The following is a 52827-nucleotide window of genomic DNA, read 5'->3' on the forward strand; positions in this document are numbered from 1 at the left end:
GCTCGTTCAAGCACTCACTTTCTCGGTCAGGGAACGAAGTACGGGCCGTTGCCGGCGAAGGACTCCTTGTTCGTGAGCACGAACTGCTCGACCGAAAGCGGTTTGGCGCCACCGACCGTCTCGACGACGTCGTTGGTGCCCGCGAAAACGCCGTTCCGGTAGTCGATCGCGACGTTGCCGAGGTGCTGGATCAGGTGCGCCGGCAGCCCGCGCGCCGCCATCGAGGCCGAGAACTCCTCGACGCCGATCGGCTCGTAGCGCACCGGGATCCCGAGCGTGGCGGCGATGATCCCGGCGATCTCGTGGTGGTTCAGCTCGACCGGGCCGTGCAGCGCATAGGAGGCGCCGGCGTGGGGCTCGGGATCGGCGAGGACCGCGGCGATCACGCGCCCCTGGTCGGCCGCGGCGATCGGCGCGTGCCTGCCGTCGCCGAACGGGAGGCGCAGCAGGCCTTCGCCGTCGCGCAGTTCCCACCACGACGTGAGCCACTCGGCGAAGAACGTCGGCCGCAGGTGGGTGGTGAGCAGGCCGGTCCGGTCCAGCACGCGTTCGGCGAGCCAGTGCTGCCGGGCCGCGTTGCTGCGGGCCTCGCGGCGCGCCGAGATCTGGGACATGTCCACGATCGAGCGGACGCCGGTTTCCGTTGCCGCCTGGGCGAAGGTGACGGTCGCGTCGAGCAGCCCTTCGCGGATCGGGTAGCAGAAGTAGGCGCCGGTGACGCCGTCGAGCGCCGCGGTGACGGCGTCGAGGCCGAGCAGATCGGCCGGCACGATTTCGGCGCCGGCCGCGGCGAGTGCGCGCGAGCGGTCGTCGTCGCGGCGGACCATGGCCCGGACGCGGTGGCCGCGGGCGAGCAGGTGGCCGACGGTGGCACTGCCGGTCTTGCCGGCCGCGGCGGTCACGAGGAACAGGGACATCGGATCTCCTTGCGGGGTTGTCAGTTCATTCACCGAACTACGGCACCGTAGCACAGTTAAGTTCAATGAACGAACTGCCGCGTGTAGACTTGCCCCATGGCCCTCCCCAGCACCTACGCGGACCGCAACTGCTCCCTCGCGCGCTCCCTGGAGATCGTCGGGGAGCGGTGGACGCTGCTGATCGTCCGGGACGCCTTCTTCGGCGTCCGGCGGTTCGGGGACTTCGCCACCCAGCTCGGGATCCCGCGCGCCGTCCTGACTTCCCGGCTGAAGGCCCTGGTGCGGGAAGGCGTCCTCACCCGCGAGAACGGCGAATACCGGCTGACCGACAAGGGCGTCGCGCTCTGGCCGGTCGTGCGCGCGCTGATGGGCTGGGGCGACGCGTTCTACTCCCCGGACGGCGAGAAGCGCACTACCCGCCACGACGCGGACGGCGGCCGCCTCGACGCCGACGGCCGGTGCGCGGAATGCGGTGTGGTCGTGCCGGTGCCGGAGATCCGCGTCGAGCCCGGCCCGGGGTACCGGCCGCCCGCGAACCCCGATCCGGTGTCGGTCGCCATGAACACCCCGCGGCGGCTGCTCGAACCGGTCGTGTGACCCGCGTCATGCTCTGTCACAGCGACCGGGCACCCGGTGTCTTGAGGCCGACCGTGGAAGGAGACCTCATGAACACCGCACTCTGGATCGCCGCCGCACTGCTCGCCGTCGTCGCCCTCACCGGGGGCGTCACCAAGGCGTTCGTGCCCCAGGTCAAGCTCGCCGCCCACCCGGGCGGCGCGTGGACGGGCGAACGCAGCGCCGGCTTCGTCAAGACGCTCGGTGTTCTCGAGCTGCTGGCCGCCGCCGGCCTGATCCTGCCCGCGGCCCTCGGGGTCGCCCCGATCCTGGTCCCGGTGACGGCCGCCTGCTGGGTCCTGCTCATGATCGGGGCCATGACCACCCACCTGCGGCACGGCGAGGCGAAGTTCGCCGCGCTGAACCTGGCCTACCTCGCCGTCGCGGTCTTCGTCGCCTGGGGACGCGCGTGACCGCCACCGAAACCTTCGTCGCCCACCGCAACCTGCTCTTCACCGTCGCCTACGAGATGCTCGGCTCGGCGGCGGACGCGGAGGACGTCCTGCAGGAAACCTGGCTGCGGTGGGCCGACGTCGACCTCGGCGAGGTCCGCGACGAGCGCGCCTACCTGGTCCGCATCACGACGCGGCTGGCGCTCAACCGGCTGCGCACGATGAAGCGCCGCAAGGAGTCCTACGTCGGCCCCTGGCTGCCCGAGCCGCTGCTCACCGCACCGGACGTCGCCGAGGACGTCGAACTCGCCGAGAGCGTGTCGATGGCGCTCATGCTGGTCCTCGAGACGCTGGCGCCGACCGAGCGCGCGGTGTTCGTGCTGCGGGAGGTGTTCGAGTTCGGCTACGACGAGATCGCCGCCGCGGTCGGCAAGACCCCGGCCGCGGTCCGCCAGATCGCGCACCGCGCCCGCAAGCACGTCGACGCCCGCCGCCCGCGCGAGACGGTCTCCGCCCGCGAAACCCGCGCGGTGCTGGAGTCGTTCCAGCGGGCGCTGGCCACCCGCGACTTCCAGAGCCTGCTCGACGTGCTGGCCCCGGACGTGGTTCTGCTCAGCGACGGCGGCGGCGTCAAGCAGGCGGCGCTGCGGCCGGTCGCCGGCGCGGACAAGGTGGTCCGCTTCATGTCCGGCGGTATCGGCCGCACGGACGCGGTGCTCACCAGCGGGTTGACGGTGGTCAACGGCAACCCGGCCCTGGTGCTGAACCTGAACGGCGAGCTCGACGGCGTGATGGCGGTCCGCCTCGACGGCGGCCGCATCAGCGGGCTGTACTACGTGCGCAATCCGGAGAAGCTCACCCGGGTGGAGTCGGAGACTTCGCTGACCCTGCGGTGAGCGCGGTCAGACGTGGGTGGGGCTGAGGATGTAGGCGGTGATGTGTTCGGCGAGGGTGCGGACCGCCGGGTGGCCGAGGTGTTTCTCGGCTTCGAGCTTGAGCGGCCGCAGGCGGTCCTTGGTCCGCACGGACTTGAGCATCTCGGCGGCATCGACGGCCTCGGTGCCGATCCGGGCGCCGCGCTCGAGGTCGCCGTCGATCAGGTGGGCGTGGGCCAGCATCGCCAGGCAGAACGCCCGGCTGCGGGCCATTTCCGGGCCGTACCGGGCGACCGCCTCGGTCAGCGCGGCGATCGCCGTGCGGGCGTGGCGGGGCCGGCCGCGCTGGGCCAGCTCGGTCCGTACCGTCCCGGTCATCGCCGCGACGTCGGTCTCGGTGAAGAACCGCGCCCAGTCCGGCGGGTCCGCGGGCCCCGCCGCCTCGAATTCGTCGGCGGCCCGCCCGAGCAGGGCGAGCGCGAGCTGTTCGTCGCCCTTGCCGGCGTACGCCCACGCCTGGTTGGCGCTCAGGATGCTCGCCGCCAGCCCGGAGCCGCAGCGCCGCGCCGCCAGCCTGCCGTGCTGGAACTGCGCCAAGGCCTCGTCCGCCGCGCCGTGGTGCAGGTGGATGCGCCCGCGGCGGTAGCGGATGTTGGCCGCGAGCTCGTCGTTGCCGCCGTGCTCGGCCAGCGCGAGCGCCAGGTCGAGGTGGTGGTGCGCGGCGCCGCTGTGGCCGCTGTCGAAGCTCGTCCACGCGGCCAGGTTGTGCAGGTCGGCGACCGCGGAGAACAGCCGGGTCCGCACCGCGTCCGTGGCCGCGCCCAGGAGCTCGTGCCCGCGGTGGATCCGGACGAGCACGGCGTCGCGGCACATCCCGCCGCCCGCCGTGTAGTCGACCGCGCGCAACGCCCTCGTCTGCGCCTCCAGCTGCTCGACGTCGGGCGGCCCGGGGCGGTCGGGCCGGGCCCGGCGGACGGTGAACTCGGCTTCGGTCATGGCGACGTCTCCTGGCAGCACCGTTTCGTGGCCGTAAACCTTACTCGCCGCTCCGGGCTCCGGCGACCGCCGCGGCGGCGGAGGGTAGCGCCGCGGGCGCGGCACGTGACCGCCGGGACAGGTATGGGTTCAGGTACTTGTACGGGTGCGGTGCCGCGGGCCCCGGCGCAAGCTTGACCGGCCCCCGATGACCGCAGGAGGTCGGAAAACCCATGGTGCACGGCCGGTCGCGTCCCCTCCTCCGGGTCGTTCCCCCCGCGAGCGCCCCGGAGCCGCGACCGGCCCCCTCGGGTCCGCGCGACCGCTACGCCGACCTCGACGACCGGCGGCTGGCCGCCATCCTGGCCGCCGAGGACACCGCGGAGGAGCACGGCCTCAACCCGCACACCCGCAGCACCTGCTACGTCCACCGGTGCTGGGCGCACCAGTGCGTCGGCGACCCGCTGCACGTCCTCGTCGTCACCGGGCACCGGTGGTGCCGCCGCTGCGAGTGCCCGGTCGACGTCGCCGTCGACGAGACCCCACCCGGCGCCGTGCACCTGTTCTGCCCGCGCTGCGGCCAGGCCGGCTCGGCGGCCAACCGCGAAGTCCGCCAGGCCTGCCGCACGAGCCTCGCCGCGATGCACGGCGGCGACACGCCGACGCTCTACCGCATCCCGGACGCCTGACCTCCGCGAGGTTGCTTCCTCCGAGGGGCTTGCGTTGACCGGCCCGCGCGGACGTCCTTACGGTGCTCGGGTGGGCAAGGCCGGCACGACGTGGGGGAAGGGCAACCTGCCCGCCGACACCACGAGCTTCGTAGGGCGCAAATCGGACGTTTCCGAGGTCAAGCAGCTGCTGACGCGGGCGCGGCTGGTCACGTTGACCGGGGTCGGCGGCGTCGGCAAGACGCGGCTGGCCGTCCAGACGGCCGCCGGGCTCTCGCGCGCGTTCCCCGACGGCGTCTGGCTCGTCGAGCTCGCCGGGCTGCAGGACCCGGCGCTCGTCGCGCACACCGTGCTCGAGGCGCTGGGCGTCCACGACGAAACCGGCCGGAAGCCCGCGGCCGTGCTCGCCGAGCACCTGCGCGACCGGCGGCTGCTGGTCATCCTGGACAACTGCGAGCACGTCCTCGACGCGTGCGCGACGCTGGCGCACGACCTGCTGCGGGCCGCGCCGGGCCTGCGGCTGCTCGCGACCAGCCGGGAACGGCTCGCGCTGGCCGGCGAGCACCTCTGGCCGGTGTCCCCGCTGCCGCTGCCCGAGCCCGGCCGCCCGCTGCCCGGCGGGGCCTGGCTGCGCTACCCGGCGCTGACGCTCTTCGCCGAACGCGCGGCCGCCGTCGACCCCGGGTTCGCCGTCACCGCGGAGAACCAGGAGCGCGTCGCGCAGGTGTGCCGGCTGCTGGCCGGCATCCCGCTGGCGATCGAGCTGGCGGCCGTCCGGCTGCGGGTGCTGACGCTGGCGGAGCTGGAGTCCGGCTTGGACGACTGCTTCCGGCTGCCGGGCACGGTGAAGCGCGGCGGCGAGCCCCGGCACCAGACGCTGCTGGCGGCCGTCGACTGGAGCTTCGCGCTGTGCAGCGCGGCCGAGCGACGGCTGTGGGCCCGGACGTCGGTGTTCGCCGGCGGCTTCGACCTGCCGGCGGCCGAACGCGTCTGCGCGGGCGAAGACGTCCGGGCCGGGCTCGCCGGGCTGGTCGAGAAGTCCGTGCTGATCCGCGAAGCCGGCCGGTTCCGGCTGCTGGAGCCGTTGCGGCAGTTCGGCCGGGCCAAGCTGGCCGAGTCCGGGGAAGCGCCCGAGGCGTTGCGGGCGATGCGGGACCACTACCTCGAACTGGTGGTGTGCGGCGAACGGGCGTGGTTCGGCCCGGAGCAGGCCGAGGTTTTCCGCCGCACGCGGGCGGAGCACGCGAACCTGCGTGCGGCGCTGGACTACAGCCTGACGGTCCCGGGCGAGCTCGAAACCGGCCTCCGCTTCGCCTCGACGCTTTGGTACTACTGGGCGGGCTGCGGGGTGTTCGGCGAGGGCCGCCACTGGCTCGACCGCGCGCTGGCGCTTTCGCCCGAACCGGGTGCGTCGCGGGCGAAAGCGTTGTGGGTCAACGGGTACGTGGCGACCCTGCAGGGCGACAACGCGGGCGCGATCGCGATGCTGGAGGAGTGCCGCGCGTACGCGAGCCAAGCCGGCGACGACGTGGCGCTGGCGTACGCGACGCATAGGCTCGGCTGCAACCTGCTGGTGGGCGACGACGTCGGCGACGCGAAGGCGCTCTTCGAGGAGGCGCAGGCGCGGTACCGGCAGCTCGGCGAGCTGAACAGCAACGTGATGCTGGCGGGCATCGAGCTCGCGGTGGCGTCGGTCTTCCTGGGCGACCTCGACCGCGCGGGCGAACTGTGCGAAGAGGCGTGCGCGACGGGCGACGCCCACGGCGAGCAGTGGGCCCAGGCGTACGCGACCTTCGTCCAGGCACTGGTGGCACTGGGCCGCGGCGACTTCACCCGCGCGGCCGAGCGCGGCCGGCATTGCCTGCGCGTCAAGCGGAAGTTCCACGACCTGCTGGGGATCGTGCTGGCGATCGAGGTGCTGGCGTGGAACGAGGCGGCCCGCGGCCACTGGGAGCCGGCGGCGACGATGCTGGGCTCGGCCCAGCCGATCTGGCAGGCGGTCGGCTTCCCGATGTTCGGGTCGAGGTACTTCGGCGCCCCGCACGGGGAGTGCGAGAGGACGGCCCGCCAGGCACTGGGGGAGGGCCCGTTCACGGCGGCGTTCCGCCGGGGCCGCGAGTTCGGCTTGGAGGAAGCGATCGCGTACGCACTGGGGGACACGAGCCCGGCACCGGCGCCGGGCCCGTCGCGGGTGACACCGTTGACCGACCGCGAGCGCGAGGTGGCGGTGCTGATCGCGGACGGGCGGTCCAACCAGGAGATCGCGGACAAGCTGGTGATCTCCCGCCGGACGGCGGAGGGCCACGTGAACCGGATCCTGCGGAAGCTGGGGTTCGATTCACGCAGCCAGATCGCTGCTTGGGCGGCGCAGGTCTCGCGGCTCTAAACGAGCCGGCTGTCCCAATCGGCGAACGACGCCACCAGCTCCTCCGGTGCCCCGATGTCCTTCAACCGCCGCAGCTGGTCCTCGATGTAGTACCGGTACAACGGAACCAGCCCCGCCGCCAGCTCCGGCCGCAGCTCGTCCGCGTCCAGCGGATGCCCCTCCCGGACCCGCAAAGCCAACCGCACCAACGACTTCGCCGAGGCGTCCGGCTGGGACAGGTACCACTCGATCGCCTCGTCGTTGTTCGCCGCGCGGCCCGTCTCCAACGTTCCCGAGTACAGGAAGCGGACCGGGAACAGCACCGCCTTCGTGAACCACACCGTGTCCACGAGCAGCCGGCGCGGCGCGCGGAACTCCGCGGTCACCTCGGGCGTCGCCAGGACCGTGATGGCGAAGGAAGCGCTCTCCAGCAACAGTTCCGACGCCGCCGGGCGGGCGATCTCCGCCAGGACGTCCGAACCCAGCAGGACCACGCCGTGGTCGGCCAGCTGGAGGCGGTCCAGTGCCGGGAAGCGCCCGTCGTCGCGGCCTTCGCGCAACGCCGGCAGCGAGGCCCAGAACACCGAAAGCTTGCGGTGCACCGGACTCCGCTCCTGCAGGGCCGCCGTCGTGTCCGCGATCGACGCGCCGTCGGCGTCGGTCAGCACCAGCGCCAGGTCGATGTCGCTCGCCGCCGGGGAGTAGCCGCCGTAGGACAGGCTGCCCAGCAGGTACGCGCCGATCAGGCGCTCTCCCAACGCTTCCTGGTACGCGCGGGCGGCTTCCGCGGCGATCTCGCGGGCGGCCGCGGCCGGGTCGGTGCTCGTCACGCCGCCACCGTATCGCGGCGGGCGCACTCGGCGATCCGGTCCGAGACGACGCCGATCACCTGCCACGCCCGGTCGAGCACCGTGACGACGTCGTCGACCGTCCAGTCGCTGCGCCGGCGCAGCAGCTCGTAGCCCATCTCCAGGTGTTCGACGTCGGCTTCGTCGTGCAGGTCGAAGTATTCGTCATCGGGGAACGCCCGCGTGCCCGCCTGGCTGAACACCAAGCTGCCCGCTTCGAGGGCCAGATGCGCCAGCACCGCGCGCTGCACGCCGGGCAGGATCCCGAACTGGTCGACGAACCACGACGCGCCCGCTTCGATCACCGGGTCCCAGACCGGCTGCCGGTCGTCCGCGCGGCTGCGGGCGAGGATCTTGTCGTGCCCGATCTCCTCTTCCTGGTGCTCCAGCGCCAGGGCGCGCAGCTCCGGGTCGCTCTCGAACGTGACGCGGGCGCTGATCATCCGCTGGAAGGCGTTCGACCACGGCTGCAGGTAGGTGAGCACGGCCTTCTTGGTCTCGTCGGTCGTGCTCGCGTCGGTCAGCAGCCGGATTAGCGCCGACCCTTCGTACTCCCGCTGGCGCTGCTCGTTGTGCCGGGCCACGCGCTCGACGTCCTGCTGGGTCACGATCGGCTCCTTACCGTGGTGCTTCGGGAGATCATCTTTCCTGGCACGCTAAGCAAGATCAACAGGCGCGAGCGTCCGGTCGTACACGGGGAACCGGAAGTACGTGGTGACGTCGCCGCGGCGGCCCGCTGTGCGGTAGCTCACCAGCTCGAGGATCCGCGTCCGCGCCGGCGGTCCCGGCGCCAGCGCGGCGGTGAGGAGCCGGAACCGGCCGGGGTCGACGCCTTCGCGGTGCAGCAGCGCGGCCGTCCGGTCGACCGCTTCTTCGTCACTGGCAGCGAGATCCGGCAGGCGCAGGTACGTCGTGGACTCGGCCGCGCGGTCCAGTCCGGACCGGAACGCCAGGCAGCTCAACGCCGCTTCACCAGCGTCTTCCCGGTCACCGGCCAGGATCCGGTACGCGGCGCGCGCGTCTTCGGCGTCGTGGCGCTGCGCGACCGCGGCGACGCTGTTCACTTCGGCCAGGCCGGCGCCGTGGTGACGGTAGTAGACCTTCACGCGCGCTTCGGCCTCGTCGGTCAGGTCCACCGCGAAGAACTCGATTTCCCGGTCACCTTCGACGGTTTCGATCCGGCGGCGGGCATCGTCCCAGGCGTGGGCCATGCCGAGCCGGTCCATCGCTTCGGCGACCGCGATCTCGCGGTGCGCGTGCGGCCACGGGTAGAGCCCGAAGTAGGTCTTGTGGACGATCCGCGACGGGGGGCGCCAGGCGATCGAGTGCCACAGGGGAGCGGGCGACGGGCGGCCCCCGCGCACGGTGAACGTCTCGTGCACCCGCTGCAGCCTGCGGAAACCGCTCTCCGGTGGTGGTGCGACGTCGTGGCCCAGCCCGTCGAACAGCACCCGCAGTTCGGGGTGCGGCCCGGACCAGTTCACCGACATCTCGGCGGGGAACCCGTCGTCCGCCACATAGGACGGCTGGGCGGGCACCGCGCCGATCCGTTCGTGCGCCCACGGCGGGAGGAGCGCGCGCAGCATCCGCGTGGTCCGGACGGACTGCTCCACCGGGACCTCGAGCGCCTCACACGCCGTGGACCAAAGCCCGCACAGAAAGTCACCGAAGAGACGGCCCTGTGCCGGATAGTTTTCCCTTATATATTCAGGAAACTCCGGCTCGCGACTCGTCACGACCGGATGTTATCAGTTGGATGCTTGCTCAACTAAAAAGCTGCACCCGGGTGGTCCAACCAATTGGGCCATGTGGGTTTGCCGGTGTCCGAGGTGGACACGCTCGGACACATCGGACACCGGCACGGTCCGAGGCGGACAGAGACCGGACAAACCGCAGGTCTCAGACCGGCGCGGGCACGATCGTCATGGCGTGCTTGACCAACCGGATCAGCGCGAGCTTGCTCGAGTCCCTGTCACGCGCGTCACACATGACGATCGGCACCCGGTCCGGGACGACGAGGGCCTCCCGGATCTCGTCCGCGGTGTAGCGCGGCGCGTTGTCGAAGCAGTTCACCGCGACGACGAACGGGATCTTCCGGCGCTCGAAGAAGTCGATCGCGGCGAAGCTGGTCTCCAGGCGCCGGGTGTCGACGAGCACGATCGTCCCGATCGCGCCGCGCGCGAGGTCGTCCCACATGAACCAGAAGCGCGCCTGGCCCGGCGTGCCGAACAGGTACAGCACGTGCCGCGGCGAGATCGTGATCCGGCCGAAGTCGAGCGCGACCGTCGTCGTGGTCTTGCGCTCCACGCCGGACAGGTCGTCCACCCCGGCGCTCGCCTCGGTGAGCACCTCCTCGGTGGTCAGCGGCGGGATCTCGCTGACCGAACCGACCATGGTGGTCTTCCCGGCGCCGAAGCCGCCGGCGATGATGATCTTGACCGGCGTGGGGACCAGTTCGTCAGTACTTGATGAGGCCATCGAGAACCGCCTGGAGTGTTTCGAGGTCCGGCGACTGCGCCGGGTGGTGGGCAGGGGAGCGCGTGATGACGAGGCCGCGTTCGATGAGGTCGCCGACGAGCACGCGCACGACCCCCAGCGGGATCTTCACGTAGACCGCGATCTCGGCCACGGACACCGGGTGCCGGCACAGCTGCACGATCGCCTGGTGCTCCGGGCCGAGCCCGGCCGGCTCCTGTTCCGAGCGCAGGGTCATCACCTGCGTGGAGAGGTCCAGCCGCGCGTTGTCCGCGGGCGTGCGGCCGCTGGTGATCGTGTAGGGCCGGACGAGCGGCCCGGCGGCCTCGTCATACCAGCTTTCGTCCCCGCTCACGTGGCCTCCCGCAGGATCTGCGCCGCCTCGCGCGGCGCCGACACCATGTAGTCGCCGACCCGTTTGACCAGGCGGCTCATTTCGTAGGCGATCATCTCGACGTCGACGTCGTCCGCCGCCAGCACGGCGAGGCAGGCGCCCTGGCCGGCGGCGGAGACGAACAGGTAGCCGCGTTCCATCTCGATCATGTTCTGCAGCACCGGGCCGCGGTTGAACTGCTTGCTCACCCCCTTGGCGAGGCTCTGCAGGCTGGAGGCGATGGCCGACAGCTGGTCGGAGTCGTCCTTGCCCATGCCTGCCGACTTGCCGATCAGCAGCCCGTCGGCGGACAGCACGATGGCGTTCTGCGCGCCGACCACGCGGTTCACCACGTCGTCGAGCAGCCAGTTGAGATCGGGTTTGGGGTTCCCGTACTCGTTCATGCGTCAGAGACCTTGACTTTCCTCTGTGGACTTATCGGTGTGCTGTCGCGGACTACGCATCGTCGGAGCCGACCCGCCCCCGGCGAGTGCCCTTGTGGAACGCGGCGAGGGTCCGCGCGGTCCCCTCACCGGGCGCGACGACGTCTTCGTCGCCGTCGTCGGGTTCGTTTTCGAGCTGGGCGACGAGGTTCTGCTGGGGCTCGCGCCGCGGCAGCCGGGGCCGGTCGTCGGCCGTCGGGGGCGGCGTCGCGGGTACCTCGGCGGCCGGCGGTTCCGCGATCGGCGGCGCCGCGGCGGGCACGGCGGGCAGCGGGTCGGGCGGGGTGAGCGCGCGTACCGGGTACGGCCTCGGCTTGGCGTCCCGCTTCATCGGGATCTGGCCGCTGAACGAGCTGGGCGTGTCCATGGAACCGGGTGCGCTTTCTGCTGCCTGCGGCGCGGGTGCGCCCACCGGGGCCAGCACCGCGGTGGTCTCCGCGGGGGACGAGCCGGGTTCCTCGGGGACGCTCCCCTGCTGCCCGGCCAGGTGCTGGGACGGGATGAGCACGGTGGCGCGCAGACCGCCGTAGCGGGACGGGTCGAACGTGACGGTCATGCCGAGCTTCGCCGCCAGGCGCGCGACCACGAAGAGGCCGAGGCTGGAGTCGGCCCGCAGCGCCATCGCGTCGAACTCGGGCGCCTCGGCCATCATCGCGTTGGCCCACTCCCGGACGCCGTCCTTCATGCCGAGCCCCTGGTCCGACACGTCGACGACGACGCCGCGCGCGACCATGCGGCTGGTCACCTCGACCGGCGACCCGGGCGGCGAGAACGACGTCGCGTTGTCGACCAGCTCGGCCACGAGGTGGATCGTGTCGGCCACCGCGGCGCCGACGATCGAGACGTCGGGCACCTGCTCGACCTGGACCCGGGCGTACTGCTCGGTTTCCGAGACGGCCGCGCGCAGCACCTCCATCAGCGCCACCGGCTTGCGCCAGCGGCGGCCCGGCTGCTTCCCGCCGAGGATGATCAGGTTCTCGGTGGTGCGGCGGGCGCGGGCGGCGAGGTGGTCGAGCTGGAACAGCGAGGCCAGCTGCGTCGAGTTGTCCTCGCGGGCTTCCATCTCGTCGAGGATCTGCAGCTGCTGGTGGACCAGGACCTGGTTGCGGTGGGCGATGCCGAGGAACACGTTGTGCACGCCGCTGCGGGCTTTCGCCTCGCTGGCCGCGGCGTTGACGGCGGTCAGCTGGGCGGTGTTGAACGCCTCCGCCACCTGCCCGATCTCGTCGCGGCCGTGGTCGAGCTGCGGGAGCTCTTCCTTCAGGTCGACGGGTTCGCCGTTCTTCAGCCGCTCCACGATGTTCGGCAGCCGGTTGCGGGCGAGGTCGAGCGAGTCGTTGCGCAGCCGCGCGAGGCGGGTCATCAGCGCGCGGTCGACGAGCGAGCGCGACACCCGCACCGCGACGATGATCGCCGCGAGCGAGGCGAGCAGCGCCAGGATGCTGCCGATGATGACGTTGCGCAGCTGGGCGTCACCGGAGTCGATCGCGGCCGCGGAGACCTTGTCCGCCTGGGTGATCGCGAGGTCGTTGAGGCCCTGGGCGACCTGGGTGGTCGCGTTCAGCCAGTCCGATTCGGACACCGGCACGGTGTTCCGCTCGCTCGGCGACCACGGGCCGTGCTTGACGATCGCCTGCTCGGCGGTGGCCAGCTGCTGCCAGGCGGCGCTCTTGGTCAGCGCCCGGTACTTGTCGCGGACGCTCGCGTCGAGGAACGGCTCGATGTTCGTCAGCTGCGTCCGGTAGGTCCCGGACAGCTGCGCGAACTGCGCGAAGTCGTCGGGGGCGAAGGTGCCGGCCGAGAAGGCCGTCGACACGAGCGACGTCTCGCGCGACATGGCGTCACCGGCGCGGAACACCGAGGTCGCGGTGATGCCGCCGGTCGCGGCCTCGGCGTCGGGCACGACGCGGGCCTGGGTGTCGAACAGGTTGGACGCGGTGTCCATCACGCCGTTGTAGTAGCCGTTGACCTGCGCGCGGTCGATGCTGCGGAAGGAGATCTGCGAGCGCAGCACGGGCAGCTGGTCGAACTGGGCCTTCAGCGCGTTCACCTTGGCCGCGATCTCGTCCGGGGCGTTGGAGATCGTCGCGGCGAAGGCGTCCTTCAGCGTGCCGAGCTTCTCGTCGGTCGCCTTCTGCTGCTGCTGGAGCCGGCCCGGGCCGAGCGCGGGGTCGTCCAGGTACTGCAGCGCGGTCTGGCGTTCCTTCTGGAACTCGGCCAGCGCGGACGCGGCGGGGATGGACACCTCGCGCACCGACGCCGCGACCAGCCGGACGTAAACGCCGTTGAAGAGGAAGTAGGAGGAGACCGCGATCCACAGCACCAGCAGGGTCACGCTGGGAATCAGAACGGTCCTGGTCAGCCTTTTGCGGATCGACTTGTCGTACGGCTTGTCCGACTCGTCCTTGGCGTCTTTGTTCTGCACGGCGGTTCACGAACTCCTGAGTGACGGTCGGCGAAAACTCCGGACCCGGACGAGGAAGCGGACACGACGATGGGACACAGCGGCCGCCGTCACCCGTCTTCGCCTCACCCTCCGTGTTGCCGCGGAATCGATCAGGGTCCGTTTTTTACCACGAACCCCCGCCGGGCGGTCGTGCTGACCCGGCGTCCGGACGGTTGTCCGCCGGGCGGCGAACGGCGTTTACCGAACGCGTCCGGTTGATTACGCGCATTTCCTCTGGTAACGGCCCCGGGGGCGATTTCGCGGTGTTGCACGCTGGGCCGAACGGGTGAAAGTGAATTCGTCCGGTCCGCCGCGCCGAGGCGTTCGCGGAGGAGGAAAAACGGGCACGGCGGTTGCCTGCCGGTGCTCCCCGCGGGCGACGCCGCGGAAGCAAAACCCCGTCTCGGGTCGGTCGCCGTGCGGCTCGCTGAACGCCACGGCCTCTCGCCTCTGCGTCGCTGAACCCCGCGTCCTCCGTATCCGCGGCAACGGCCCGGCGCGGTCCTGGCCGGCCACCCCAACTTCGCGCAGGGATTTACATCCACCCAGTTATTGTCAATTGGGTTGGACATCACCTACAGTTCTGTAAACCCAGCCAACGGAGGAGGGTGTCATGACCGCAACCGTGCCCGCCGGGTCGACCGAGCTGTGGCGCGACCGCAAGCGCTACCTGTGGCTGATCGGCCTGGTCGTCCCCTCGCTGGCGTTTCTCGCCATCGGCCTGCACGCCGCCACCGGCTGGGGTGCCTGGTTCTGGATCGGGCCGGTCGTGATCCTCGTGATCGTGCCGGTGATCGACCTCGTCGCCGGGCTGGACCGCGGCAATCCGCCCGACGACGTCATCGAACGGCTCGAGCAGGACCGCTACTACCGCTGGATCACCTTCGCCTTCCTGCCGATCCAGTACGTCGGCTTCGCCGCCGCGTTCTGGCTGATCGCCCGCGGCGACCTGACCGTCGCCGACAAGATCGGGCTCGCGATCTCCATCGGCTGCATCGGCGGGATCGGCATCAACACCGCGCACGAACTCGGCCACAAGAAGGAAAGCCACGAGCGCTGGCTGTCGAAGATCGCGCTGGCGCAGAGCTTCTACGGCCACTTCTACATCGAGCACAACCGCGGCCACCACGTCCGCGTCGCGACGCCGGAGGACCCGGCCAGCAGCCGCGTCGGCGAAAGCTTCTACCGCTTCTGGCCGCGCACGGTCTTCGGCTCGCTGAAGTCCGCGTGGCGCCTGGAGCGCAAGCGCTACGCCCGCCGGAACAAGCATCCCTTCCGGCTCGGCAACGACGTCCTCAACGCCTGGCTGATGTCCGCGGTGCTGTGGGCCGCGATGCTCGCGTGGCTCGGCGTGGGCATCCTGCCGTACCTGGTGATCCAGGCCGTTGTGGGCTTTTCGCTGCTGGAGGTCGTCAACTACATGGAGCACTACGGCATGCTGCGGCAGCGCGTCGGCGCGGAAGGGAGGCGCCGCTACGAACGCGTCGATCCCAGCCACAGCTGGAACTCCAACAACATCGCCACCAACGTCCTGCTCTACCACCTGCAGCGGCACAGCGACCACCACGCCAACCCGACCCGCCGCTACCAGACGCTGCGCGACTTCGCGGAGTCGCCCGTCCTGCCCACCGGGTACGCCGGGATGATCGTGCTGGCGCTGATCCCGCCGCTGTGGCGCCGGGTGATGGACCCGCGCGTGCTCGCCCACTTCGACGGCGACCTCTCGCGCGCGAACATCCAGCCGTCGAAGCGCGAGAAAGTCCTCGCGCGGTACGGAACCCGCGTCACGGCCGTCGTGCCGGAGCACGCCGACACCCACGGCGACGCCACCGAAGGCGGCATGTGCCCGGGCTGCGGGTACGTCTACGACGAGCAGCTCGGCGACCCGCGCGAGGGTTTCCCGGCCGGCACGCCGTGGTCGGCGATCCCGGACTCCTGGTGCTGCCCCGACTGCGGGGTGCGCGAGAAGGTCGACTTCGTCGCGCCGGGCCGGGTGGGTGCGTGATGCGGATCGACGCGGACCGCGCGAAGTGCGACGGCCTCGGCATGTGCGAAGCGATGGCGCCGGACTTCTTCGAGGTGGGTGAGGACGGCACGGTCGTCGTGCTCGACGAGCGGCCCGGCGAAGAGCACCGCCAGGACGTCGCCGCGGCGGTGGACGCCTGCCCGGTCCTCGCGCTGAAGCTGACATGACCCTCGTCGTCGTGGGTGCCTCGCTGGCCGGGCTGCGCGCGGTCGAGTCCGCGCGCCGCACCGGATACCGCGGCCGGATCGTCCTCGTCGGCGCCGAGGAGCACCTGCCCTACGACCGGCCGCCGCTGTCGAAGGCGTTCCTCGACGTCGATGGCCCGTCGGAACTCGAGCCGTTCCACCCGGAAACGGTGCTGCGGAACGAACTCGGCGTCGAGCTGCTGCTGGGCGCGCCGGCGGAAGGTCTCGACACGGGCGCGCGCGAAGTCGCGGTCGCCGGAACGGCCGTGCGCTACGACACCCTGGTCATCGCCACCGGCGCGACCGCGCGCAAGCTTCCCGGCGCGCGCACGCTGCGGACGGCCGAAGACGCCGTCGCGGTGCGTGCCGCGCTGGACGCCGGTGCCCGCACGGTCGTGATCGGTGCCGGGTTCATCGGGTCGGAAGTGGCGTCGGCGGCGCGCAAGCGCGGCCTGCCGGTGACGATCGTCGAGGCGTCGGCCGTCCCGCTCGCCCGTGCCGTGGGGGAGACGGCCGGGGCGGAGCTGGCCGCGCTGCACCACGCGGCCGGCACCGAGCTGCGGCTCGCGGCCGAGGTCACCGAGGTGGCTGGCGACGGCGTGCACCTGGCGAGCGGCGAAGTGCTGCCCGCGGACCTCGTGGTCGCCGGCATCGGCGCGGTGCCGGCCACCGGCTGGCTCGAAAGCAGCGGCTTGACACTGCACGAGCGAGACCGCGCGGTGGTGTGCGACGCGACGCTGGCGGCGGGCCCGCCGGGCGTCTACGCGGCGGGCGACGTCGCCCACGCGCCGAACCCGCTGTTCGACGGCCTGGGCATGCGGCTGGAGCACTGGACGAACGCGGCCGAGCAGGGTGCGGCCGCTGCGCGGCACGCGCTCGACCCCGCGTCCGCCCGGCCGCTCGAACCGGTGCCGTACTTCTGGTCCGACTGGTACGGCAGGCGCATCCAGTTCGTCGGCACCCCGCACGCCGACGAGGTGGTGTCCGCGGGCGGGGTGACGCTCTACCGCCGCGGCGACCGGATCGCCGGCGCGCTCACCGTCGACCGGCCGCGCGAGATCATGAAGTACCGGCGCCGGATCGCGGGCCGGGCGCCGTGGGCTGAAGCCCTGGCTTTCGCGGGCGCCGCCTAGAATGGCGATCATGAGTGCGGCACTTCCGGCGGCGCCCGAGGGTGGTCAGCACCGGCGGCCGATCATCACCGCGGCGATCGAGCTGACCGCGCGGTCCGGCTGGCAGGCGGTCACGATGGCCCGGCTGGCCGAGGTCGTCGGCGTCAGCCGCCAGACCGTCTACAACGAGATCGGCTCGAAGGCCGCGCTGGCCGAAGCGATGGTCACGCACGAGCTGGACCGGTTCCTCTCGGTCGTCGACGCCGCGTTCGCCCGCCACGAAGACGACCTGGTCGAGGCGATCTACGACGCCGTCCGGGCGGTCCTCGAGCTGGCCGACGACAACACGCTCCTGCGGGCGATCGCGTCCGCGACGCACGGCACGGCCTCGGAGCTGCTGCCGCTGCTGACCACGGAGGCGGGAACGCTGCTGACGCAGGCGAAGGGGATGCTGACCGCGCGCGTGGCGGCCTACGACCCGCCGTTCACCGGCGAGCAGCTCGCCGTGGTCATCGACCTCGTCGTCCGGACGGTGCTGAGCCACGTGATGCAGCCCTCGGACACCCCGGCCCGCACCGCCGACGCGCTGGCGTGGGTCGCGGCCCGCGTCCTCGGCGTGGACACGACCCCGCCGCTGCGGCACCGCTGACTCACCGCAGCGCGTGCCGGTCCAGCCACGCCGCGACCTCGGCGGCGATCTCCTTCGGCCGGTCCTCGTGGGCGTGGTGCCCGGCTTCGCCGCACGCGACGACGTCGAGCGCGGCGACGTTCTCCCGGCACCACTGCGCCACCTTCTCGCCGATGAGCAACGTGGGGGAGCCCTCGAACGTCATGAGCAGCTTCGGCGTCCCGGTGCTGGTGGCCAGCCACTCGTCGTAGGCCTCGACGCGCGCGACGACTTCGGCCGGCTCGCCGCCGAGGGGCAGCTGCCGCGCCCACGCCAGGATCGGGCGGCGGCTGTCCGGCGTGGGGAACGGCGCGAGGTAGGGCTCGAGGTCCGCCACCGGCGTGCGCACGCCGCCGGTGAACGCCTGCCGCACGAACAGGTTCTCTTCCAGCACCATGTGCTCGCCGACGCCGGGCGTGCGGATCTTGCGCGTGCGCTCCGCGGCCTGCGGTGACACGTCGTCCCAGGCCATCGGCTTGACGATCGTCTCGAAGAACGCCACCCCGCGGACGCGGCCCGGGTGCCGGGCGGCGAAGTCGAAGGCGAGCGCGCCACCCCAGTCGTGCCCGACGAGGACGACGTCGTCGAGGCCGAGCGCGTCGAACCACTCGTCGAGGTGGCGGGCGTGGTCGGCGAAGGAGTACGCGATGTCCGGCTTGGGCGACCGGCCCATGCCGATGAGGTCGGGGGCCAGCAGGTGGCCGGCGCCGACGTGCGGCAGGACGTTGCGCCAGCCGTAGGACGAGCCGGGGTTGCCGTGCAGGAAGACGATCGGGGTGCCGTCGCCGGATTCTTCGTGGTACAGCGTCATTTCTCGTCCTTCAGCGGGGTTTCGAGGAGGAGCGTGAGTTCGCGGCTCAGGGCCGCGGTGCGGTCGCCGTCGCGGCCGCCGAGGGGTGCGAGCAGCCGGTCGAGGAGTTCGGCGACGGTGGCGATCGCGGGCTCGACGACCTCGTGGCCGCGTGCGGTCAGGCGCAGCCGGATCGTGCGGGTGTCCGCGGGGTCGCGGGTGCGCTCGATCAGGCCGTCGGCGTCGAGGGAGCGCGCGAGCTTCGAGGTGTAGAGGGCTTCCAGCCCGGTCTCGTCAGCGAGTTCCCGCTGGCTGGGGGTGGTTCCGGCGCGTTCCAGGCCGAAGAGCGATGCCAGGAAGACGTACTGCGCGTGCGTGAGGCCCGCGGGGGCCAACGCGCGGTCGACCGCCACGCGCCACTTCGTGGAGAGCCGCCAGATGAGGTGCCCGGGTGTGCTCATGCCAAAAACTGTACATGGCTATCAAGTACATGGCTACTATCCGGCGAGTTCGCGAATCCGTTCCAGCGCGGCACGGACTTCGGTGAAGCTCGTCGTCAGCGGGCTCAGCCCGATGCGGATGCCGTCGGGGCGGCGGAAGTCGATCAGCACGCCGTTGTCGATGAGCACGCGGGACAGCCGTTCGGCGTCGGGGTGCCGCAGGGTGACGTGACCGCCGCGGCGCGCGTCCTCCCGCGGCGAAGCCACGGTGAACCCGAGCGGCACGAGCCACTCGTCGGCGAGGTCGAGCACCCACCGCCCGAGCGCGACGGCCTTGGCCCGCACCCGCTCGATCCCCGCTTCGGCCAGCAGCGCCACGCCTTCCTGGACGCCCACCATGCCGAGCACCGGCGGCGTCCCCGACAGCGCGCGGCGGATGCCGGGCGCCGGCACGTACCGCTCGGCCATCCCGAACGTGTCGGCCGCGCCCATCCAGCCGGTGATCGGCTGCCCGAACGCCTCGTGGTGGCGCGCGTTGACGTAGAGGAACGCGGGCGCGCCGGGGCCGGCGTTGAGGAACTTGTACGTGCAGCCGACCGCGAAGTCGGCGCCGTCGGCGTCCAGCGCGACCGGGATCGAGCCGACGCTGTGGCAGAGGTCCCAGACCGTCAGGCCGCCGCGGTCGTGCACCACCCGCGTGATCCCGGCGAGGTCGGCGATCGCGGCCGAGCGGTAGTCCACATGGGACAGCACGACCGCCGCCGTGCGCGCTCCGGTGACCGCGGCGACGTCGTCGGCGCTGTCGATCCACCGGACGGTCAGGCCGAGTTCGGCGGCGACGCTGTCGACGAGGAACCGGTCGGTGGGGAAGTTCGCGGTGTCCGTGACGATCTCGTCGCGCCCCGGTCGCAGCGCGACGGCCGCCCGGATCACCTTGTACAGGCACACGGAGGTCGAGTCGGCGACGATGGTCTGCCCCGGCGCGGCCCCGAGGGCGACCCGGCCCAGCTCGTCCCCGATCCGCTCGGGCAGCTCGAGCCAGCGCTCGTCCCAGGACCGGATCAACCGGGTGCCCCACTGCTCGGCGACGACCTCCTGGAGGCGCTCGGCGGTGGCGAGCAGCGGACGGCCCAGCGAGTTCCCGTCCAGGTAGGCGACGACGCTCTCGTCGGTGATCGGGACGAACCGGTCCCGGAACGCGGCCAGCTCGTCCGCGGCGTCGAGGCGCGCGGCCTCTTCGAGCGTGGTCAGCGGTTCTTCTCCTTGACCCGCACGGTTTCCTTGCGCACCTCGGCCTGGGTGGCGCGTTCGCGCACCAGCCAGTCGGGGTTCTCGGCCTTGATCGCCTCGATCTGCTCGGTGGTGAGCGCCTCGGTGATGCCGCCGCGGGTGAGGCCGCCGATGGAGACGCCCAGCTTCGCCGCGACGACCGGCCGCGGGTGCGGGCCGGTGCGGCGCAGCTCGCGCAGCCACTCCGGCGGGTCGGCCTGCAGCGCGTTCAGCTCGTCGCGCGAGACGACACCCTCCTGGAACTCCGGGGGCGTGGCTTCGAGGTACACACCCAGCTTCTTCGCCGCCGTCGCGGGCTTCATCGTCTGGGTGGTCTTGTGCGACGTCATGCCGTCCAGGGTAGCCAGCGCCCCGCCCGGTAGCCTGACCCGGTGACCTCGTTCCGACTCGCGTACGTCCCGGGCGCGACACCCGCCAAGTGGGTGCGGACCTGGGGCGAGCGGCAGCCGGACGTGCCGCTGGAGCTGGTGCCGGTGGCCCCGGCGGACGCGGCGGAGCTGCTCCGCGCGCGCGGGGCGGACGCGGCGCTGCTGCGATCCCCGATCGACCGCGACGGCCTCCACGCGATCCCGCTGTACACGGAGACGACGGTGGTGGTCGTCCCGAAGGACCACCTGATCGCGGCGGCCGACGAAGTGTCCACAGCGGACTTGGCGGACGACGTCGTGCTGCACCCCATGGAGGACACGCTGGAGTGGGCCGAGCTCCCGGGCCGCCCGGCGGTTTCCCGCCCCGAGACGACGGCGGACGCGATCGAGCTGGTGGCGGCGGGCGTGGGCGTGCTGGTGGTCCCGCAGTCGGTGGCCCGCCTGCACCACCGCCGCGACCTGACGTACCGGACGGTGACGGACGCACCGCAGTCGAGCGTGGCGCTGTCCTGGCTGGAGGAGGAGACGACGGAGCTGATGGAGACGTTCATCGGCATCGTCCGCGGCCGCACGGTCAACAGCACGCGCGGCCGCCAGCAACCTCCTGCGCCGGAAAAGAAGCGGCCGGAGCGCAAGCTTGCGGCGCCGAAGAAGCCGGTGGCCCGGCGGACCGGTGGCGGTGCCCCTAAGCGGGGCAAGCCGCGCCGGAGGTCCTGACTCAGTTCGTCGCGTAGACGCAGTTGCCGTCCGCCCGGTCCGGCAGGTCGGGGTCGTCGAACCAGTGGCCGTTCTCGCCGAGGTAGCGGAACTGGAGCACCGTGCCCGGCGCGACCTCCACCGAAGCCGAGCGGCGGCCGTTGGAGCGCGGGGTCAGGTGGTGGCGGCCGGGCGTCCAGTCGTTGAACGACCCCACCACGCTCACCTTTCCGGGTGGCGCCCCGACCGGGAGGCTGAACGTGACGCGCTGGGTGCCGGCCCGGCTCTTGCTGGTCTTGATCACGTGCTGCGGCCTTTCGGGGAGGGCGGGAAGGAGGGGCGTGCTCGGCACTGAGCGCCGACATGATGACACAGCCGTGACCGAACGGTCACCCGCAGTGCCCGAAGGTGGTACGCAGCCGCTCAACGGTTCGCCACCGACCGGGTGGTCCTGCCGCGAACCATGATCATCTTGCTGCCGGACGTGCTTTCCGGTGCGAGACTGACTGCCGTGACCGTCGCCGCTGATAGTCAAGTCAAGGACCCGTGTGCCTGGCTCAGCGCCGTCACCCTCGATCTCGCCGGCGCTCACCCCGCCGACACGCGAGGGGTGCTCTTGACGGTGTGGGACGGGTTGGTCGCCGCCCGGCTCGCCGGGCTGCACGCCGCCGCGGCTTCGCCCCGCTGGCAGGCTCGGCAACTGCACGCCGAAGCGGTCGAGTTCGACCTCGCGCTCCAGCTGGCCCGCAACGGCGCCATCGGCCCCGGCCTGGCCATCCCGGCCCGGCTGCCCGGAGCCGCGGTCGCTTGGCCGGTCGCGCGGGCCGACGCCGCCGTCGCCGCGATCATCTCCTTCTGCGCCACGGCCGAAACGATGCTCCGCCGGGCCGGCGAGCTGACCCCGGTGTGGGAGGACAGCCTGCTCGGGCCGGTCGCGCTGACCCGCTGGCTGGCCGACTGCTGGACGGGCCGCCACACGGGCTGCCCGCTGCGGTTGCCGGTGCCGCCGCCGTCGTGGTGGCGTTGACGGCCGTCCGTCAGGGGAAGGCTGGACGCGGGGAGAAAGGAGGCCGGGGTGGCCGCATCAGCTGTCCCGCCCACGAGACTCGCGGCGCGGACCCGCGCGGCGGTGCGCGCGGTCCTGCTGGCCGAGCTGTCCTCGGCGGGCACCCGGGCGCGAGCCGCGGGCTGCCCACCGGAGACGCTGTTCGAGGTGCTGGACGCCCGATTGTGCGCGGCGGCCGAAGAGGTGACCGCCGGTCGGCCGGCGGCCGCGCGCTCAGCGGCCGAGGATCGCGAGCACCGTCGCGACGATCCCGTCGAGCCGGGCTTCGTCGGCGAGGGCCGTGGCTAGCCAGTCGTCGAGCGTGGACCCCTTGTGCGGCAACCGGTCGAGCGCGCCGCCGCCGGCTCCGAACACCCGCCGGACGACCGTGCGCACCGCCGTCGGCGGGTCCTCGCCGCGGTCCAGCCTTGCCTCGATCGCGCGCAGCGCCTGCTCGGCCAGGCCCGCCAACCGGGCGTCGTCCGCTTCGGCCTCACCCACCAGCTGCAGCGGGACGGGCTCGGCCGCGCCGTCCGCCGGCATCGGGGCCACCGGGGCCCGCTTGTGCCCGAGCGGCCGTTCGACGTGCTCGGCGTACCACTTCGGCCTCGTGCTCATCGCCGCCAGCACCTGCCGCACCTCGAGGTCGAGCGTGTCGCGGCCCGGCGGCGGCGCGCCCCGGACCTCGGCCCGGCGCGCCGCCCAGCCGTCCAGTGGCCACAGCTCCGCGCCCGCCGTCGCCGGCACCCCGGCCCACACGAGGATCTGCACGGCGAGGTCGCACAGCCACGGGTCGCCGCCGAGCGCGTCGCCGAGCCACGCCGGGAGGCGAGGCCGTTGCAGGGCCCCGATTTCGCCGCGGCGCCGGCGGTGCGCGTCGACCGTCGCGGGGCTCAGCCGGGTCGCCAGCCAGCCGTCGAAGTTCTCGATCGGGTCGGTCGCGCGCCGCAGCGCGTGCTCCACGACGGCTTCGACGTCGTCGTGGAAGCGGTCCAGGCAGTCCGGGCGCAGCCATTCCAGCCCGCGCGCGCAGTCCGGGTGCCGCCGCTGCCGTTCGAGTGGTCTGGTGATCCGCGCGAAGACCAGTGGCCAGGCCACCGTGTAGACCGCCCCGCGCAACCGGGCGAGGTCGCCGGGCGGGGCGGCCGACGCGGAGCCGGCGAGCCTGCCGTCGCGGGCCAGCCGGCGGACGCCGTCGACGTCCGCCGGTCCCGCGCACGGAAAAGTGGTGTCGAGCAACCCGTCCTCCCCGATGCCGTCGACCGGGACATGGTCGGTCAGCCGGGGAACGGGCAAAGGCCGCCCGCGGGCCGAATCAGCGCGGAACTGGCCACGCGCTGGCCAACCCGGGAATCACCTGATCGGCGCAGGCGCTGCCGCCGATCGCGCGGAAGTCCGCGTGCCACAATCGAAACCCCATGGCACACGAGGACGGGTTGCTCCGCGAGCTCACGACGTTGCGCCGCGGCTGGGGTCTGGAGGCCGAACGGCTGCGCGACCGGCTCGGGCCGATCGTCGCCGGGTGGTGCGAAATCCACCGCACCGCGAACGACCGCGAAGCGCGGCGGGTGCTGCGCGACGCGATTTCCGCCGCGATCGCGGAGTTCCCGGCCGACGACCGGCTCGCGGTCAACGTCGCGCTGGGCATCGCCCCGGGCTCGCAGCACGCTCTGCTCAGCGACCGGGTGGGTGTCCTCGCCGATCGGTTGCGCGTCTCCGAACGCACGGCGCGGCGCCGCATCGACCGGTCCTTCGCCCGGCTGGCCGCCGAGATCGAGGCCGCCGCGCGGCCCGGCGACGACGTCCCGGACCCCGACCAGGGCTGGTTCGTCAAGCGGCTGCGGGCCATCGTCCGGCTGGACACGCCGGAGCCGGAGCTGATCGAGGAACGGCTGATCGTCGCGACCCGCGACGGCCTGAGCCGGATCGCCGCCCAGTTCACCGTGCCCCGCCTCGAAGACGGCGGCGACGGCGAACGCCAGGTGGCCGCCGACGCCCAGCACGGCGTCCGCATCACCGACGCGAAACGGGTGGGGCAGCGGCACTTCCGCTGGCTCCTGGACCTCCCGCGGCCGTTGTCGCGCGGCGACACCCACACCTATGCGCTGGTGGTCCGGATCCGGGACGGCCTGCCGATCCGGCCGTCGTACACGTTCGTGCCGCTGGTGGCGTGCGAGTCGTTCACCGTGCGGGTCCGCTTCGACCCGCGGCGGCTGCCCTGGCGGGTGTGGCGGGTGGACCGGGTGCCCCCGTCGGTGCTCGCCGACCCGCCGCAGCCGGGCGCACCGCTGCCGCTCGACGGTGCGTGCGAGGTCGCGCAGGAGTTCACCGCCCCGCAGCTGGGCTATGCGTACGGTCTGCGCTGGCTCACCTAAAGTATTCCTTGACCTGAATATTCTGCTGTGTGAATACTGGCCGCATGGACGCGATCGCGGCAGCACTGGGCGACGCGGCGCGGTGGCGTCTCGTCGAGCTCCTGGCCGAGCGTCCCCGGTCGGTGGGCGAGCTCGCGGAGCTGACGGGGTTGCGCCAGCCGCAGACGACGAAGCACCTGCAGACGCTGGCGCGCGCCGGGCTGGTGACGGTGTTCCCGTTGGGGCAGCGCCGCGTATACGCGCTCGAAGCGGAGCCGCTCGCGGCGTTCGCGGGCCGGCTGGCGGACCTGGCGAAGCAGGTCGAAGCGCACCAGAGCGAGCGTGACGTCGTCGCGCGGTATCGCGAAGCGGTGGAGGCGGAGACGGCGGCCGCGGACGGGGACCGCTGGGCGGACGGGCGGGCGTTCGGGTTCGAGCGCGTGCTGCCGGCGGCCCGCGACGTGGTCTGGCGGTACTGGACGGACCCGGCGCTGCTGGCGTCGTGGTGGGTGCCGCCGTCGATGACGGTGACGACGTGCCTCCTCGAGCCCCGTCCGGGAGGCCGGGCGGCGCTGGCCTACCGCGACCCGGACGGCGAGTACCGCTCGGAAGGCTGGGTCCGGGTGGCGGACGAGCCGGGGCGCCTGGCGTTCGACCTGGCGGTAACGGGGAGGGCGTCCTTCACGGGCCACTACGACCTGGAGCTGACAGCGGTGCCGGGCGGCACCAGGTTGCGCCTGGGCTTGCGCATCACGGCGACCACGGTGGAGGCGGCACCGGCGATCGCGGGAATCGAAACGGGCTGGACCCAGGTCCTGGACCGCTTGACGGAAGTACTGACGAAGCGAAAGGGACAAGAATGACCCGCAGGGTGACGGCAAACCTGAGCCTGACACTGGACGGCCATTACCACGGCCCCGGAGGCCCCACGGACATGGGAGCAATAGTCTCGTACGCGACAACGGAGGTAGCCCGCCGCCACTTGACCCGAATCTGGGAGAAGGCAACAACGGCGGTACTGGGCCGCCGAAACGCGGAAGGTTTCCTGGGTTTCTGGCCAACGGTGGCAGCAGACGAGAATGCGGACCCCCGCGACCGAGCATACGCAAAGTGGCTGTCAGAGACAGAAAAGGTGGTGTTCTCAACAACTCTGACAGAGCCACCCTGGAACCACACAAGAGTGGTGAACGCCCCGCCGGCAGAGGTAATCGCAGACCTGCAAAAAACCGGATCGGGAGACATCCTGATCAACAGCAGCGCAAGCGTCATAAAACCATTACTGGCAGCAGACGCATTGGACCGCCTATACCTGATGATCTGCCCGGAGATAACGGGCGGAGGAGAGCGCCTGTTCGAGAACGGACTAAGGGCATCATCGTGGAACCTGACGCACCAGGAAGCAGGCGAACAGGGCGAACTGGCCCTGGTATACGACCGCAGGCGTTAAATCCTTTGTGGACCAACGCAGGCCGGCATGCCAAGGTGACCACACGGACGGGGGTCCGGGGGCGAGCCCCCGGGCGGGGTGTGGGGGTTGCACCCCCACAGGGAGGAAGCGAACCGAAGGGGTCCGAGCGAAGCGAGGACCACGAAGGGTAGGGCGGGCGGGGCTCGAACCCGCGGCCAAGGGATTATGAGTCCCCTGCTCTAACCAACTGAGCTACCGCCCCCTGGCCCCGGCGCGCTGGCGGCTCGGGGATGTGCGTTTGCACAGAAGACCCAGTTCGCTTCAAGTTATCACAGCGGCCATCCGGGCAGATCCGGTAGGCCAATCAGGTTGAAGTGGCCACCGGGTGGCGCAAGCTCGTCTAGGTTGCAAGGGCGTCGCCGCTGAACGGAACGGCGGGAGGGTGAGCGATGGTCACGGCCCCGCGAGCCACCCCGTGCGAGCCGCGTGCTGTGCGGTTGGCGTTGCTGGACGCACTCACCGCCGGGGCGGGTCTGGGGTTCCTGGCGCACCAGTACCGGGAGGCGCTCGTGGCGAACCTCGCGGCCATCGGCCTGGGATTGTTGCTCGTCGGCGCGTTGGGGTTCGTGGTCCGTGCGGCGGTGCGGTCGTTGCGCCGCGCGAACCGCCGGGTGGAGCAGATTTTCGCGGAGGAGTTGCGGAAGCCGTCGCCGCGGCCGCGGTGAAGTGCGGATTCCATTCAGGTTCCGCCGCCTGAGGTAGTGGTGGGGAACGACGGTGGAGTCGACGGACCGCAAGCCCAATAGGTGAACCAGATCTGGCCGACCTCGTTCGGCAATCGGTACACAGTGGACGGATCACCGCACCCGGTACCAGGCGTTGGCGATCGGCCCGGCGTGGCTCAGCTCCAGGACTTCCAACCGCACCGGCGCACCGCCCGGCCGCTCGAACAGCCGCACCCCGTCGCCGAGCAGCACTGGTGCGATGTGCACGAGCACCTCGTCCAGCAGCCCGGCTTCCCAGCACCGCCGGGCCGTCGCCGCGCCCAGCACCGCCACATACCCGTCACCGGCCGCCGCGGAAGCCGACGACACCGCCTCCCCGAGGTCGGGGACCAGCGTGAACCCCGGTGACGGTGCCGCCGAGCGCGTCACCACGAAGATCGGTCCCTCCCAGCGGCCGCCGTAGACCTTTCCCTCCGCCGTCGTCGCCGGGGCGTACGTGTTGTGCCCCATCACGATCGCCCCGATCCCGCCGATCACCCGCTCGACGACCGGGTTCGGCCCCGCGTGCAGGCCGGACAGCCACGTCATGTCGTCGCCGGGTGCCGCGACGAAGCCGTCGAGGGACATCGTGATGTGGTACAGGACCTTCGCCATGGTGCCGCCTTCCGAGTGGGTGTCACCACGTACTGACGAAGGCCGCCGGAAAACTCATCGGTCGAAATCAGGCCGGGACGAGTTCCCGCGTGGTGGCGTACCGCCGCGCCAGCGACGCGCAGACGATCAGCTGGATCTGGTGGAACAGCATCAGCGGCAGCACGATCAGCCCCACCTGCGCGTGCCCGAACAGCACCGTCGCCATCGGCAGCCCGCTCGCCAGGCTCTTCTTCGACCCGCAGAACACGATGGTGATCCGGTCCGCGCGCGCGAAACCCAGCAGCCGGGCACTCCAGCTCGTCGCCCCCAGCACCGCCGCGAGCAGCACGCCGCAGAGGCCGACCAGGACCAGCAGCGGGACGACGTCGAGCCGGTGCCAGATGCCCTCGGTCATGCCCGCGCTGAACGCCGTGTACACCACCAGCAGGATCGACCCGCGGTCGAACAGCTTGAGCGGCGCGGAATTGCGGGTGATCCAGTCGCCGATCCAGCGCCGCGCCAGCTGGCCCGCGACGAACGGCGCCAGCAGCTGCAGCACGATCCCGAGCACCGCCGAACCGTCGACGCCCGCGCCGTCGCCGGACAGCAGCAGCGCCACCAGCAGCGGCGTCAGCACGATCCCGGCCAGGTTGGACAGCGACGCGCTGCAGATCGCCGCCGCGACGTTGCCGCGGGCGATCGAGGTGAACGCGATCGACGACTGGACCGTCGAGGGCAGCACCGCGAGGAACAGCACCCCGGCGGCGAGCTCGGCGGGCAGCACCGACGCCGGCAGCAGCGTGAGCGCCAGGCCGAGCAGCGGGAACAGCACGAACGTGGCGGCCAGCACGACCGCGTGCAGCCGCCAGTGGCGCAGCCCGTCGAGGGCCTCCTGCGTGGACAACCGGGCGCCGTACAGGAAGAACAGCAGCCCGACGGCGATCGTCGTCGCCGTGCTGAAACCGTCCGCCACGACACCCGAAGCGGGCAGCAGGGTGGCGACCCCGACGGTGGCGAGGATGGCGAGGACGAACGGGTCGAGACGTATCCGGGACATGGATCTCCTTCCACGGCAATTCTCGGTGCCCGGACGCTCATTGTGAACCCCGATGACCGGACTGACTGTCATCGCGAATCGCGATAAAGTGGCCGCGTGCTCGACCCGCGCCTGTGCCGCTCGTTCCTCGCCGTCGCCGAGACGCGCAGCTTCACCGCGGCCGCGCGGCGCCTGGGCGTCGGCCAGCCGACCGTCAGCCAGCACGTCCGGCGCCTGGAGCGCGACTCCGGCGGGCTGCTCTTCGCGCGCGACACCCACACGGTCGAGCTCACCGCGCGCGGGCAGGCGATGCTGGGGTTCGCGCAGACCGTCGTGGACACCGAGGAACGCGCGGAGCGGCACTTCCGCGGCGCCGAGCTGCGCGGCCGGGTCCGCTTCGGCGTCTCGGAGGACTTCGCGCTCGGCGAGCTGCCGGAGATCCTGAACCGGCTGCGCCTCAGCCACCCGCTGGTGGACGTCGAGCTGACCGTGGAGCTGTCGGACGTTCTCGCCCAGCGGCTGCGCGCCGGCCAGCTGGACCTGGTGCTGGGCAAGCGCCGCCCGGGCACGCACCGCGGGCGGCTGCTCTGGCGGGAGCCGCTGGTCTGGATCGGCTCGGCGGCGACGGTGCTGGAGCCCGGCCGTCCGGTGCCCCTGGTGCAGTACCCGATGCCGTCGATCACGCGGCAGCTCGCCGTCGAGTGCCTCGAACGGGCGGGCCTCGAGTGGCGCGCCGCGTGCCAGACGTCGAGCCTCACCGGCCTGCGGGCCGCCGCGGCCGCCGGGCTCGGCGTCACCCTGCACGCGCGCAGCCTGGTGCCCGCCGACCTCGTCGAGCTGCCCGGCCTGCCCGAACCCGGCGACATCGAGTTCATGCTGCTGGCCCGCGAGTCGAAGGAAGGACCGGCGGCGGCGCTGGAGGAGTTCGTCCTCGACTACGTGCGGCGCTAGTCCTCTTCGCCCGTCAAAAGTCTTCGCAGCCGCCCCAGCGCGCGGTGCTGGGCGACGCGGACCGCGCCCGGCGTCGAGCCGACCGCGTCCGCGGTCTCCTCCGCCGACAGCCCGACGACCACGCGCAGCACGACGATCTCGCGCTGCTTGGCCGGCAGGACGTCCAGCAGCCGCGCCAGCCGCTCGTTGAGCTCGAACCGCAGGGCGTGCTGCTCCGGACCGTCCGCTTCGGACACCCCGTCGGGGATCTCCGGGACCGGGTCGGAGCGGTTGCGGGCCGCGGCGCGGTGGGCGTCGGCGACCTTGTGCTGGGCGATGCCGTAGACGAACGCGAGGAACGGGCGGCCCTGGTCCCGGTAGGACGGCAGCGCCGTGAGCACGGCGACGCACACCTCCTGGGCGACGTCGTCGGCCGAGGCGAAGGACCGCTCGTGCCGTCCGACGCGGGCGCGGCAGTAGCGGACCACCAGCGGCCGGATGGTGGCGAGCAGGCGGGCGGTCGCGGCGCCGTCGCCGGCGATCGCGTCCGCGACCGGCTCGTCGTGGCGCCGCCAGTGCGCGGGGAACGCCTCCGGGGGCTGCGTCGCCGCGATCTCGCGGACGAGCGCGCGGCTGCGCACCCGGAGCAGGGTGCCCTCCACGTCGAGGCCCACCCGCAGCGAGTCGTGCAGCGCGGCGTTGGACTCCCGCAGCAGCTCGGTGATCGCCCGGTCCCCGTACTCGGTTGCCGGCATGGTGCTCACCCTTCCCTGTCCCGCTGGTCGCCGGGCGGTGCGGCCCGGTGGCGCCTGAGGCGTTCCCGCACGTGGCGGAGGTTGGAACGGACGGTCGCGGGGGCGATGCGCAGCGCGTTCGCGATCTGCGTCGGCGTGAAGCCGTCGAGCGACCACGCGAGCACCATCCGCTGCTGGCCGGGCAGGGAGGCGAGCAGGTCGAGGAAGCCCGCGTGCTGCTCGACCAGCACGGCCAGCTTCTCGTCGTCCTGCGGGTCGTCCGGCGTCCAGTCCGCGCGCGCGTCGCCGACCGCGTCGAGCAGCCGACCGGCGACGCGGCGCACCCAGGCCCGCGGGTCTTCGGGGACCGGCCACGCCTCCAGCGCGTGCAGCATCGCTTCGACGGCGACGTCACGGGCGATCTCGACCTCGAACCCGGCCTTGCACAGGAACGCCACGAGCGGGGGGAAGTCGGCGCGGAAGAACGCGTCGAAATCGTCGCCAGCGCACACGGACCCCTCACCACCCCTCGCCTCCACTGGAACAAGTGCGCCGAGGTGACTCCCACGTGTAACGATTCGATCAAGACTCCTCGAGGGGAGTAATGGTCTGCTCCGGATCGGTGACGAGGTGTGACGAATGGGCGCGGGCATGTCGGGTACCCGGACCCGATGACCCAGCGAGACACGGTCCGGCGCCTGCTGAAGGAGGCAGGTCCGACCTACGCCGCCGAAGCGGGCATCAAGCTCGCCGACCAGCCCGCGCCGCTCTACCGGCTGCTGGTGCTGTCGGTGCTGCTCTCGACCCGGATCAAGGCGGGCATCGCGGTCGACGCGGCCCGCGAGCTGCGGGCCGCGGGGATGGGCACGGCGAGAGCCATGGCGGACTCGACGTGGCAGGAGCGGGTGGCCGCCCTCGGCCGGGCGCACTACAAGCGCTACGACGAACAGACCGCGACGGCGCTCGGCGAGGGCGCGCGGTACCTGCTCGACGAGTACCGCGGTGACCTGAGACGGGTGCGTGAGGCCGCGAACGGCGAATTCCGGACACTGGCCGGGCTCCTCGGGAAGGTGCCGCGGCTCGGTCCGGTGGGGGCCGACATCTTCGCCAGGGAGGTCCAGCTCGTGTGGCCGGAGTTTCGACCGCACCTGGACGGGAAAGCGTTGCAGGGAGCCGAAAAGCTCGGCCTGCCGACACAACCCGGTCGGCTCGCGAAGCTCGTCGATCCGGGCGACCTCGCGCACCTCGCGGCGGCCCTGGTGCGGGTCACGCTGGAGCGCGGTCTCGCCGATCGGGTGACGTGATCGACATCGAGATCCCGGGAAGAAGGGCGTACTCTCATGTGTTGCAGTCTTGGTTGCCCGGAGGGTGAGCCGGGGACCGAAGCCAAAACCCCCTTGACCCACGCGGATGCGCTCGCGCGCCCGCGAGCGTCAAGTCGGTTGACGCGCCACGACAATGGGAAACGGAAGAAGTAGAGGGAGGTGAACGAAGGAAATGGAAGCCACGATGACGGGCTGGGCGGAACTCGCGGCCTGCAAGGACGAGGACCCGGAACTGTTCTTCCCCATCTCCGCGGTGGGCCCCGGCGCCCGGCAGACAGCGCAGGCCAAGGCCGTGTGCGCGCGCTGCCCGGTGCGCGCCGAATGCCTCGGCTACGCGCTCGACAACGGCCTGGACCACGGTGTTTTCGGCGGGACCACCGCCGAGGACCGACGCCGGCTGGCGCGTACCGCGCCGCAGCGGCACCGAGCTGCTTGATCGCCGCCCGGTGACCTCTTCCCGGCGGCCTCGAGGACGAACCCGAATCGGAAGAATTTCTTTCCGGATGGGTGTGTGCCCGGGCGGGTGATTCCCCGTGAATCGCCCGCCCGGGTTTTTTCACGCCCGCCCGCGGTCATCGTGCTCATTCACGCAGGATTTCCGGCAATCCCCACGCCGCCGCCGGGACGGACTCGAAGGCGGCCAGCTCCGTGATCAGCCCGTGCTCGATCGTGAGCAGGGAGACACCGAACCAGCGGTACCCGGCCTCGCCCGGCCGCCGGAGCCAGGTCGCCACCGCGGGCTGGCGGTTCGCGCGCGTCGGGCGCATCCGGAAGCGGCCGACGCAGTGCGGCGACGCCGGGTCCATGGACAGCGACAGCGCGCGCACGATCGCCGCGGCGCTGCCGAACCAGAGCTCGTACGGCGGCATGACCGCGCGGGCGTCTTCGTGCAGCAGCCGGGCGACGGCTTGCGGGTCGCCGTCTTCGTAGGCGGCGATGAACCGCTTGAGCAGCGCGGTTTCCTCGGCCGTCGGATCGCCGGCCGTCCACTCGGTACGGTGGGCGGGCAGCCGTTCACGCAGGGTCGCCCGGGCCCGCTGGAGGGCGCTGTTCGCCGACGCGACGCTCGTTTCGAGGAGTTCGGCGGTCTCCTTGGCCGACCAGCCGAGGACGTCCCGCAGGACGAGCACCGCGCGCTGCCGCGGCGGCAGGTACTGCACGGCGGCGAGGTAGGCGAGCTCGATGGTCTCCCGTTCGACGACGGCGGCGTCCGGCCCGGCCTCGTCGAGCAGCCGGTCGGGGAAGGGCTCGAGCCACGGCAGATCCGCGGCGGCGATCGGGCCGCCCGGCTCCCCGGCGGGACCGAGCTGATCGGGCAGCACCCGCCGCGGCCGCCGCGCGAGGACGTCGAGGCAGGCGTTGGTGGCGATCCGGTAGAGCCAGGTCCGCACCCCGGCCCGGCCTTCGAAGCGGTCGCGGGCCTTCCAGGCGCGCAGGAAGGTTTCCTGGGTGAGGTCTTCGGCGTCGCCGAGCGAGCCGAGCATCCGGTAGCAGTGCACCTGGATCTCCCGCCGATGCCGTTCGACGAGAGTCTCGAAATCCAGCGCGCGCGCCACCCGGGCACGCTAGCGCACCCGCGGCTGGAAGACTGCCCCCCGTGAGCGGAACAGTCCTCGTCCTCGGCGGCCGCAGCGAAATCGGCCTCGCCGTGGCGCAACGCCTGGCCGGTACCCACGACAAGGTCGTACTGGCCGCCCGGCCCGGCACGGATCTCACCGCCGCCGTCGCCGCCCTCGGGAAAGCCGAAACCGTCGACTTCGACGCCGACGACCTCGCCGCCCACGGCCCCTTCCTGGAGCGGGTCGCCGCCGAGCACGGGCCGCTCGACGTCATCGTGCTCGCCTTCGGCATCCTCGGCGACCAGGCCCGCGCCGAAACCGATGCCGCCCACGCCGCCGCCATCGTGCACACCGACTACGTCGCCCAGGTCGGCGTCCTCACCCACGCCGCGAACCTGCTGCGCGCCCAGGGCCACGGCAGCCTCGTCGTGTTCTCCTCCGTCGCCGGGATCCGCGTGCGCCGCGCCAACTACGTCTACGGCTCCGCCAAGGCCGGTCTCGACGGCTTCGCCGGCGGTCTCGCCGACGCCCTCCACGGCTCCGGGGTCCACCTGCTCCTCGTCCGGCCCGGCTTCGTCATCGGGCGGATGACCGCAGGCATGACCCCGGCGCCGTTCTCGAGCACGCCGGACCAGGTCGCCGACGCCACCGTCGCCGCGCTGCGGAAGCGGCGCGGGGTCGTCTGGGTGCCCGGTGTGCTCCGTCCGGTCTTCTTCGCGATGCGCCTGCTGCCCCGCGCGGTCTGGCGCAGGATGCCACGCTGAGACCACTGTGGTCGCAACCACAGCACTCGCGCGTACACGTTCCGGCACCGTGCGTCGCGAAACCGGCCGGAAAGCTCGGCCGTTCGGCTGGCGTCACAGTATTTCGACAACTTTCTCAGCTGATTCCCAGCTAACGCGGTGATCCTCGAAGGAGGGGAACCACCAGAGGGAAGCAAGGGGAAGTGTCGTGTTGCTGTCGTCCCGGGGGCGTCGCATCGGCGGGCGGGTCGCGCTCGGCGTCGTGTCGGCGCTCGTGCTCGGCGCCACCGGGTACGCCTGGGCACAGCTGAGCAAGCTGGACCACGGCCTCGTCACCGCCGACGTCATCTCACCGTCCGGCCAGGTGGCCGACGATGACGCGATTCCCGGCGAACCGCTCAAAGTGGCCCAGAACATCCTGCTCGTCGGGATCGACGCCCGTACCGACGCCTACGGCAACCCGTTGCCCCAGAACGTGCTCGACGCCTTGCACGCCGGCAGCGGCGACGACGGCGGCGACACCACCGACACGATGATCGTCGTCCACATCCCCGCCGGCGGCGCCGCGGCCACCGCGATCTCGATCCCGCGCGACTCCTATGTGGACATCGCGGACGGCTATGGCAAGCACAAGATCAACTCGGCCTACAGCCGCGGCAAGAACGCCGCGATGTCCGGATTGCGGGCCCAGGGCCTGTCCGGCGCGCAGCTGGAGGTGGCGGCGAACGAGGCGGGCGCGAAGACGGCGATCCAGACCGTGGAGAAGTTCACCGGGCTGACGATCAACCACTACGCGGCCATCAACCTCGCCGGCTTCGACGCGCTGTCGCAGGCCGTCGGCGGCGTCGAGGTCTGCCTCAAGGCGCCGGTGCACGACAGCTACTCCGGCGCGGACTTCCCGGCCGGCCCGCAAACGCTTTCCGGGGCGCAGGCGCTCGCGTTCGTCCGCCAGCGCCACGGCCTGGCCAACGGCGACCTCGACCGCATCGCCCGCCAGCAGGCGTTCCTGTCCGGCATGGCCAAGAAGGTGCTCAGCGCCGGCACGTTCACCGACGTGTCGAAGCTGAACGCCCTGGTCGACGCCGTGCAGGGCTCGGTCGTCCTCGACAAGGGCTGGGACGTGCTCAGCTTCGCGCAGCAGCTGCGGGGGATGAGCTCGGGCGCGATCGCGTTCGCCACGATCCCGGTGCAGAGCCTTTCGCTGGCGACACCGTCGGACGGCGACGCGGTGAAGGTCGACCCGGCGCAGGTCCGGCAGTTCATCCGGACGGCCATCAGCACGCCGGCGGTCCAGGCCTCGGGCGACGACACCGCCGGCGGCGTCAAGCCGGTGGCCGCGACGACGACCCGGACGCCGGCTTCGGACGCGAAGCAGCCGGCGACCAGTACGGCCCCCGGCTGCGTCAACTAGCAGGTCACACGAACGCGCTCTGCCCGGTGATCGCCTTGCCGACGATCAGGGTGTTCATCTCGCGCGTGCCTTCGAACGAGTAGATCGCCTCGGCGTCGGCGAAGAACCGCGCGACGTCGTAGCCGAGCACGATCCCGTTGCCGCCGAAGATCTCCCGGCTCCAGGCGACGACCTCCCGCATCCGCGAGGTGACGAACGCCTTGGCCAGCGACGAGTGCTCGTCCTTGAAGATCCCCGCGTCCTGCAGCCGGGCCAGCTGCACGAGCATGCCCCACGACGCGGTGATGTTGCCGAGGCTCTTCACGAGCAGGTCCTGCACCAGCTGGAACCGCGCGATCGGCCGGCCGAACTGCCGGCGCTCCTGCGCGTAAGCCAGCGCGGCTTCGTAGGCGCCGATCATCACGCCCAGCGCCTGCCACGCGACGCCGCCGCGGGTGGCGCGCAGGATCTCCGCGACGTCGCGGAAGGAGTTGATGCCCTGCAGACGGTTCGCCTCCGGGACGCGGACCCCGGTCAGGGTGATCTCGGCGTTCTCGACGATCCGGAACGCGGTCTTGCCCTGGATCTTCTCCGGCACGAACCCCGGCGTGCCCTTCTCGACGACGAACCCCTTGACGTGGTTGTCGTCGACGTCCCGCGCCCACACCACGACGTAGTCGGCGAAGGTCGCGTTGCCGATCCACTTCTTGGCGCCGTCGAGGACCCAGCTGTCACCGTCGCGCTTGGCGACCGTGCGCATGCCACCGGCCACATCGGACCCGCCGAGCGGCTCGGTCATCGCGAACGCGCCGATCTTGTCCATCGCCGCCATCTCCGGCAACCACCGGTCGCGCTGCTCCTGGCTCCCTCCACTGTAGATCGAATACATCGCGAGTCCGTTGTGGACACCGAAGAACGTCGCCACGGACGCGTCGGTGCGGCTCATCTCCATCGCCATCATGCCGGTGAGCAGGTGGCTGACCGCGGGCTTGTGCTCGCCGTAGCCTTCGTACGGCAGGCCGGCGAGCCCGCTGTCACGGAACATCCCGATCAGTTCCTTCGGGAAGGTGCCGGCTTCCCAGTTCTCGTTCACCAGCGGCTTGACGTCGGTGGTCATGAACTCGCGCGCCTTGACGAGCAGCTTGCGCTCGTCGTCGGGCAGCAGCGCCTCGAAGTCGTAGAAGTCGGCGGTCAGCTTGTCCTTGAGCGGTTCCATCTCAGTTCTCCTCCACTGCGTGCAAAACGGCCAGCTGCTTGCGGTCGCGCGTCTCGGCGAGGTCCGAGTACGTGGAGGAGCCGTAAGCCTGTTCGACGGCTTCGATGAGCCGTTCCTGCTCTTCGGGGCTCTGGCTGGGGGTGCCGAGGCCGGCCCACATCTTCTTCATGGACTTGCCGATGTGCTCGGCCATGTGCCGGTAGCCGCCGGGACCGCCACCGAGGTGCGAGCCGAGGAACGGCCCGACGGTCGCCCAGCGGATCCCGAGCGACCTGGTCAAAATGATGTCCAGGTCTGCTGGAGTCACCACTCCCTGCTCGACGAGGTAGATCGCCTCGCGGCTGAGCGCGTTCTGCAGCCGGTTCCCCACGAATCCCGGCATTTCCTTGCGCTCCACGACCGGCGTCCGGCCGAGGCGGGTGTAGAAGTCCACCGCGTGCTGCACGGACTCGTCGCTGGTGCGCTCGCCGGGGACGACCTCGACCAGCGGGATCAGGTGCGGCGGGTTGAACGGGTGTCCGATGAGGACCCGGCTGCCGTCGATCTCGCCGGTGAACGCCGTCGAGGGGATGGCGCTCGACGAACTCAGCAGCAGCGCGTGCTCCGGAGCCTCCTCGACGAGCTGCTTGAACAAGTCCTTTTTGAACTCGACGCTCTCGGGCCCGTTCTCCTGCACGACATCCGCGTCTCGCACCGCTTCGGTCACGTCGGCGGCGATGTGCACACGGCTCGCCAGTTCCTCGGCCGTGGTACCGAGGTGCGGAGCGAACTGGGCCAGCGCCGTTTCGACCGCTTCGGCGAGGTCGGGACGGGGGTCGGTGACCCGGACGGTCAGGCTGTGGCGGGCGAACAGCGCCGTCCAGGACAGGCCGATGGTGCCGGCGCCGATGACGGCGGCGTGCTTCATGACTGAACTCCCTTCAGGTAGTCGAAGACCGGCTTGACCGGGGCGAGCGTCAGGTCGGTGACGATGTGGCTCGCGGACACGACCTCCAGCACCGGGAGGTCCGCGAGCGGCGCGAGGACGTGCTGGAACAGCTGCAGCCGCGCCGGGCCGGTGTAGGCCTCCTTGACCACCACGTCGGTGATCTCGGTGCGGACCAGCTCCTGGACGCGCGGGGCGCCGTCGTAGCCGGGGATGGTCTTGAGCATGAACGTCGGGACGGTGATCTGCTTCTCCGCCTCGCGGGCGTCCAGTTCGTGGTGCTTGTAGCCCATGGTCGCGGTGGCCACCCGGAGCGTCCCGTAGTCCAAAGTGCCCACCAGGACGCCGTTGTCGACATAGAGGTTCGGCGACCCGACGGTCTTCGGGTAGGCGCTGACCTCGCGCCCGGACGCGGTCGCCGGGAAGTTGTCGAGGTACATCGCGTGCAGGTACTCGCCGCGCTCGCCGTCGAAAGCGACCTCGATCGCCTGGCCGGACTCGGTGTACGGGCCGTAGCCGGAGACGTCGCCCATCTTCATGACTTCGAAGCGCACCAACGGTTCTCCGACCTTCAGCGGCTCCGGCACGACGGCGCGCAGGGCGTCGGCGTCGGTGCGGTAGACGATGTTCAGGTACTCGCGGTCGGTGAACCTCGGGACGACCGGCGCGAACGCCGGCGCGGTCAGCGGGGTCGTCACGTGCCGCCGGACTTCTTCGATCTTCATTCGCCTGTCCACTTCGGAGCGCGGCGCTCGGCGAAGGCGGTCATGCCCTCGCGGACGTCGGCGGACTGCATCAGCTTCTTGATTTCCTCACGCTGCACGGCTTTCGGATCCGCGGCGCGCACGATCTTCTTGACGGCGGCCAGCGCGAGCGGCGCGTTCTCCGCCAGCTTCTCGGCCAGCTGCAGTGCGACCGCGGCGGCGTCACCGGCCGGCGTCACGCGGTTGACCAGCCCCAGTTCGCCGGCGCGGCGGCCGGTGACGGGCTCGCCGGCCAGCAGGAACTCCATCGCGAGGTGGTGCGGGATCCGCTTCGGCAGCCGGATGACACCGCCACCGGCGGCGATCAGGCCGCGCTTCACCTCGGGGAGCCCGAACTTGGCGTCTTCGGCGGCGACGATCAGGTCGCAGCCCAGCGCCAGTTCGAACCCGCCGCCCATGGCGAACCCCTCGACGGCGGCGATCAGCGGCTTGGTCAGCTCGGCCTCGGTGAGGCCGCCGAACCCGCGGCCCGGGATCTCCGGGGACTCGCCCTTGAGCGCGGCCTTGAGGTCCATGCCGGCGCTGAAGGTGTTCTCGGCGCCGGTCAGGACGCCCGCCCGCAGCGCGGGCTCGGCTTCCAGCTCGTCCAGGGCGGCGGCCAGCTGCGTCGCGACGGCGGCGTTCACCGCGTTGCGGGCCTCGGGCCGGTCGATCGTGATCAGCAGGGTGCCGCCGATCCGTTCGGTGCGTACTTCGGTCATGTCCTGCTTCTTTCAGTTCAGTTCCGCGAGGACTTCGGCGGTGTCCTGGCCGGCCAGCGGGGCCAGGCGGCGGATCGAGCCGGGCGTCGCGGAGAACTTCACCGGGATGCCGACCGTGCGGATGGTGCCCTCGGTCGGGTGCTCGACGGTGTCGAGCAGGTGGCCGTCGCGGACGTACGGGTTCTCGTGGGCCTTGTCCAGCTCCAACACCGGCGCCATCGGGATGCTGTGCTTCGCGCAGACCTCGGCCCACTCCTCGGTGGTCAGCGCCGGGGCACAGGCGGCGATCTGCTGGGTCAGCCACTCGTTGTCGGCGCGGTCGATGGCCTCGCCGTTGACGCGCGGGTCGTCCGCGAGGTCCGGGCGCTCCGCGGCGGCGAAGAAGTCGCGGAAGTTCTTCGGGTTGTAGGGGATGACGCAGGCGAGGCCGTCCTTGGTGCGGACCGCGGCGTGGCCCTTCGTCATCGACAGCGCGAACCCGGTGGGACCCTCGGCCGGCTCGTAGGTGTGGCCCGCGAGGTGCTCGACCAGGTTGAAGGCGAGCAGCGTGTCGGTCATCGGGATCTCGATCTGCTGGCCCTGGCCGGTCTTGTCGCGGTGGACCAGCGCGGCGAGCACGCTGTAGGCGATGGTCAGCGACGACACCTTGTCGCCGATGATCGTCGGCAGGTAGACCGGCTCGCCGAGCGCGCGGTTGGCGACGTCGACCAGGCCGGAGGAGGCCTGCACGGTCTCGTCGTAGGCGGCGTTGCCGGCCTGGGGCGAGTCACCGCGGAAGCCCTGCGCGTGGGCGTAGACCAGGCGCGGGTTGCGCGCGGCGACGTCGGCGTAGTTCAGGCCGAGCCGGCTCAGCGCGCCGGGGCGCATGTTGGTGATCAGCACGTCGGCGGTGTCGATCAGCTTGAGGGCCTGCTCGCGCTCGGTCTCGTCCTTGAGGTTGAGGGCCACGCTGCGCTTGTTGCGGTTGACGTTGAGGTTCAGCGCGGTCATGCCCGGCGTGGTGCGGTACTGGCCCACCCGGACGGTGTCCGCGGGCGACTCGATCTTGATCACGTCGGCGCCCAGGTCACCCAGGATCTGGGCCGCGTACGGGCCCATCACCACGGTCGAGAGGTCGATCACGCGCACGCCGTCCAGCGGTCCGGTCGTCATCTTTCCGTCCTTTCGCGCCTTGGAAGTTTCGCTCTACTTCCGAACGTAGGCGCGGGCGGCGCGAAAGGGAATGATCATGATGCGAACAATGGTGTGACCGCAGCGGTCATACCATTCTCTATGTGGTGATCGGGTCGCCGAAGACGTCTTTCGCGGCTTCGACGAGCCCGTGCAGGTCCCCGCCGGCGCGGTCGTGCCGCCAGAGCAGGCCGGTGTCCAGCTGGGGGTGGAAATCCGTGAAGGGGAGGACGATGACGTTGTCGAGCCGGTAGCCGTGCATCGGGCTCTTCTCGTCGAGCATGGAAATGGAAAAGGCCTCGCCGCTGGAAATGATTTCCGACGTCCCGCCGTAGCCGGTGTTGGTCAGCCGGATACGTTTCCTGACGCCCATTTCCGCCAATTGGTGGTCGAGCTGGTCGAAATAGGCGGGGGTGATTTCCCCTGGTGAGGCGACGTACGGGAATTCGGTCAGCTCGGCAAGGCTCACCGAGTCCCGGCCGGCGAAGAGGTCGGCCGGGACGACCGCGCCGAGCCGTTCCGACATGACGGGCACCTGCTCCAGAGCCGGATCGCTGACCGGCAGCCGGGCCAGGGTGAGGGCGAGCTTGCCCTCGTGCACGCCCTGGACGAGATCGGCGGTGGTGCCGGGCCACCGTTTCAGCTCGTAGGTCTCGTGGACGCGCGCGGCGAGGGCGTTGACGCGGTCCCGCAGCGCGGGGTGCACGCCGGCGGGCATGCCGAGGAAGACGGTGCTGCGCCGCGGCCGGGTCGCCTCCCGGATCTTCCAGGGAATGGCACTGACCTGCTCGAGAACCTCACGCGCGAGCGGCAGCAGCGCGGTCCCGGCGGCGGTGAGGGTGACGTGGTGGGTGCTGCGGTCGAACAGCTGCGCGCCGAGTTCGTGTTCGAGGTCCTTGATCCGCTGCGAGAGCGGAGAGGCGGCCATGTGCAGCTTCCGCGCGGCGGCGGAGAAGTTCAGTTCCTCGGCGACCGCGACGAAGTAGCGCAGGTGCAGCATCTCCATGCTCGGAACCCTACGGCCCGCCCGCGGTCGATACCCCGCGGCGCACCAGGTCCAGCAGGCGTCCGGCGCGATCCGACGCCCCCGAAAGCGCGATGCCGGTGGCGAGCAGGAGGAGATCGATGGCCTCGGTGTCCGCGGCGACGGCGCCGGCCGCCTTGGCGCGCTCCACCAGGGCCGCGGCCGTCTCGTTCACCGTCGCGTGCCACTGGGCGAACAGCGTTTCGTGGTCGCCCGCCGGCGTGGTCAGCGACAACGCGAGGGCGCGCTTGTCCCGGACGTGCTCGACGAATGCCGCCAGCCACGCGAACAGTTCCGCGCCCGGGTCGGGGGCGTCGAGCCGTGCGTCGGCCGTCAGTGACGCGACGTCGCTCGCGTACACGGCGATGACCAGCTCGCGGCGGCTGGGGAAGTGCCGGTACATCGTCGCGTTGCCGATGCCCGCGCGCCGGGCGATGCGGTCGAGCGGGGCGTCCGGGCCGTCCTCGGCGAACACCTCCTTCGCCGCGGCCAGCAGGAGCGCGTGGTTGTCGCGGGCGTCGGACCGGCGGGCTCGTGCGGGCATCGCGCTCCTTGCCAAGCGGGGAGTTCCCCGGTTATCTTAACCGCACCCCTATCCGGGGAAGTCCCCACTTAAGGAGTGAGCATGGACGCCGCCGAAGTCCACCGCCGGCTGGTCGCGCTGACGCCGTTCACGGCCGAGAGCGTCGCGGAAGGCCTGCGCTACATCGACCCGGACGTCGTCGACCACCGCGGCGGCGCCGGGGGCGACCACCACGGCATCGACGCCTGGCGCGCGAAGTGGGAGGCCATGCTGGACGGCGGGATCTTCGCCGGCTTCGGCGACATCGGCGTTCGGGTCGAGCAGAACGTCGCCGACGGCGAGTTCTCGGTGAACCGCTACACGAGCACGGGAACGGAGCTCGCGACCGGCCGCAGCTACGCCGTGACCAGCATGGACATGATCCGCGTCCGCGACGGCCGGGTGGTCGAGCACTGGGCCCTGATGGACGTCACCGACCGGGCGGCCCAGCTGGCGCCAGGGGGAACGTCATCGTGAACGCCGCCCCGCCCTCCGGCGCCGGGCCCGCCGCCGACGTCCCGCCCATCCGCGTCACCAGCCCGTGCACCAGCGCCAGCCCGATCCCCGAGCCCACCGGCCGCCGGTCCCGGTAGCGCGCGTTGAGCACCCCTCGCTCGAACGCCACCGGGTAGTCCTCCGGCGCCAGCCCCGGCCCGCCGTCGCGCACCGACAACGCCGCCGCCGAAGCGGACACCGACAGCGAAAACACCATCGGCGCGCCGGCCGGGGTCACCCGCAGCGCGTTCTCCGCCAGCCCGTCGACGACCTGCCGCAGCCGCCGGGCGTCCGCCACCACCGGGACCGGGGCGGCGGGCGCCGAAACCCGCAGCTCCACGTCCTCCCGGGCGCACCGCAGCTGCCACACCTCGGCGCAGTCGCGGACCAGCGCGGCCAGATCCACCGTGGCGAGGTCCAGCCGGAACTCGTCGGCACCCAGCCGCGCCAGTTCCAGCAGGTCCGTCACCAGCCGCTCCAGCCGCACCGCCTCGCGCTGGATCGTCCGACCCGCGCGGACGGCGTCGTCCCCCGAGGCGACGCCGTCCGCGATCGCCTCGGCGAAGCCCGTCACCGCCGTCAACGGGGTCCGCAGCTCGTGCGACACCGACAGCAGGAACTCCCGCTGCCGCGCCTCGCTCACCGCCAGCGCGTCGGCCAGCGAGTTCAGCGAGCCCGCGACTTCCGCCACCTCGCGCGGCCCCTCGACCGGCACCCGCACGTCCCGCCGTCCCGCCCGCAACGACCCCGCGGCCGCGGCCGCCCGGCGCAGCGGACGGCCCAGCAGGCGGCCCGACCCGAAGCCCGCCAGCGCGGCCACCAGCAGCCCGATCCCCAGCGCCAGCGCGATGTTGCGCACCAACGCCCGTTGCGTCGCTTCGGCATTGCGTGCCGGCAGGACCAGCGCGAACGCCGCCCCGCGCGTGCCGACCACCCGCGTCTCGACGAGGTACTGCGAGCCGCCGACCGTGACGCGTCCCGAGTGGTCCGCGGCGAGCCCGAGCTTGGTCGCCGCCTGCACCGCGACCGCCTCGCCGAGCGCCTGCCCGCCCGCGCGCCGGACGACCACCGAGATGCCCTGCCCGCGCACGACGTCGGCCACCTTGCCCACGCCGAGCCGGTTGCCGATGCCGGTCTCGTCGAGCTGCGTCGCGACCACGTCGGCCTGCGCCGACAGCGACGACTGCAGCACGTTGTCCGCCGTCGTGCGGACCAGCCGGGCCGCGACGAGCCCGGCGACGATCACCGCGACCCCCGCGACCGCCAGGCACACCAGCGTGATCCGCCCGGCGAGCGTGCCGCGGTACCTCATGCCGGGTCCGCCGCGTAGCCGATGCCCCGCACCGTCCTGATCGGACTGGCCGGGCCGAGTTTCGCCCGCAGCTGTGCCACGTGGACGTCGACCGTGCGCGTGCCCGCCGCCGCGGCGTACCCCCAGACGGCACTCAGCAGCTGGTCGCGCGAAAGCACCTGACCCGGGTGCCGGAGCAGGTGCGTGAGGAGGTCGAATTCGGTCGACGTCAGGGAAACCTCGGTGTCGCCCGCCCAGGCGCGCCGGCTGGTGACGTCCACGCGCGCGCCGCCGACGGCGAACGTCTCCGCGGCCGGTGTCGCCCCGGACGCGCGGCGCAGCACCGTCCGGACCCGGGCCGCCAGCTCGCGCGGGCTGAACGGCTTGGTCAGGTAGTCGTCGGCGCCGATCTCCAGGCCCAGCAACCGGTCCAGCTCGTCGTCGCGGGCGGTGACGAACAGCACCGGCGTCCAGTCGCCGGCCGCGCGCAGCGCCTTGCAGATCTCGATACCGTCCATTCCGGACAGTCCGATGTCGAGCACGATCGCCACCGGCTTGAGCCGCCGGACGGCGTCCAGCGCGCGGCCGCCGTCGGCCTCGACGTGCACGCCGAAGCCGTCGCGCTTGAGGTAGAGCGCCGCCAGCTCGGCGATCGCGGCCTCGTCCTCGACCACGAGGACGAGGCCGCGTCCCGGTGACCCCATGCCTGCTCCCGTCGCCGCCGTCACCAACGGGGAGACGCTAGCCGGTCAGGGCGAGCCATCGCTGTTCATGTCGGATTCGATGCCGTTGAGCGTCGACTCGATGCCGCTCAGTTCGGACGACGCGGGCGCGTCGCCGGACGGCGAGCCGACCAGGTTGTCCCGGCAGGCCGAGCAGCCGAGCGCGATGAGCGCGGCGGCCCCGACCGCCGCCGCGACCCTCGCGGCCCTCACTTGGCCGGCTTGCAGTGCGCGGACGCGAAGGCGTCGAGCTTCTGCTTGGCCGTGGTCAGCTCGCCGATCCGGCCCTGGCGTTTGGTGGCACGGTCGTCGAGCTTCTTGGCGCGGTCTTCGTGGCCCGCGGCGCGCTGGTCCTGGGCCCGCGCCTTGAGGTTCGCGACCGAACCGGGCACCTCCGGGCCGCCGTTGATCCGCTTCTGGAGGTTGTCGGCCTTCTTCTGCAGCTTCGGCACCCAGTCCGAGCAGACCTGCTGCGACTCCTCGGGGCTGAGCGTGATCGGCGCGACCGGCGCCGGCGACGTCGTCTGGGCCGAGGCCAGCGGCGCCGCCACCAGCAGGCAGGCCGCGCTCCCGCAGCCCGCCAGCGCCAGCCGCGTCCAGGTGGTTCCTCGCATCGTGTCTCCCTTGGGTGAGGTGCCTACGGGGAGAACTTTCGCGGGGCGGTGTTCGGAGCGCGTCCGCCTAGTGTTCGGGCTTTGTAAGGCCGAGGGTGAGCGACGTCCGGGCGAGGTCGAACGTCAGCGTGTCACCCGGCGCCGGCAGGTCCGGGTCGAAGAGCAGCCCGTCGGTGCCGCCGAGCAGCAGGCCGAGCCGGTGCCCGGCCGGCACGACGTGGTCGAGCGCGGTGAGGGTGAACGTCATCGAGTACGTCCGGCCCGGCACGAGCGGCTCGCCGTGCCGCAGCGTCGCGTGGTGCCCGAGGTCCGCCGAGCCGTACGCGACGATCCGGTGGTCGACGTGCACCACGTCGGCGGCGGTGTCGAGGAAGCACGCGGAATCGCCGGGCCTGCTCACGCCCCAGCACGACGACGTCGTGAGGTTCTTGATCCCGCTGCCGTAGTTCGCGGTGTTGCGCGCGTCGGCAGGCCCGTAGTCGACGAGCGCGACGCCGAGCCGCGCGGCGGTCTTGTCGGACGACGCCGTGACCGTCACCGACGGCGACCCGGCGATCCGCACCGCCGAGGGCAGGGGAGCGCCGGTGAACCGCGCGGCCGACACCCCGGCCGCCCAGTCCTCGCGGCCCACGGCGGGGTCGTCGACGACCGTGGCCGTGCCCGAGCCGCGGAGCCCGAGCGTGCCGTCGGCCGACCCGCGCACCGTCACCGGTGCCGTCGCGGGCGGCCAGGCGCGGACGTCCGTCCAGCGGCCGGGGGCGGTTTCGAGGTGCACCGCGGGCTCGTCCTCGACGCCGTTGCGGACACCCTTCAGCCAGCGGTCGAACCAGCGGCCGAGCGTCTCGACCCACCGCGCGCGCTGCAGGTCGAACGGGTCGACGTGCCCGGCCTGGCTCAGCCACGCCTTGCGCGGGACACCCGCCCGGCCGAGCGCGTCCCAGTAGGCGGCGAACTGGTTCGGAGCGACGGCGCCGTCCCCGAAGCCCTGCGCGACGAGCACGCTCGCCCGCCCGGGCCGCGGCACGTAGTTCACGCTCCGCCAGTAGGCGTTGTAGTCGCCGTTCGTGCCCATGCGCGCCTTCAGGTCCGCTTCGAACGGCTCGCACAGCTCGGCCGCGCGTTCGTTGTAGGTGAAGGCCGACCCGGTGTGCTCCGGCGTGGCCAGGGGCGCGCCGTTCGCGACGAGCTGGCTGTAGTTGTCGGCGACGCCTTCGATCGGCACCACGGTCTTCAGCCCGGCGATGCCGGAGGCGGCCATGCCGATCGCGGTGGCGCCGTCCTGGGACTTGCCGATCGCGCCGACGTCCCCGGTGGCCCAGTCCGCCTGCACCGGCCGGCCGCCTTCGGGGGAGTCGAACGCCTTCGCCCGCCCGTTGAGCCAATCCACGACGGCGTTGCCGCTGCCGACATCGTCGAAGCACCCCGATGAGCGGTTCGTCCCGCCGACGTCGGCCAGCACCACCGCGTAGCCGCGCGGCACGAAGTAGTTGTCGTAGAACAGCGGGAACTGCTCCGGGGTGCCGTCCGGCGCGTAGGTCTTCTTCTGCGACTCGTTGCCCCGGCCGCAGCACGCGTAGTACGGGCTGACGTCCAGGATCACCGGGACTCGCCCGCCGGTAGCCGGCCGGACGACGTCCGCGGCGACGCGGTCGGGCTTTCCGTCGCGGTCGTGGTCGGTGCCGGTTTCGACCCAGGCCGTTTCGCGGACCGTTCCGGCGGCGGCCGTTGCCACGGGCGTCAGCCCGCTCGTCGTGATCAGTGCGGCCAGGAACCCCAGTAGCAGACGCATCGCGCCAGTATCACGGGTTCTGTTCGTACATCGCCAGGAACTGCGCCATCGCCGAGTTCACGGCGTCGCGGTCGCCCGTTGTCACGAGGTCCAGCAGCAGGCCGCGCGTTACCGCGAGGCCCAGCCGGGCGTGGGCGGGCCGGTCGGCTTCCGGGATGCCGCGCTCGGCCAGGAGCGCCTCGACCGGGCCCAGCCAGTCGTCGATGACGCCGTCGAGGAACTCCGTCGTCCCCGGGGTGCCGCCGAGGGCCTGGCCGTAGAGCTGGAAGAAGAGCTTTTCGTTGGCGCGCAGGTCGTCGTCGGTGAGCCGGCGCCAGAAGTCCGCCGGGTCCAGGTCGGCGAGCGCTGTCCGCTGGCGGGCTTCGACCTCCCGCGCCACCGCCGTGAGCAGGCCTTCCTTCGACCCGAAGTGGTAGATCAGCATGCGGTGGCTGGTGCCGAGGTCGGCGGCGAGCGCGCGCAGGCTCTTGGCCGCGCCGCCGTGGTGGGCGATGCGGTCGATCGCCGCCTCGAGGAGCTTCGCGCGCGGGCTTGCGTCGATCATGTACCAAATGGTACACGTACCGAATGGTACAGAGAATCTCGGTTCGCGGGGTGACCTCTGCGGACCCCGACACCGTGTACGCCCTGCTGCGCGACGGCGCGAGCTGGCCGCGCTGGTCGCCGCTGGGCTCGTTCGAGCTGGTTCGCGAAGGGAAGGACGAGCCGGAGGGGCTCGGCGCGATCCGGCTGTTCCGGACCGGCGGCGTCCGCTCGTACGAGGAGATCGTCGCGCTCGAGCCCGGCCGCCGGTTCGGCTACGCCCTCGACCACGGCCTGCCGCTGCGGGACTACGTCGCCTACGTCGACCTCACCCCGGTGGACGGCGGTACGGAGATCCACTGGCACTCGTCGTTCACGGCGAAGATCCCCGGCACCGGCTGGTTCTACCGCCGGTTCCTCGCCCGGTTCATCGGGCGGGTCGTGGCGGGGCTGGTCGAGGCCGCGCCGGTGGCCCCGTAAAGTCGGGCGCCTGTCAGCGCCACGACGGCGATCGCCCGGCCGCACGCAGGAGGAACGCAGCGCGGCGATGCGCGTCCGGCTGCTCGACGCGACGATCACCTCAAGCTCCTGTTCACGACGCTCATGGCCACTGTCTGAACGGAGTGTTACTCTCCCCGGGAAAGTGAGGTGTGCCGTGGTGCCGGACCCGTACGACCGCAACTGCCCGACCCGCCAGCTGCTCGACCGCATCGGCGACCAGTGGACGGTCCTGATCGTCGGCGCGCTGAGGGACGGCCCGCTGCGGTTCACCGAGATCGCCCACCGGGTGGACGGCATCTCCCAGAAGGTCCTGACGCAGACGCTGCGCAGCTTGGTCCGCGACGGGATCTTGACGCGCACGGCGTACGCGGTGATCCCGCCGAAGGTGGAGTACGAGCTGACGGCGCTGGGCCGCAATCTCTCGGAGCCGCTGGACATGCTGGACCGCTGGGCCCGCCGGCACATGACGGCGGTCCAGGAGGCTCGGGACGCCTACGACGCGGAGCACACTCCCGCCTCGGCGTGAGTTCGGCGCCCGCCGAAGCGTCCCGCTCCTAGATTCGGTCCCATGGACGAATTCCGCGCCCTCCACCTCCCCGGCTCCCCGCTCCTCCTCCCCAACGCCTGGGAGTTCGGCGTCGGCGCTTTCCTTGCCGCCCAGGGCTTCCGCGCCCTCGGCACCACCAGCCTCGGCGTGTCCGCGGCGACCGGCGAGCCCGACGGCGCGCCCTCGACGCGCGAAGCCACCGTCGCCCTCGCGAACCGCCTGGCCAAGCTGGACGTCCTCGTCAGCGTCGACGTCGCCGACGGCTTCAGCGGCGACCCCGCCGCCGTCGCCGACCTCGCCGAGGAACTCGCTGACGCCGGTGCCGTCGGGGTCAACCTCGAAGACGGGCTCGCCGCCGTCGAGCACCAAACCGCCCTGATCAAGGCCGTCAAGGACCGCGTGCCGGACCTGTTCCTCAACGCCCGCACCGACACCCACTGGGCCGGTGACCACTCGATCCGAGACGCCGAGAACCGGGCGAAGGCCTACGCGGACGCCGGTGCCGACGGCATCTTCGTCCCCGGCCTGGCCGCACCTTCGGACGTCCGGAAGATCGTCGACATCGGTCTCCCGCTCAACCTGCTGTTCCTCCCCGGCAAAGTCACCTTCGCCGGGCTGGCGGAACTGGGCGTCGCGCGCGTCAGCCTCGGCTCGCTGCCGTACCGCATGGCCCTTCAAGCCGCGGCCGGGACGGCGACGGCCGTCCGCGACGGCCGGGACCTGCCGCTGAGCCCACCGAGCTACGCCGACGTCGTCGCGCTGCTGCCGTAATCGGGTTGCCCGGATCTGCCAGCCTGAAGACCATGACCGACTTCGCCGTCCCGCCCGGATACCTGAACACGCCCAGCGTCGGCATCCCGCCGGCCCCGGTGGCGGTGGCGGTCGCCGAGTCCGTCGAACGGTGGCGCACCGGCGCGACGCGGCCGGCGGAGTTCGACCAGTACGTCGACCGGTCGCGGGCCGGGTTCGCCCGCCTGCTCGGCGTCGAGCCCGGGCGGGTCGCGATCGGCGCGTCGGCCTCGCAGCTGGTCGCCAACGTCGCCGCCGCGCTGCCCGCCGGCACCCGCGTGCTCGCCGCCGAAGGGGACTTCACCAGCGTGACCTTCCCCTTCGCGGCCAACCCCGGCGTCACGGTGACCGAGGTGCCCCTCGAAGCTTTGCCGGAGCGGGTCGAGGGCCACGACGTCGTCGCGGTGAGCGTCGTCCAGTCCGCCGACGGCCGGCTCGCCGACCTGCCCGCCCTGCGGGCCGCGGCCGAGTCCGCCGGGGCGGCCGTGCTGCTCGACGCCACCCAGGCCGTCGGCTGGCTGCCCCTGGACGTCGCCTGGGCGGACTGGGTGGTCGCGGCGGGCTACAAGTGGCTGCTCTCCCCGCGCGGCTGCGCGTGGTTGTACGTGCGGCCGGACGCGCACGAGCGCACCCGGGCGGTCGCGGCGAACTGGTACGCGGGGGAGGACCCGTGGACCACGGTCTACGGCCTCCCGCTGCGCCTGGCCGGCGACGCCCGCGCGTTCGACCTCTCGCCGGTCTGGCTCGCCCAGGTCGGCGCGGCCGCCGCGCTGGAGTACCTCGGCGGGCTCGACCTCGCCCAGGTCGCGGCCCACAACACCGGCCTCGCCGACCTGCTGCTCGAGAAGCTCGGGCGGCCCCCGCGCGGCACCGCGATCGTCTCGCTCGACGCCGACCCGGAGCGGGTCGCGGCGGCGGGCGTGGTCTCGAGCGTCCGGGGCGGCCGGGTGCGCGTCGGCTTCCACCTCTACAACACCGCTGACGACGTCGAACGCGTCTTACGCGCATTCGAGTGAACGCGCTCGGGGCGGTGAACTACCGTATGGCCCCGTGGTTGGTGCGCATTTCACCCCAGGCCCGTCCGACACGGCCCCGCTGGGCGCGGTGCCCCCGCAGCCGCGGCCGCCCGCTCCCGGGCCGCCGCCGAGGGACACCAAGGCCCTGGCGCTGCGCGGCGCCGGGCTGGTCGCGATCGCCGTCGTCGCCGGGCTGCTGTGGTACCTGATCCGGCACGACTCGACGCCGGACACGCCCGTCGCCCAGCCGCCGGCCCAGAACACCGGCCAGTACCAGTTCACCAAGGTCGCCGGACCGGACCGCGTCAACGACTGCTCGGCCAAGTCCTACGGCGACACCCAGAAGTTCTTCGAGGACACGCCGTGCCAGTCGCTGGTCCGCGCGCTGTACACGACGGAGACGGGCGGGGCGAAGGCGCTGGTGTCGGTGGTCGTGGTCGGCATGCCGGACTCGACGAAGGCGAAGGCGCTCAAGACGCTGACCGAGAAGGACGGCACCGGCAACGTCACGGACCTGGTGAAGGACAAGACGTACACGGCCGACGGCGCCCCGAGCGTGAGCGGCACCGACGCGGCGTACGCATCGAAAGTCGAAGGCACGAACACGACGATCGTTTTGGCGGACTTCTACGACAAGCACAAGGACAAGAAGCTGATCAAGAAGATCGCCGAGGACGCCCTCCGCCTTTCCGACGACCTCAAGGGCTGACCGGTCCCCAAGCGCCCCAATGTGGCCTTCGGTGCGTCTGACGCACCGAAGGCCACATTGGGTGCGTTGAATCAGCACTGCGGCGCGGAGCGCCTCCGTTGAGGGTGGTGGTGGGGGCATCGGTGGAGCAACCAAGGCCACATTGGGGCGCTCAGCTCGTCTGGCCGGGCATCGCGATCGCCGTCGGCTTCTCGCCCGCTTCGGAGCGCCAGGGCGTGCCGCGCCGCGAAGCCGCCACCAGCGCGTGCAGTGCCGTCGTGCGCAGACCCGCGTCGTCGGTGTGGTTGATGACCGCCAGCCACGCGTTCGCGCAGTCGGCCTCGGCCGTCGCGACCACCAGCGACGCCGACTTCGCGTCCGTCACCGGCTTCTTCGGCACGTACGCCGCCTCGGGCGACACCGGGGTCGCGCCGGACGCCGACAGCATCGTCTGCAGCAGGTCGCGGCGCACCGCGTGCTCCGCGGCGCCGGCCTTCTCGGCGTCGCCGAAGTCGCCCGGCAGGAACGCGCTGACCAGGCCGTACACCCAGACGGCGGCGTGCTCGGCGGCGAGCGCGGTCTGCAGCGGGTCCACCGCCTCCGCCGGCGCGGCACCGGCCGCCGCCACGGGCGCCGGCGCGTCCTCGCCGGGGCCCAGCGCCGGGGCCGTGCGCTGCAGCGCCGCGCAGCCCGCCGCCACCGCCGCGACCAGCCCGGCCCGGTAGCGCGGCAGCCCGCCGACGAGGTCCTCGGCCTGCTTGCGCGCGGCCGCCAGCCGCTCCTTCAGGTCACTCAACGCGGCCGGCGCCGCCGGCGGCGCGGACGGCGCCGGCTTCGGCCGGTTCAGCCGGTCCACTTCGGACTTCAGCGCGGCCGCGTGCGCCGCGCGCGCGTCGGCGAGCTGGCCGGCGGCGTCGGCGTCCTCGCCCTTGGCCAGCGCCCGCGCGGCGGCGGCGTCGGCCTCGGCGGCGGCCAGCAGCGGCTGCAGCGGGTCGGGGCTCTCGTCGTAGCCGGGCCCGCACGCGGCCAAGGGGACGGCCAGCGCGGCCAGCGCCCCCGCGCGGAGGGCGGCACGACGGGTCAGGTCGGTCGGTCTTCCGGTCACGTCGGCCCATCCTGCCAGGCCCCGGGGCGGCCCCGCCGCTCGCGCGGAGTGAACGGGGGACCGGATAAGCTGGTCCACCACCGACCCGCGCAACTCCAGCCCGAAACAAGGAGAGCCCCACGTGCCAGGAGAACTCGCCAGCCGGCTTCAGCCGATAGTGGCCGAAGCCGTCACCGCCGCGGGTTTCGACCTCGACTCGTTCGAGGTGCAGCAGGCCGGCCGGCGGCAGCTGGTCAAGGTCGTCGTCGACGCCGACGACGGGGTCGGGCTGGACGAGGTCGCCGAGGTCAGCCGCAAGGTCTCGGCGGCGCTCGACGAAAACGAGCACGTGCTCGCGAGCGCCTACACCCTCGAGGTCACCTCGCCGGGCCTCGACCGCCCGCTCACCCAGCCGCGGCACTGGCGGCGCGCGCGGTTCCGCCTGGTGAAGATCACCCCGGTCGAGGGCGCGGCCTTCATCGGCCGGGTCGGCCACGCGGGCGAACACGCCGCCCGCGTCCTCGAAGGCGGCAAGGTCCGCGACGTCCGCTACGCCGACGTGGCGAAGGCGGTCGTGGAGATCGAGTTCAAGCAGCCGCCCGCCGAGGACCTGAAACTGCTCGAAGACGACGCGTCCGGCATGATCGCCGCCGAGACGGAGAAGGGGTCGAAGTGAACGTCGACATCGCCGCGCTGCGGGCGATCGAACGGGACAAGGACATCCCCTTCGAAACGGTGATCGAGGCCATCGAGACGGCCTTGCTCACCGCGTACAAGCACACCGAGGGCCACCAGCCGCACGCCCGCATCGACATCGACCGCAAGACGGGCCTGGTGCGCGTGCTCGCGCACACGCTGACCCACGACGGCCAGGTCGACGAGGAGTGGGACGACACCCCCGAGGGCTTCGGCCGGATCGCCGCCACCACCGCGCGCCAGGTCATCCTGCAGCGGCTGCGCGACGCCGAGCACGAGAAGACCTTCGGCGAGTTCTCCACCAAGGAGGGCGAGATCGTCGCCGGCGTCATCCAGCGCGACGCCCGCGCCAACGCCCGCGGCATGGTCGTGGTCCAGGTGGGTGACACCGAGGGCGTGCTGCCCTCCGCCGAACAGGTGGCGGGGGAGTCCTACGAGCACGGCAGCCGGATCAAGGCGTACGTCGTCACGGTGTCGCGCGGCAACCGCGGCCCGCAGATCACGCTCTCGCGCTCGCACCCGAACCTGGTGCGCAAGCTGTTCGCGCTCGAGGTGCCGGAGATCGCCGACGGCACCGTCGAGATCGCCGCCGTCGCGCGCGAGCCCGGGCACCGCACGAAGATCGCCGTGAAGTCCACCGTGCCGGGCGTCAACGCCAAGGGCGCGTGCATCGGCCCGGTCGGCGCGCGCGTGCGCAACGTGATGAGCGAGCTGGCCGGCGAGAAGATCGACATCATCGACTACTCCGACGACCCGGCCCGCTTCGTCGGGAATGCGCTGTCGCCCGCGAAGGTTGTTTCGGTACGAGTCGTGGACGAGCGGGCGAAGACCGCCCGGGTCGTGGTGCCGGACTTCCAGCTCTC

General features: G+C 72.0%; 63 protein-coding genes and 1 tRNA gene (1 of these 64 cut by a window edge). 29 read left to right on the forward strand and 35 right to left on the reverse strand.

The genetic code is table 11. The annotated features are described in order from the left end of the window. Positions 1 to 26: 26 nt before the first annotated feature. Complete coding sequence (locus tag AB0J40_RS34765) at positions 27 to 917, reverse strand: NAD(P)H-binding protein (protein ID WP_364461812.1); 891 nt, start codon at positions 915 to 917, stop codon at positions 27 to 29. Between the two features lie 96 nt (positions 918 to 1013). On the opposite strand from AB0J40_RS34765, the gene AB0J40_RS34770 reads away from it, so the two are divergent. The 3 genes from AB0J40_RS34770 (at position 1014) to AB0J40_RS34780 (ending at position 2820) form a co-directional block, all read left to right on the forward strand. Beyond that, positions 1014 to 1514, forward strand: coding sequence for a helix-turn-helix domain-containing protein (locus tag AB0J40_RS34770; protein WP_364461815.1), 501 nt, complete (start codon positions 1014 to 1016; stop codon positions 1512 to 1514). Between the two features lie 68 nt (positions 1515 to 1582). Next, entirely contained in the window at positions 1583 to 1945 is a 363-nt protein-coding gene (locus AB0J40_RS34775) for a DoxX family protein (protein ID WP_364461818.1), read from the forward strand. Then, complete coding sequence (locus AB0J40_RS34780; RefSeq protein ID WP_364461821.1) at positions 1942 to 2820, forward strand: RNA polymerase sigma-70 factor; 879 nt, start codon at positions 1942 to 1944, stop codon at positions 2818 to 2820. The genes AB0J40_RS34775 and AB0J40_RS34780 overlap by 4 nt, the downstream gene beginning before the upstream one ends. 6 nt (positions 2821 to 2826) lie before the next feature. Here the strand turns inward: AB0J40_RS34780 and AB0J40_RS34785 are convergent, their stop codons facing one another. Then, the gene (locus AB0J40_RS34785; RefSeq protein WP_364461824.1) at positions 2827 to 3795 is read right to left on the reverse strand and encodes a transcriptional regulator; all 969 of its coding nucleotides are present in this window, start codon (positions 3793 to 3795) and stop codon (positions 2827 to 2829) included. A 212-nt stretch (positions 3796 to 4007) separates the two neighbouring features. Between AB0J40_RS34785 and AB0J40_RS34790 the strand changes: the two genes are divergently transcribed. Both AB0J40_RS34790 and AB0J40_RS34795 read left to right on the forward strand, forming a co-directional pair. After that, positions 4008 to 4463 (forward strand): hypothetical protein, encoded by a 456-nt coding sequence (locus AB0J40_RS34790; protein WP_364461827.1) that lies wholly within the window; start codon positions 4008 to 4010, stop codon positions 4461 to 4463. Positions 4464 to 4533: 70 nt separating this feature from the next. After that, on the forward strand, positions 4534 to 6828 hold the full coding sequence (locus AB0J40_RS34795; RefSeq protein WP_364461830.1) for a LuxR C-terminal-related transcriptional regulator: 2295 nt from the start codon (positions 4534 to 4536) through the stop codon (positions 6826 to 6828). Here AB0J40_RS34795 and AB0J40_RS34800 read toward each other — a convergent pair. The 7 genes from AB0J40_RS34800 to AB0J40_RS34830 all read right to left on the reverse strand — a co-directional run bounded on the left by AB0J40_RS34800 (position 6825) and on the right by AB0J40_RS34830 (position 13371). Further along, complete coding sequence (locus AB0J40_RS34800; RefSeq protein WP_364461833.1) at positions 6825 to 7637, reverse strand: hypothetical protein; 813 nt, start codon at positions 7635 to 7637, stop codon at positions 6825 to 6827. The genes AB0J40_RS34795 and AB0J40_RS34800 overlap by 4 nt on opposite strands. Beyond that, positions 7634 to 8263 (reverse strand): hypothetical protein, encoded by a 630-nt coding sequence (locus AB0J40_RS34805; RefSeq protein WP_364461836.1) that lies wholly within the window; start codon positions 8261 to 8263, stop codon positions 7634 to 7636. Before AB0J40_RS34805 ends, AB0J40_RS34800 begins: the two co-directional genes overlap by 4 nt. Before the next feature lie 48 nt (positions 8264 to 8311). After that, positions 8312 to 9268 (reverse strand): hypothetical protein, encoded by a 957-nt coding sequence (locus AB0J40_RS34810; RefSeq protein WP_364461838.1) that lies wholly within the window; start codon positions 9266 to 9268, stop codon positions 8312 to 8314. Positions 9269 to 9554: 286 nt separating this feature from the next. Then, a complete protein-coding gene (locus tag AB0J40_RS34815; RefSeq protein WP_208608335.1) occupies positions 9555 to 10133 on the reverse strand; it encodes an ATP/GTP-binding protein in 579 nt (192 codons plus the stop codon). Beyond that, positions 10114 to 10485 carry a DUF742 domain-containing protein gene (locus AB0J40_RS34820; RefSeq protein WP_086680729.1) on the reverse strand — a complete coding sequence of 124 codons (372 nt, stop codon included), beginning with the start codon at positions 10483 to 10485 and terminating at the stop codon, positions 10114 to 10116. The genes AB0J40_RS34815 and AB0J40_RS34820 overlap by 20 nt, the downstream gene beginning before the upstream one ends. Next, positions 10482 to 10907 carry a roadblock/LC7 domain-containing protein gene (locus AB0J40_RS34825; protein ID WP_364461841.1) on the reverse strand — a complete coding sequence of 142 codons (426 nt, stop codon included), beginning with the start codon at positions 10905 to 10907 and terminating at the stop codon, positions 10482 to 10484. The genes AB0J40_RS34820 and AB0J40_RS34825 overlap by 4 nt, the downstream gene beginning before the upstream one ends. A gap of 52 nt (positions 10908 to 10959) precedes the next feature. Continuing rightward, positions 10960 to 13371, reverse strand: coding sequence for an ATP-binding protein (locus AB0J40_RS34830; RefSeq protein WP_364461844.1), 2412 nt, complete (start codon positions 13369 to 13371; stop codon positions 10960 to 10962). A 634-nt stretch (positions 13372 to 14005) separates the two neighbouring features. Here AB0J40_RS34830 and AB0J40_RS34835 point away from each other — a divergent pair. The 4 genes from AB0J40_RS34835 to AB0J40_RS34850 are packed head-to-tail and all read left to right on the forward strand — an operon-like array spanning position 14006 to position 17364. Beyond that, a complete protein-coding gene (locus AB0J40_RS34835; protein ID WP_364461847.1) occupies positions 14006 to 15397 on the forward strand; it encodes a fatty acid desaturase in 1392 nt (463 codons plus the stop codon). Further along, positions 15397 to 15585, forward strand: coding sequence for a ferredoxin (locus AB0J40_RS34840; RefSeq protein ID WP_364461850.1), 189 nt, complete (start codon positions 15397 to 15399; stop codon positions 15583 to 15585). Before AB0J40_RS34835 ends, AB0J40_RS34840 begins: the two co-directional genes overlap by 1 nt. Then, the gene (locus AB0J40_RS34845) at positions 15582 to 16736 is read left to right on the forward strand and encodes an FAD-dependent oxidoreductase (protein ID WP_364461853.1); all 1155 of its coding nucleotides are present in this window, start codon (positions 15582 to 15584) and stop codon (positions 16734 to 16736) included. The genes AB0J40_RS34840 and AB0J40_RS34845 overlap by 4 nt, the downstream gene beginning before the upstream one ends. 1 nt (position 16737) lies before the next feature. Then, a complete protein-coding gene (locus AB0J40_RS34850) occupies positions 16738 to 17364 on the forward strand; it encodes a TetR family transcriptional regulator (RefSeq protein ID WP_364461856.1) in 627 nt (208 codons plus the stop codon). A gap of 1 nt (position 17365) precedes the next feature. Here AB0J40_RS34850 and AB0J40_RS34855 read toward each other — a convergent pair whose 3' ends face one another. The 4 genes from AB0J40_RS34855 to AB0J40_RS34870 are packed head-to-tail and all read right to left on the reverse strand — an operon-like array spanning position 17366 to position 20231. Beyond that, positions 17366 to 18193, reverse strand: a complete 828-nt coding sequence (locus tag AB0J40_RS34855; protein ID WP_364461859.1) for a haloalkane dehalogenase — start codon at positions 18191 to 18193, stop codon at positions 17366 to 17368. Next, complete coding sequence (locus AB0J40_RS34860) at positions 18190 to 18633, reverse strand: MarR family transcriptional regulator (protein WP_364461862.1); 444 nt, start codon at positions 18631 to 18633, stop codon at positions 18190 to 18192. Before AB0J40_RS34860 ends, AB0J40_RS34855 begins: the two co-directional genes overlap by 4 nt. 36 nt (positions 18634 to 18669) lie before the next feature. Continuing rightward, positions 18670 to 19863: an aminotransferase class V-fold PLP-dependent enzyme gene (locus tag AB0J40_RS34865; protein WP_364462082.1), complete on the reverse strand. Its 1194-nt coding sequence runs from the start codon at positions 19861 to 19863 to the stop codon at positions 18670 to 18672. Beyond that, positions 19860 to 20231, reverse strand: coding sequence for a DUF5997 family protein (locus AB0J40_RS34870; protein ID WP_364461865.1), 372 nt, complete (start codon positions 20229 to 20231; stop codon positions 19860 to 19862). The genes AB0J40_RS34865 and AB0J40_RS34870 overlap by 4 nt, the downstream gene beginning before the upstream one ends. Before the next feature lie 42 nt (positions 20232 to 20273). On the opposite strand from AB0J40_RS34870, the gene AB0J40_RS34875 reads away from it, so the two are divergent. After that, positions 20274 to 20987: a LysR substrate-binding domain-containing protein gene (locus AB0J40_RS34875; protein ID WP_364461868.1), complete on the forward strand. Its 714-nt coding sequence runs from the start codon at positions 20274 to 20276 to the stop codon at positions 20985 to 20987. Between the two features lies 1 nt (position 20988). Here AB0J40_RS34875 and AB0J40_RS34880 read toward each other — a convergent pair whose 3' ends face one another. After that, positions 20989 to 21270 (reverse strand): isoamylase, encoded by a 282-nt coding sequence (locus AB0J40_RS34880; protein ID WP_364461871.1) that lies wholly within the window; start codon positions 21268 to 21270, stop codon positions 20989 to 20991. Between the two features lie 207 nt (positions 21271 to 21477). On the opposite strand from AB0J40_RS34880, the gene AB0J40_RS34885 reads away from it, so the two are divergent. Next, complete coding sequence (locus AB0J40_RS34885) at positions 21478 to 21993, forward strand: hypothetical protein (protein WP_364461874.1); 516 nt, start codon at positions 21478 to 21480, stop codon at positions 21991 to 21993. 48 nt (positions 21994 to 22041) lie between these two features. Then, complete coding sequence (locus AB0J40_RS34890; protein ID WP_364461877.1) at positions 22042 to 22320, forward strand: hypothetical protein; 279 nt, start codon at positions 22042 to 22044, stop codon at positions 22318 to 22320. On the opposite strand, the gene AB0J40_RS34895 is transcribed toward AB0J40_RS34890, so the two are convergent. After that, on the reverse strand, positions 22246 to 23307 hold the full coding sequence (locus tag AB0J40_RS34895) for a hypothetical protein (RefSeq protein ID WP_364461880.1): 1062 nt from the start codon (positions 23305 to 23307) through the stop codon (positions 22246 to 22248). The two genes, AB0J40_RS34890 and AB0J40_RS34895, sit on opposite strands and share 75 nt — an antisense overlap. A 122-nt stretch (positions 23308 to 23429) precedes the next feature. On the opposite strand from AB0J40_RS34895, the gene AB0J40_RS34900 reads away from it, so the two are divergent. The 3 genes from AB0J40_RS34900 to AB0J40_RS34910 are packed head-to-tail and all read left to right on the forward strand — an operon-like array spanning position 23430 to position 25812. Beyond that, the gene (locus AB0J40_RS34900; RefSeq protein WP_364461883.1) at positions 23430 to 24386 is read left to right on the forward strand and encodes a hypothetical protein; all 957 of its coding nucleotides are present in this window, start codon (positions 23430 to 23432) and stop codon (positions 24384 to 24386) included. Between the two features lie 44 nt (positions 24387 to 24430). Then, complete coding sequence (locus AB0J40_RS34905; RefSeq protein WP_364461886.1) at positions 24431 to 25228, forward strand: metalloregulator ArsR/SmtB family transcription factor; 798 nt, start codon at positions 24431 to 24433, stop codon at positions 25226 to 25228. Continuing rightward, the gene (locus AB0J40_RS34910) at positions 25225 to 25812 is read left to right on the forward strand and encodes a dihydrofolate reductase family protein (RefSeq protein ID WP_364461889.1); all 588 of its coding nucleotides are present in this window, start codon (positions 25225 to 25227) and stop codon (positions 25810 to 25812) included. The genes AB0J40_RS34905 and AB0J40_RS34910 overlap by 4 nt, the downstream gene beginning before the upstream one ends. Positions 25813 to 25961: 149 nt before the next feature. On the opposite strand, the gene AB0J40_RS34915 is transcribed toward AB0J40_RS34910, so the two are convergent. Further along, positions 25962 to 26035: transfer RNA gene (locus AB0J40_RS34915), tRNA-Ile, on the reverse strand. Between the two features lie 229 nt (positions 26036 to 26264). Here AB0J40_RS34915 and AB0J40_RS34920 point away from each other — a divergent pair. Beyond that, positions 26265 to 26498: a hypothetical protein gene (locus AB0J40_RS34920; protein WP_364462085.1), complete on the forward strand. Its 234-nt coding sequence runs from the start codon at positions 26265 to 26267 to the stop codon at positions 26496 to 26498. 132 nt (positions 26499 to 26630) lie between these two features. Here AB0J40_RS34920 and AB0J40_RS34925 read toward each other — a convergent pair whose 3' ends face one another. Both AB0J40_RS34925 and AB0J40_RS34930 read right to left on the reverse strand, forming a co-directional pair. Then, positions 26631 to 27152 (reverse strand): dihydrofolate reductase family protein, encoded by a 522-nt coding sequence (locus AB0J40_RS34925; protein WP_364461892.1) that lies wholly within the window; start codon positions 27150 to 27152, stop codon positions 26631 to 26633. A gap of 67 nt (positions 27153 to 27219) precedes the next feature. Further along, positions 27220 to 28188: a bile acid:sodium symporter family protein gene (locus AB0J40_RS34930; protein ID WP_364461895.1), complete on the reverse strand. Its 969-nt coding sequence runs from the start codon at positions 28186 to 28188 to the stop codon at positions 27220 to 27222. A gap of 96 nt (positions 28189 to 28284) precedes the next feature. Here AB0J40_RS34930 and AB0J40_RS34935 point away from each other — a divergent pair, with 96 nt between their 5' ends. Next, a complete protein-coding gene (locus tag AB0J40_RS34935) occupies positions 28285 to 29118 on the forward strand; it encodes a LysR substrate-binding domain-containing protein (protein ID WP_364461898.1) in 834 nt (277 codons plus the stop codon). Here AB0J40_RS34935 and shbA read toward each other — a convergent pair. Next, positions 29115 to 29711 (reverse strand): RNA polymerase sigma factor ShbA, encoded by a 597-nt coding sequence (gene shbA, locus AB0J40_RS34940; RefSeq protein ID WP_364462088.1) that lies wholly within the window; start codon positions 29709 to 29711, stop codon positions 29115 to 29117. The genes AB0J40_RS34935 and shbA overlap by 4 nt on opposite strands. A gap of 146 nt (positions 29712 to 29857) precedes the next feature. Beyond that, positions 29858 to 30343 carry a sigma-70 family RNA polymerase sigma factor gene (locus AB0J40_RS34945; RefSeq protein WP_364461901.1) on the reverse strand — a complete coding sequence of 162 codons (486 nt, stop codon included), beginning with the start codon at positions 30341 to 30343 and terminating at the stop codon, positions 29858 to 29860. A 159-nt stretch (positions 30344 to 30502) separates the two neighbouring features. Between AB0J40_RS34945 and AB0J40_RS34950 the strand changes: the two genes are divergently transcribed. Continuing rightward, a complete protein-coding gene (locus AB0J40_RS34950; protein WP_364461904.1) occupies positions 30503 to 31135 on the forward strand; it encodes an endonuclease in 633 nt (210 codons plus the stop codon). A 193-nt stretch (positions 31136 to 31328) separates the two neighbouring features. Next, positions 31329 to 31592, forward strand: coding sequence for a WhiB family transcriptional regulator (locus AB0J40_RS34955; protein ID WP_086679434.1), 264 nt, complete (start codon positions 31329 to 31331; stop codon positions 31590 to 31592). 145 nt (positions 31593 to 31737) lie between these two features. On the opposite strand, the gene AB0J40_RS34960 is transcribed toward AB0J40_RS34955, so the two are convergent. After that, entirely contained in the window at positions 31738 to 32712 is a 975-nt protein-coding gene (locus tag AB0J40_RS34960; protein WP_364461907.1) for an RNA polymerase subunit sigma-70, read from the reverse strand. A gap of 41 nt (positions 32713 to 32753) precedes the next feature. On the opposite strand from AB0J40_RS34960, the gene AB0J40_RS34965 reads away from it, so the two are divergent. Next, positions 32754 to 33479: an SDR family NAD(P)-dependent oxidoreductase gene (locus AB0J40_RS34965; RefSeq protein ID WP_364461910.1), complete on the forward strand. Its 726-nt coding sequence runs from the start codon at positions 32754 to 32756 to the stop codon at positions 33477 to 33479. 187 nt (positions 33480 to 33666) lie between these two features. Continuing rightward, positions 33667 to 34869, forward strand: coding sequence for an LCP family protein (locus tag AB0J40_RS34970; protein WP_364461913.1), 1203 nt, complete (start codon positions 33667 to 33669; stop codon positions 34867 to 34869). Positions 34870 to 34873: 4 nt separating this feature from the next. Here the strand turns inward: AB0J40_RS34970 and AB0J40_RS34975 are convergent, their stop codons facing one another. The 7 genes from AB0J40_RS34975 to AB0J40_RS35005 all read right to left on the reverse strand — a co-directional run bounded on the left by AB0J40_RS34975 (position 34874) and on the right by AB0J40_RS35005 (position 41192). Next, positions 34874 to 36064, reverse strand: coding sequence for an acyl-CoA dehydrogenase family protein (locus AB0J40_RS34975; RefSeq protein WP_364461916.1), 1191 nt, complete (start codon positions 36062 to 36064; stop codon positions 34874 to 34876). A 1-nt stretch (position 36065) separates the two neighbouring features. After that, a complete protein-coding gene (locus AB0J40_RS34980) occupies positions 36066 to 36971 on the reverse strand; it encodes a 3-hydroxyacyl-CoA dehydrogenase NAD-binding domain-containing protein (protein WP_364461919.1) in 906 nt (301 codons plus the stop codon). Further along, positions 36968 to 37714: an acetoacetate decarboxylase gene (locus AB0J40_RS34985; protein WP_364461922.1), complete on the reverse strand. Its 747-nt coding sequence runs from the start codon at positions 37712 to 37714 to the stop codon at positions 36968 to 36970. Before AB0J40_RS34985 ends, AB0J40_RS34980 begins: the two co-directional genes overlap by 4 nt. Continuing rightward, entirely contained in the window at positions 37711 to 38454 is a 744-nt protein-coding gene (locus tag AB0J40_RS34990; protein WP_364461925.1) for a crotonase/enoyl-CoA hydratase family protein, read from the reverse strand. The genes AB0J40_RS34985 and AB0J40_RS34990 overlap by 4 nt, the downstream gene beginning before the upstream one ends. A gap of 12 nt (positions 38455 to 38466) precedes the next feature. Next, positions 38467 to 39606: a CoA transferase gene (locus AB0J40_RS34995; protein ID WP_364461928.1), complete on the reverse strand. Its 1140-nt coding sequence runs from the start codon at positions 39604 to 39606 to the stop codon at positions 38467 to 38469. A 118-nt stretch (positions 39607 to 39724) separates the two neighbouring features. Then, positions 39725 to 40630: a LysR family transcriptional regulator gene (locus tag AB0J40_RS35000; protein ID WP_364461931.1), complete on the reverse strand. Its 906-nt coding sequence runs from the start codon at positions 40628 to 40630 to the stop codon at positions 39725 to 39727. Between the two features lie 10 nt (positions 40631 to 40640). After that, complete coding sequence (locus AB0J40_RS35005) at positions 40641 to 41192, reverse strand: helix-turn-helix domain-containing protein (RefSeq protein ID WP_364461934.1); 552 nt, start codon at positions 41190 to 41192, stop codon at positions 40641 to 40643. An 81-nt stretch (positions 41193 to 41273) separates the two neighbouring features. Here AB0J40_RS35005 and AB0J40_RS35010 point away from each other — a divergent pair, with 81 nt between their 5' ends. Continuing rightward, positions 41274 to 41687 carry a nuclear transport factor 2 family protein gene (locus AB0J40_RS35010; RefSeq protein ID WP_364461937.1) on the forward strand — a complete coding sequence of 138 codons (414 nt, stop codon included), beginning with the start codon at positions 41274 to 41276 and terminating at the stop codon, positions 41685 to 41687. Here the strand turns inward: AB0J40_RS35010 and AB0J40_RS35015 are convergent. The 6 genes from AB0J40_RS35015 to AB0J40_RS35040 form a co-directional block, all read right to left on the reverse strand. Continuing rightward, on the reverse strand, positions 41641 to 43017 hold the full coding sequence (locus AB0J40_RS35015; RefSeq protein ID WP_364461940.1) for a HAMP domain-containing sensor histidine kinase: 1377 nt from the start codon (positions 43015 to 43017) through the stop codon (positions 41641 to 41643). The two genes, AB0J40_RS35010 and AB0J40_RS35015, sit on opposite strands and share 47 nt — an antisense overlap. Beyond that, positions 43014 to 43700, reverse strand: a complete 687-nt coding sequence (locus AB0J40_RS35020) for a response regulator transcription factor (protein WP_364461943.1) — start codon at positions 43698 to 43700, stop codon at positions 43014 to 43016. Before AB0J40_RS35020 ends, AB0J40_RS35015 begins: the two co-directional genes overlap by 4 nt. A gap of 45 nt (positions 43701 to 43745) precedes the next feature. Continuing rightward, positions 43746 to 43931: a hypothetical protein gene (locus AB0J40_RS35025; RefSeq protein WP_364461945.1), complete on the reverse strand. Its 186-nt coding sequence runs from the start codon at positions 43929 to 43931 to the stop codon at positions 43746 to 43748. Continuing rightward, the gene (locus AB0J40_RS35030) at positions 43928 to 44332 is read right to left on the reverse strand and encodes a hypothetical protein (protein WP_364461947.1); all 405 of its coding nucleotides are present in this window, start codon (positions 44330 to 44332) and stop codon (positions 43928 to 43930) included. Before AB0J40_RS35030 ends, AB0J40_RS35025 begins: the two co-directional genes overlap by 4 nt. 67 nt (positions 44333 to 44399) lie before the next feature. Then, positions 44400 to 46121 (reverse strand): CocE/NonD family hydrolase, encoded by a 1722-nt coding sequence (locus AB0J40_RS35035; protein ID WP_364461950.1) that lies wholly within the window; start codon positions 46119 to 46121, stop codon positions 44400 to 44402. Positions 46122 to 46131: 10 nt separating this feature from the next. Next, the gene (locus tag AB0J40_RS35040; RefSeq protein ID WP_364461953.1) at positions 46132 to 46665 is read right to left on the reverse strand and encodes a TetR/AcrR family transcriptional regulator; all 534 of its coding nucleotides are present in this window, start codon (positions 46663 to 46665) and stop codon (positions 46132 to 46134) included. Between the two features lie 23 nt (positions 46666 to 46688). Between AB0J40_RS35040 and AB0J40_RS35045 the strand changes: the two genes are divergently transcribed. From AB0J40_RS35045 to AB0J40_RS35065, 5 genes are all read left to right on the forward strand, one after another. Further along, positions 46689 to 47123: an SRPBCC family protein gene (locus AB0J40_RS35045; RefSeq protein WP_364461956.1), complete on the forward strand. Its 435-nt coding sequence runs from the start codon at positions 46689 to 46691 to the stop codon at positions 47121 to 47123. 175 nt (positions 47124 to 47298) lie between these two features. Next, positions 47299 to 47670, forward strand: a complete 372-nt coding sequence (locus AB0J40_RS35050; RefSeq protein ID WP_364461959.1) for a helix-turn-helix domain-containing protein — start codon at positions 47299 to 47301, stop codon at positions 47668 to 47670. 42 nt (positions 47671 to 47712) lie between these two features. Then, on the forward strand, positions 47713 to 48462 hold the full coding sequence (locus AB0J40_RS35055) for an isocitrate lyase/phosphoenolpyruvate mutase family protein (protein ID WP_364461961.1): 750 nt from the start codon (positions 47713 to 47715) through the stop codon (positions 48460 to 48462). A 32-nt stretch (positions 48463 to 48494) separates the two neighbouring features. After that, positions 48495 to 49496 carry an aminotransferase class V-fold PLP-dependent enzyme gene (locus AB0J40_RS35060; RefSeq protein WP_364461964.1) on the forward strand — a complete coding sequence of 334 codons (1002 nt, stop codon included), beginning with the start codon at positions 48495 to 48497 and terminating at the stop codon, positions 49494 to 49496. An 88-nt stretch (positions 49497 to 49584) separates the two neighbouring features. Continuing rightward, positions 49585 to 50205, forward strand: coding sequence for a hypothetical protein (locus AB0J40_RS35065; RefSeq protein ID WP_364462091.1), 621 nt, complete (start codon positions 49585 to 49587; stop codon positions 50203 to 50205). A 151-nt stretch (positions 50206 to 50356) separates the two neighbouring features. Here AB0J40_RS35065 and AB0J40_RS35070 read toward each other — a convergent pair whose 3' ends face one another. After that, the gene (locus AB0J40_RS35070) at positions 50357 to 51289 is read right to left on the reverse strand and encodes a ferritin-like domain-containing protein (protein WP_364461967.1); all 933 of its coding nucleotides are present in this window, start codon (positions 51287 to 51289) and stop codon (positions 50357 to 50359) included. Between the two features lie 121 nt (positions 51290 to 51410). Here AB0J40_RS35070 and rimP point away from each other — a divergent pair, with 121 nt between their 5' ends. Together rimP and nusA are read left to right on the forward strand one after the other, a co-directional pair. Further along, positions 51411 to 51944, forward strand: coding sequence for a ribosome maturation factor RimP (gene rimP, locus AB0J40_RS35075; RefSeq protein WP_364461969.1), 534 nt, complete (start codon positions 51411 to 51413; stop codon positions 51942 to 51944). Beyond that, a protein-coding gene (gene nusA / locus AB0J40_RS35080) for a transcription termination factor NusA (protein WP_364461972.1) crosses the window boundary here: on the forward strand, positions 51941 to 52827 show its 5' portion. It continues 160 nt past the right edge of the window; the window shows 887 of its 1047 coding nt (coding positions 1-887); its start codon is at positions 51941 to 51943; its stop codon lies beyond the right edge, outside the window. Before rimP ends, nusA begins: the two co-directional genes overlap by 4 nt.

It is taken from the genome of Amycolatopsis sp. NPDC049691 (genome assembly GCF_040675005.1).
Lineage (GTDB): Bacteria > Actinomycetota > Actinomycetes > Mycobacteriales > Pseudonocardiaceae > Amycolatopsis.

What these genes read in the sequence shown, in the direction of transcription:
- AB0J40_RS34765 (WP_364461812.1), bottom strand. Translation starts at nt 917, where the DNA reads ATGTCCCTGTTCCTCGTGACCGCCGCGGCCGGCAAGACCGGCAGTGCC.
- AB0J40_RS34770 (WP_364461815.1), top strand. Translation starts at nt 1,014, where the DNA reads ATGGCCCTCCCCAGCACCTACGCGGACCGCAACTGCTCCCTCGCGCGC.
- AB0J40_RS34775 (WP_364461818.1), top strand. Translation starts at nt 1,583, where the DNA reads ATGAACACCGCACTCTGGATCGCCGCCGCACTGCTCGCCGTCGTCGCC.
- AB0J40_RS34785 (WP_364461824.1), bottom strand. Translation starts at nt 3,795, where the DNA reads ATGACCGAAGCCGAGTTCACCGTCCGCCGGGCCCGGCCCGACCGCCCC.
- AB0J40_RS34790 (WP_364461827.1), top strand. Translation starts at nt 4,008, where the DNA reads ATGGTGCACGGCCGGTCGCGTCCCCTCCTCCGGGTCGTTCCCCCCGCG.
- AB0J40_RS34815 (WP_208608335.1), bottom strand. Translation starts at nt 10,133, where the DNA reads ATGGCCTCATCAAGTACTGACGAACTGGTCCCCACGCCGGTCAAGATC.
- AB0J40_RS34825 (WP_364461841.1), bottom strand. Translation starts at nt 10,907, where the DNA reads ATGAACGAGTACGGGAACCCCAAACCCGATCTCAACTGGCTGCTCGAC.
- AB0J40_RS34835 (WP_364461847.1), top strand. Translation starts at nt 14,006, where the DNA reads ATGACCGCAACCGTGCCCGCCGGGTCGACCGAGCTGTGGCGCGACCGC.
- AB0J40_RS34840 (WP_364461850.1), top strand. Translation starts at nt 15,397, where the DNA reads ATGCGGATCGACGCGGACCGCGCGAAGTGCGACGGCCTCGGCATGTGC.
- AB0J40_RS34845 (WP_364461853.1), top strand. Translation starts at nt 15,582, where the DNA reads ATGACCCTCGTCGTCGTGGGTGCCTCGCTGGCCGGGCTGCGCGCGGTC.
- AB0J40_RS34850 (WP_364461856.1), top strand. Translation starts at nt 16,738, where the DNA reads ATGGCGATCATGAGTGCGGCACTTCCGGCGGCGCCCGAGGGTGGTCAG.
- AB0J40_RS34855 (WP_364461859.1), bottom strand. Translation starts at nt 18,193, where the DNA reads ATGACGCTGTACCACGAAGAATCCGGCGACGGCACCCCGATCGTCTTC.
- AB0J40_RS34860 (WP_364461862.1), bottom strand. Translation starts at nt 18,633, where the DNA reads ATGAGCACACCCGGGCACCTCATCTGGCGGCTCTCCACGAAGTGGCGC.
- AB0J40_RS34870 (WP_364461865.1), bottom strand. Translation starts at nt 20,231, where the DNA reads ATGACGTCGCACAAGACCACCCAGACGATGAAGCCCGCGACGGCGGCG.
- AB0J40_RS34900 (WP_364461883.1), top strand. Translation starts at nt 23,430, where the DNA reads ATGGCACACGAGGACGGGTTGCTCCGCGAGCTCACGACGTTGCGCCGC.
- AB0J40_RS34905 (WP_364461886.1), top strand. Translation starts at nt 24,431, where the DNA reads ATGGACGCGATCGCGGCAGCACTGGGCGACGCGGCGCGGTGGCGTCTC.
- AB0J40_RS34910 (WP_364461889.1), top strand. Translation starts at nt 25,225, where the DNA reads ATGACCCGCAGGGTGACGGCAAACCTGAGCCTGACACTGGACGGCCAT.
- AB0J40_RS34925 (WP_364461892.1), bottom strand. Translation starts at nt 27,152, where the DNA reads ATGGCGAAGGTCCTGTACCACATCACGATGTCCCTCGACGGCTTCGTC.
- AB0J40_RS34930 (WP_364461895.1), bottom strand. Translation starts at nt 28,188, where the DNA reads ATGTCCCGGATACGTCTCGACCCGTTCGTCCTCGCCATCCTCGCCACC.
- AB0J40_RS34950 (WP_364461904.1), top strand. Translation starts at nt 30,503, where the DNA reads ATGACCCAGCGAGACACGGTCCGGCGCCTGCTGAAGGAGGCAGGTCCG.
- AB0J40_RS34955 (WP_086679434.1), top strand. Translation starts at nt 31,329, where the DNA reads ATGGAAGCCACGATGACGGGCTGGGCGGAACTCGCGGCCTGCAAGGAC.
- AB0J40_RS34975 (WP_364461916.1), bottom strand. Translation starts at nt 36,064, where the DNA reads ATGGAACCGCTCAAGGACAAGCTGACCGCCGACTTCTACGACTTCGAG.
- AB0J40_RS34980 (WP_364461919.1), bottom strand. Translation starts at nt 36,971, where the DNA reads ATGAAGCACGCCGCCGTCATCGGCGCCGGCACCATCGGCCTGTCCTGG.
- AB0J40_RS34985 (WP_364461922.1), bottom strand. Translation starts at nt 37,714, where the DNA reads ATGAAGATCGAAGAAGTCCGGCGGCACGTGACGACCCCGCTGACCGCG.
- AB0J40_RS34990 (WP_364461925.1), bottom strand. Translation starts at nt 38,454, where the DNA reads ATGACCGAAGTACGCACCGAACGGATCGGCGGCACCCTGCTGATCACG.
- AB0J40_RS34995 (WP_364461928.1), bottom strand. Translation starts at nt 39,606, where the DNA reads ATGACGACCGGACCGCTGGACGGCGTGCGCGTGATCGACCTCTCGACC.
- AB0J40_RS35000 (WP_364461931.1), bottom strand. Translation starts at nt 40,630, where the DNA reads ATGGAGATGCTGCACCTGCGCTACTTCGTCGCGGTCGCCGAGGAACTG.
- AB0J40_RS35005 (WP_364461934.1), bottom strand. Translation starts at nt 41,192, where the DNA reads ATGCCCGCACGAGCCCGCCGGTCCGACGCCCGCGACAACCACGCGCTC.
- AB0J40_RS35010 (WP_364461937.1), top strand. Translation starts at nt 41,274, where the DNA reads ATGGACGCCGCCGAAGTCCACCGCCGGCTGGTCGCGCTGACGCCGTTC.
- AB0J40_RS35015 (WP_364461940.1), bottom strand. Translation starts at nt 43,017, where the DNA reads ATGAGGTACCGCGGCACGCTCGCCGGGCGGATCACGCTGGTGTGCCTG.
- AB0J40_RS35020 (WP_364461943.1), bottom strand. Translation starts at nt 43,700, where the DNA reads ATGGGGTCACCGGGACGCGGCCTCGTCCTCGTGGTCGAGGACGAGGCC.
- AB0J40_RS35030 (WP_364461947.1), bottom strand. Translation starts at nt 44,332, where the DNA reads ATGCGAGGAACCACCTGGACGCGGCTGGCGCTGGCGGGCTGCGGGAGC.
- AB0J40_RS35035 (WP_364461950.1), bottom strand. Translation starts at nt 46,121, where the DNA reads ATGCGTCTGCTACTGGGGTTCCTGGCCGCACTGATCACGACGAGCGGG.
- AB0J40_RS35040 (WP_364461953.1), bottom strand. Translation starts at nt 46,665, where the DNA reads ATGATCGACGCAAGCCCGCGCGCGAAGCTCCTCGAGGCGGCGATCGAC.
- AB0J40_RS35045 (WP_364461956.1), top strand. Translation starts at nt 46,689, where the DNA reads ATGGTACAGAGAATCTCGGTTCGCGGGGTGACCTCTGCGGACCCCGAC.
- AB0J40_RS35055 (WP_364461961.1), top strand. Translation starts at nt 47,713, where the DNA reads ATGGACGAATTCCGCGCCCTCCACCTCCCCGGCTCCCCGCTCCTCCTC.
- AB0J40_RS35060 (WP_364461964.1), top strand. Translation starts at nt 48,495, where the DNA reads ATGACCGACTTCGCCGTCCCGCCCGGATACCTGAACACGCCCAGCGTC.